Genomic DNA, 56,951 nt, shown 5'->3' with positions numbered 1-56,951 from the left:
GTTATTAAAGGCTTTGCTAAATCTGTCGCTAAAGGCGTCGCCGATTTTCGCACCGTCCTGCGCGGCGACGTCGCTGTCCATCACCTCAATACGCTCTACGCTGCTGGAGCCGCTGATCTGCAACTTCACTTTGCCGTCGTCCAGCGCCTGCCAGAAAGCGATAACGTCGCCGTTTTCGCTGCGCATGCCCTGCCGCAGCTTATAGTTGTCTTTCAGGCCGTCGCTGATGGCGCCTTCGCTCATTGCGGTGGCGCCGCCGACGCCGCCGACGCCCTGTTCGGTGACCGTCAGCGATGAACCAAACCAGTTCCACGGCAGCGCCGACGACCAGTGGTAGCTCAGCGGGTTATACCAGCTTACGTCGGACGCAGAGGCGGAACCGGAACCCGAACTGGCGCAGCCGCTTAGCAGCGCGGCGGCAACCAGCAGCGAAATGGGTAAAGCTTTCATGAAAACTCCTGTTAACACTGTGCCAAACGGCAGAACTCATTGGAGTCGCCAGCGGCAAAAAAGTTTATTCCGCCAGCTGATGTTCCGGCAGAAAGCAGTCGCGCAGCCTGACGTTAGCCAGCAGCCACAGCAGCGCCAGACCGTCGAACAGCGTCAGCAGCAGCGGCCAGGGCGACGCAAGCAGATCGCCAGACGCGAACGTAGCGCCCTGCCATGCCAGATTGACCGCCAGCGACAGCGCCAGCACCCAGCGCCACGCCTGCCACAGCCGCGGCCAGCGCGCGCGATAGCCGGTCAGCAGCAGGCCGATCAGCGCGGGGGCGCCGAGCGCCAGCCCGAGCCAGAACGCCTGCCGATCGGGATAGAACAGCCCCAGCAGATCGCTGCCCTGCTGGCGCGACGCGCCCGCCATCATCAGCAGGATCCAGGTGCGCGCCAGCAGCAGCAGCAGCAGCCAAAAAAGAAACGGCAGCCGTAGCTGCCCTTTCGCATCATATTCATCCGGCAGATATTTCACCGCATCAATACTCCCGATCTTCAATCAGCCGCTTGCCGAGCAGTACCGAATCCACCGGTTCGTACTCCAGCTTCTCGTAGAACGCCACCACCTGATCGTTCTCTTCGCGCACCATCAGGTTGATCTTGGGACAGCCGCGCGCGATCAGCTTCTTCTCCAGCCGGTTCATCAGCGCGTTGGCGAAGCCGCGGCCCTGGTAGTCGGGATGCACCGCCAGATAGTAGGCGGAGCCGCGATGGCCGTCGTAGCCGCCCATCAGCGTGCCAACCACCTCGCCGCCGACTTCCGCAACCAGAAAGAGGTCCGCGTCATGGTTCATCTTGCGTTCGATATCCAGCTCCGGATCGTTCCATGGACGTAACAAATCGCAACGCTCCCAGAGCGTGATCACCTCTTCAAAATCTTCCTGGCGGAAGGCGCGGATTTCCATCTTCTTTACCTTGCAAATAAGCACAATTCGCTGATTATCACGCATTCGCCGCCGCGTGCAAGCCCGGTTAGCGCAGCCTGGAACAAAAACCGGCATTTTTTCTGTTAGCAACCTGACATACAAAGTAAAGCGCTGAAAGGGTTCCGCCCTCGCGGCGGACAAACTGTTACGATATAACACTGTGCACACTATCCGCTAATGGACCAGCCCATGCCCACACTATCCCTGCTCAAGCGCCTTACCAACCGTCGCCAGCTGCTGCTCTCCGGCCTGGCGCTGGCCGTGCTCTCCCCACGCGCGATCCAGGCGAAAGAGGAGAATGCGCCGCTGCGCGCAAGCCCGCGTCACGCGCAGCCTGCGCCGCCGCAGAAAAACGGCAAGCGCATCGTGATGATCGATCCCGGCCACGGCGGCATCGACTCTGGCGCCGTCGGCAGCGAAGGGTCGGAAGAGAAACATATTGTGCTGGCGATTGCGAACCAGGTGCGCGCGCTGCTGCAGGCCCATCCGCGCATCGAAGTACGGCTGACGCGCGACAGCGACCACTTTATTCCGCTCTACCAGCGGGTCGAGATCGCCCACCAGCACGGCGCGAACCTGTTTATGTCGATTCACGCCGACGGCTTTACCAGCCCGGAAGCCAGCGGCGCCTCGGTGTTCGCCCTCTCGAATCGCGGCGCCAGCAGCGCCATGGCGCGCTATCTCTCCGATAAAGAGAATGCGGCGGATAAAGTGGGCGGCGCCAAAGTCGAGGAGCAGGATCACTACCTTAATCAGATTCTGTTCGACCTGGTGCAGACCGACACCATCCGCAACAGCCTGACGCTGGGCAAACACGTGCTGGATCAGATCCGCCCGGTGCACCGGCTGCACAGCGAACACACCGAACAGGCGGCGTTCGCCGTGCTCAAATCGCCATCGATTCCGTCAGTGCTGGTAGAGACCTCGTTTATTACCAATCCGCGCGAAGAGCAACTGCTCGGCACCGACGCTTTTCGCCGTAAAATCGCCACGGCGATCGCCGACGGCATTACGCGCTACTTTGATGAGTACGATCGCCGCAATGGTCAGGTATAATCGCGCCACTTTTTTGCAACGAGTTCGAAGCCATGCCCGATATTTCCCGCGTTAAAGCCTTTCTGCTGAACCTGCAGGAGACGATCTGTAATCAACTGGCGGCAGCTGACGGCGGCGCGCAGTTTATGGAAGACAGCTGGCAGCGTCCGGGCGGCGGCGGCGGACGCAGCCGCGTGCTGCGCAACGGCGCGGTGTTTGAGCAGGCAGGCGTTAACTTTTCCCACGTGCACGGCGATCAAATGCCCGCGTCGGCGACGGCGCACCGTCCCGAGCTGGCGGGCCGCAGCTTCGAAGCGATGGGCGTATCGCTGGTGATCCATCCGCACAGTCCCTATGTGCCGACCAGTCACGCCAACGTGCGCTTTTTTATCGCCGAAAAGCCGGGCGCCGATCCGGTGTGGTGGTTCGGCGGCGGTTTCGACCTGACGCCCTACTACGGCTTCGAGGAGGATGCGGTGCACTGGCATCAGACCGCCTTCGACCTCTGCCAGCCGTTCGGCGACGAGGTCTATCCGCGCTACAAAAAATGGTGCGACGACTACTTCTACCTGAAACACCGCGACGAGCAGCGCGGCATCGGCGGCCTCTTCTTCGACGATCTCAACGCGCCGGACTTCGACACCAGCTTCGCCTTTATGCAGGCGGTGGGCAACGGTTTCCTCGACGGCTATCTGCCGATCGTCGAGCGCCGCAAAGCGCAGCCCTGGGGCGAGCGCGAGCGTCAGTTTCAGCTCTATCGCCGCGGACGCTACGTCGAGTTCAATCTGGTGTGGGATCGCGGCACCCTGTTCGGCCTGCAGACCGGCGGCCGCACCGAATCCATCCTGATGTCGATGCCGCCGCTGGTACGCTGGGAGTATGACTACCAGCCCGCGCCCGACTCGCCGGAAGCCGCGCTGACGCGCGACTTTTTACCGGTGCGCGACTGGCTATAACGGCGCGGTTTGCGCCTCGACCACCGCCAGCGCCACCATATTCACAATGCGCCTGACCGAGGCGATGCGCGTCAGCACATGCACCGGCTTGCTGATGCCCATCAGCACCGGGCCAACGGTAACGCCTTCCGAACTGGAGACGCGCAGTAGGTTGTAACTAATGCGCGCCGCTTCCACATTGGGCATGATCAGCAGGTTAGCCGCCCCTTTCAGCGGGCTGTCAGGCATCAGCTCGCGGCGTACGCTCTCCACCAGCGCCGCGTCGCCGTGCATCTCGCCATCCACTTCCAGCTCGGGCGCCCGGCGCTGAATAATCGCCAGCGCCTCGCGCATCTTGCGCGCCCCCGGCGCGTTCGAGGTGCCGAAGCTGGAGTGCGACAGCAGCGCGACGCGCGGCTCAATGCCGAAGCGCCGCACCGTTTCCGCCGCCAGCAGCGTCAGATCGGCCAGCTGTTCCGGCGTGGGATCGTCGTTGACGTAGGTGTCGGTAATAAAGGTATTGCCGCTGGGCAGCAGCAGCGCGTTCATCGCGCCCGCGACCTTCACGTCGTCGCGCAGGCCAAACACCTTCTCCACCACGTCATAATGCTCATGGTAGTCGCCGATGGTGCCGCAGATCAGCGCATCCGCCTCGCCGCGATGCACCATAATGGCACCGATCAGCGTCGGATTGCCGATCACCGCGCGCTGCGCCTGCTCGGGCGTCACGCCGCGCCGCTTCATCATCTGGTAATATTCGTTCCAGTACGCCTTGAAGCGCGGATCCGATTCGTTGTTGACCACGTCGAAATCTTTGCCCGCCTCGATCTTCAGCCCCTGCTTCTGCAAACGCATCGCGATGACATTGGGACGCCCTATCAGGATCGGCCGCGCCAGACCGAGCGTCACCAGCTCCTGCGTGGCGTGCAGCACCCGCGCCTCCTCGCCTTCCGCCAGCACCACGCGCTTTGGCGCCTTGCGCGCCTGGGAGAAGATCGGCTTCATAAACAGGTTGGTTTTATAGACGAACTCGGCCAGCTTCTCGCGGTAGGCGTCGAAATCCTCAACGGGCCGGGTCGCCACGCCCGACTCCATCGCGGCGCGCGCCACCGCCGGCGCGATCTGCACGATCAAGCGCGGGTCGAAAGGTTTAGGTATCAGATAGTCTGGTCCGAAGCTGAGATCCTGGTCATCGTAGGCGGAGGCGACTACATCGCTCTGCTCCGCCTGCGCCAGCGCGGCAATGGCGTGCACCGCCGCCAGCTTCATCTCTTCGTTGATAGTGGTCGCCCCGACGTCGAGCGCGCCGCGAAAAATGAACGGGAAGCAGAGCACGTTATTAACCTGATTAGGAAAGTCTGAGCGACCGGTGCAGATGATGGCGTCGGGGCGCACCGCCTTCGCCAGCGGCGGCATAATTTCCGGCTCAGGGTTGGCCAGCGCCAGGATCAGCGGATCGCGCGCCATCTTTTGCACCATCTCCGGCGTCAGCACGCGCGGCCCCGAGCAGCCGAGAAAGATATCGGCGTTTTCAATCACCTCTTCCAGCCTGCGCGCCCCCTTATCTTCGATGGCGTAGGCAGACTTGGTGGGCGTCATATCCGCTTCGCGATCGCGGTAGATCACCCCTTTCGAATCGCACACCACGATGTTGCGCTTCTGCATGCCGAGCGCCACCAGCAGGTTCAGGCAGGCGATAGCCGAGGCGCCCGCGCCAGAAACCACCAGCCGCACTTCGCCAATCGCTTTCTCGACAATGCGCAGCCCGTTGAGCACTGCGGCGGTGCAAATAATCGCCGTGCCGTGCTGGTCGTCATGAAAAACCGGAATCTTCATGCGCTGGCGCAGCTGCTGCTCGATATAGAAGCACTCCGGCGCCTTGATATCCTCCAGGTTGATGCCGCCGAAGGTAGGCTCCAGCGCAGCGATAACGTCGATCAGCCGGTCGGGATCCTGCTCGTCTATCTCGATATCAAAAACGTCGATGCCGGCGAACTTCTTGAACAGCACCCCTTTGCCCTCCATCACCGGCTTGCCCGCCAGCGCGCCGATATTGCCGAGCCCCAGCACCGCGGTGCCGTTGGAGATTACCGCCACCAGATTGCCGCGCGCGGTGTATTTATGCGCTGCCAGCGGGTCCTGCGCAATTTCCAGACAGGGCGCCGCAACGCCGGGGGAGTAAGCCAGCGCCAGATCGCGCTGGGTGGCGAGAGGTTTGGTGGGGGAAACCTGGATTTTGCCCGGGGTGGGAAACTGATGAAAATCCAGCGCGCTCTGCTTGAGTTGGTCGTCCATTGTCGGTTCCTTTTTCAGCTTCGGTGCGCTGGCAGTATAAAAGGCTGACGACAGGGAAAACCTCGGAGCGATCGCGATCGGGGCGTTCGGTGCCGCTGGCGACACCGTTTTGCACGCTACTGCGTCATACTGAGGATGGTCCGGATGTTCTGCGCAGAGGTGGCGACGATATCGATAGCGCCGGTGCGCAGCGCGCCGAGCAGCGCCATCGCTTTGGTGTTTTCCGCAGCGATGGCGATAACGCAGGGAATTTTACGCAGCTCGTCGATGCTCAGACCGATGACGCGATCGTTCATCACCGTGTCCACGTGTTGGCCCTGAGCGTTGAAAAAGTCGTAGCCCGCCACGTCGCCGGTGACGCCCTGATTGACGCTGGCATCGATAATTTCATGCGGCGTAAACCAGCCGAGTTTGACCATATAGCTGTTTTCATTCATATCGCCGATGCCCACCAGAGCGATATCCGCTTTGCGCGCGCGATCCAGCGTCTCTTTAATGGTGCCGTTCTGCATAAACGCCTCTTTCAGCGCACGGTTTTCCACATAGGCGGGCGCATAGAGCGTTTCGCTAAAGCCGCCGAACTTTTTCGCCAGCCGGCGGCTGATATGATCGGCGTTGATGGCGTCGCCCGGGCGATGGGTGCCGCCAATACCGCAGATAAAGTGACAGTTGCGCAGCGGCACCGCGCCGGGATGATCGGCCACCGCCGCGACGTTACGCCCCTGTCCTACCGCCACCACGGTGTTCTCTTTGAGATTTTTGCGCCAGATGCGCCGAGACCAGCGCCGCCACCTGACGACGCTGCTCGTCGCCATCCTGCTGGTCAAGCGCGATCAGCGCGCGCTGCAGCTGCGGAAAGCGATCCAGCAGCTGCTGCTCCAGTCGGGTACTGAATACCGGATGGTAGCGAACATTGATCTCGACAATGCCCTCTTCTTTCGCCCGTTTCAGCAGTCGTCCGACTTTGATGCGCGAGATGCCGAACTTGCGCGCGATCTCTTCCTGTGTGATCTCATCCTGATAGTAAGCGACGGCGATTTCCGTCAGCAGTTCCGTGTCCGGAGCGAGGGTATGTTTTTCCATCGTGACCTGATTGAGCGTTGCCGTTAACTGCCAGGATTTATAACACTGATGCGGCTCACTTAGCCAGGCAAGCGCCCGTGAGCCGCTTTCATCATCACATATCAGCGGCGGATGGCGTCAATTTTCAGCATGCGCGCAATCACGATATCCAGCTCTTTTTGATCGAAGATCTGCTTCCAGTCCGGCTTGACGATCTTCTCGCGGCCATACTCCATGGCGATCATGCAAGCGTCCGAGAAAGGGTTGGTGGCGCGGAAGGCGACCGCCAGCGCGATCTGGATATGGCCGTAAAGCATCGCCTTCGCCGCCTCTTCCGGCACGCCGCTGTGTTTTACCGTCTCATCCAGCGCCTCTTTCATAAAGGCGCCGACCATGCAGGCGACGGTTTCCACCAGCGTCGGCTCCAGATAGGCGAGCTGCGTCACCGTCACCCAGTGCACCTGATCCACCGGGCCATACATCACGTTGATCACCTTCGCCAGCTCCGCCCTCTGCGCGTCGCTGCCGTTCTCCCACGCCGCCGCGATATGCTGGATCGCCGCCACGCCGCCAAAGGCATCCTCATGCTCCTCTTTGGTGTAGCGCTGCAGGAATACCGACGGATGGCAGGGGTGCGCCACCGCATACTCGATATCGTCACGCTGGGCGATAAGATTGGCGTAGGCCGCCGCCGGATCGAGCGTCAGCAGCACCGCATCGCGCTTCATTTGCGGCACCACCGTTTCCGAGACCTTGCCCAGTACGATATCGGGCACCGCCAGAATGACCACGTCGCTCAGCGGCACCACCGAGGCGGCGTCGGAAATTTCGCGACCCTGAGCGCCGATCTGCGCCTGCGCCTGCGGCGAGTTTTCGCAGTAGAAGACCTGATAGTCGCTGCGCTGCAGGTTGGCGGAGATGCGCATGCCCATTTTGCCGCCTGCGCCAATAACAGTAATGGTTTTCAGTTGATTGCTCATGGTGTTACTCCTGATCTTGTTTACGACGTAAGAATTCGACGCAGCGCTGCGTCCACTGCGCTTCCAGCTGGCAGGTGCGCTCTGCGCTCTCCTGCCACGGCAGCCAGTGCTCGATAATCTGGTTAATGCCTTTTTCGGCTGGCCGCACGCTGGCGATCAGCGCGTCGTAATCCAGCAGCCCTTCGCCGAGCGGCACGCCCGCCAGGGTAAAGCCGACCCAGCCGTCGCGGCGCGAAAAGGCGAAATCTTTGATGTGCAGGTTGCCGACGCGCGCGACGGTGTTGGCGATGACCTGCTGCGGCAGCTCCAGTCCCGCCACGCAGTTGGCCGGATCGAGACAGACCGCCAGCCATGGCGAAGGGAAAAGGTCGATAAGTGCCATCAGATCGGCGCTGGAGATTTGCTCATAGATTTCCAGGCAGAGTTTGACCTGCTGACGTTCGAAAGCGGGCAGCACATCGGCGATAAGCTGCTGCGCCTCGGCAGGCGACGGACGATGGCTGGCGGTAAAGCACATTGAGCGGATGACTTTCGCTTCCAGCAGCGCCGCCATATGCAGATAGCGCTGCAGATGGGCGGTGGCGAGGCCGCGCGTGCCCAGCTCCAGCGTGATGCCGAGGGCGTCGGCCTGCTGCTTCAGGGCGCCCAATTGCGCGTCGCTCCAGCTTTCAATCGCCGGGTAGTCGCAAATCTGAAACACCGGCACGTCGAGGTCGGCGGTCTGCTGCAGCATTTGCGCCAGCGTCAGCGGCTGCGGGGCGCGTTCCGACAGGCGCCAGAAAAAGGCGTAGGTGCTTAATCCAATCCGGCTCATACGCTCTCCCTCGCCAGCAGCGCGTCGGCTTCGTCAACTATCTGCGCCAGCGCGGCGGGATCGTGGGCGAAGCGGCCGAGAAACAAGCCGTCGACGCTCTCTTCCAGCCGACTCAGCAGGCCAGGGCCGGCGCTGCCGCCGTAGATCACCTGCAGCGTGATGCCTGGCGGCAGCGGCTGCTGGCGCAAGGCGCGGCACACCGCGCGAATATGGCCTTCCGGCGCGGGCTGCGGCGCGCCGATCGCCCACTGCGGCTCGTAGGCCAGCAGCAGGCTGCCGTGCAGCGACTGCGCCTCGGCCAGCGCGCGCCTAAGCTGTATGGCGCACGCCTCTGCCGCCGCGTCGGGCGTATCCTGCTGCGCCTCGCCGATGCACAGCACAGGCGTCAGATGGGACTGCAACGCCAGCGCGACTTTTGCAGAGATCTGCGCATCGTTTTCCGCAAAGTGACGGCGGCGTTCCGCATGGCCTATCTCCGCCAGCGTTCCGCCCAGCTCCTGCACCATGCTGGCGCTCACCTCGCCGGTCCAGGCGCCGCTGGCGGCGGGCGCGATATTTTGCGCGCCGACGCGCACCGGCGTATCGGCAAACAGCGCTTTTACCGCCGGTAGCGCCGGAAAAGCGGGCAGCACAAACAGGCCGACGCGTCCGTCGCGCACCGCAGGATGCTGGCGCGCAATCTGCGCGACCGCGCGGCACCATGCCAGCGTCTGCGCGTAGCTGAAATACATTTTCAGGCTGGTTCCCAGCCAGATAGCGGGCTGCGTCATACTGAGGCTCCCTGCGGCTGGAGTGCGCGTAGACGCTCTGCCACCGTGGCGACAATCAGCGCCAGCGACACCGCGCCGGCGTCCGGCGTGCCCAGGCTTTTCTCCGCCAGCGGACGGGCGCGGCCCATCTTCGGCAGCAGCTGTGCGGTGGCCTGCGCAGCGGCCTGCGCCGTTTCGGCCGCCAGCTGCCAGGCGTCAGGCAGCGCCTCCCCTCGCGCGACCGCCGCGCTCAGGCTGTCGCTGAACGGCACCAGCACATCCACCATGGTTTTGTCACCGGGTTGGGCTTTGCCGAAGTGCATAATGCCCTCTTTAGCCTGCTTCACCCCTTCAGCGACACGCTGCGCGTCGGGCTTGCTTTCGTCGCCGAGCGCGGTACCGATGGCGGTCAGCGCCACGCCCCACAGCGCGCCCGAAGTGCCGCCCGCCTTATCCGCCCAGGCGTCGGCGGCCTGGCACAGCAGCGTGCCCGCGCCCGCGCCCTGCGCCGCAACGTCACGCGCCTGCGCCAGCGCGCCCAGTACGCCGCGCTCCATGCCGATGCCGTGGTCACCGTCGCCGGCAACGGCGTCGATGCGCCCCAGCTGTTCAGCATTGCGTTGTATCACGACGGCGATGGCGTCGAGTATCGCCAGCACGCGCTGCGCGCTCTGCTGCGACGCGACGCTGGCGGCGGGAATTGCGTTCTGCGTCGCCTGCTGGCACTCGCTGGCCTCCAGCGGTTCGGCGACGATCACGCTGCCTTTGCGAAAAGCCGGCGCGTTGGCCGGGGCGCGCCAGCACTGTTCCAACGCCTCATCCAGCCACATCAGCGTCAGCGATGCGCCTGCCATATTAAAGCTGGTGACGAATTCGCCCACTTCAGGCTCGACAATCTCCAGCTGCTGTTCGCGCAGCAGCTGCGCAACGCGGCGATAGACCACGAACAGCTCTTCATATTTCACCGATCCCAGGCCGTTGAGGACCGCCGCCACGCGCGTGCCTGGCTGCAGTTTGACGCCCGCCGGCAGCTCGCTCAGCAGGTTGTCGACGAAGATTTCCGCCAGCACGTCGGCGCGCGGCACGTCGCTTTCGCTGATGCCTGGCTCGCCGTGAATACCCATGCCGAGCGCCATGCGCCCGGCGTCGATGCTGAACAGCGGCTGCGTCGCCCCAGGCAAGGTACAGCCGGAGAACGCGACGCCAAAAGAACGCGTGCGCTGGTTGGCATGACGCGCCAGCGCGGCCACCTGCGCCAGGCTGTGGCCCGCTTCGGCGGCGGCGCTGGCGACTTTGAATACGGTTAAATCTCCTGCGACGCCGCGGCGCTTTTCAATCTCTTCCAGACTGGCGCTGGAGATATCATCGGTGACCGTCACCACCTCGCAGGCGATGCCTTCGGCCCTCAGGCGCTCGCACGCCTGACCGAAATGCAGCACGTCGCCGGCGTAGTTGCCAAAGGTGAGCAGCACGCCGCCGCCGTTGTGCGCCGCGCGCGCCACGTTAACTATTTGCTGCGCCGACGGCGAAGCGAACAGATTGCCCATGGCGGCGCCGTGCGCCATGCCCTGGCCTACCAGTCCGGCGAAGGCGGGATAGTGGCCAGAGCCGCCGCCCACCACCACCGCCACCGTGCCGGGCTGGCTGCGCGTGCTGCGCACCACGCCGCCAGGCACCTGGCGGACTTTATCCGCGTTGGCCGCGACAAAACCTTCGATCAGCTCCGCCGCAAAGGCAGAGGGCTGGTTATAGAGATACGTCATGATTAATGCTCCTGAGCAAGTGAGGAGGCCAGCGGTTCAGCGCGGCGGCGGTTCAGCAGCAGCATCAGCAGGGCTGACAGCAGCATAAAGCCGCCCACCACCATCATCGGCAGCGTGTAACTTTGCGTGGCGTCGTGCAGCGCGCCGGTGATGTAGCCTGCCGAGAAGCCCGCCACGTTGCCGAGCGTATTGATCAGGGCGATGGCGGCGGCGGCAGAGGCGCCGGACAGAAACTGCGTCGGCAGGGTCCAGAAGTTGGGCAGCGCGGCAAAGATAGAGCTGGCGGTAACGGCGATAACCAACATGGTGCTGAGCGGCGAGTTCATATAGAGCGCCAGCGGCACGCTGATGCCGCCCGCTAGCGCAGGCAGAGCGATATGCCAGGTTTTACAGCCGCGGCGCGAGGCGTCGCGCGACCAGAAAAACATCACCACGGCTGCCACCAGATAGGGCGCGCCGGTGATCAGCCCTTTTTGCATCACGTTAAAGGTGGTGCCGAACTGCTGCTGAAAACCACCGATGATGGTCGGCAGGAAAAAGGCGAGCGCGTAAAGGCCATAGATGAAGCCGAAGTAGATCAGGCAGAGCAGCCAGACGCGGCCGTTGCTCAGCACGGTGCGCACGCCAGGATGCGCGTTTTGCTTGGCGGCGTGCTCGCTCTCCAGCTCGCGCGTCAGCCACTGTTTCTCTTCGCCAGTAAGCCAGCGCGCGTCGCGCGGCGCATCCACCAGCCAAAATAACGTCACGACGCCGATCAGGATGGCGGGAATCGATACGCCGATAAACATCAGACGCCAGCCCTCCATGCCAAACAGGCCGTGCTGCTCGATCATGCCTGCCGCCAGCGGTGCGCCGAAGACCACAGTCAGCGGCTGCGCCAGGTAGAACAGCGAAAGGATTTTGCTGCGATGGCGTGCTGGCACCCACAGGCTGAGATAGAGAATCGCGCCGGGAAAGAAGCCCGCCTCCGCAATGCCAAGCAGCAGGCGCAGCGTATAGAGACCCTCGACGCTGCTTACCCAGGCGAACAGCAGCGACACCACGCCCCAGCTCACCATAATGCGCGCCAGCCATTTACGCGCGCCGAAGCGGTGCAGCGCAAGATTGCTCGGCACCTCCAGCAGAATATAGCCAATAAAAAAGATGCCCGAGGCGAGCCCAAATTGCGCGGCGCTCAGCCCCAGATCCTGCGTCATGCCGTTCGGCCCGGCGAAGGAAATGGCGGTACGGTCAAGAAAGTTGATGAAGAACATCAGCGCCACGAACGGCACCAGTCGCCATGAGATTTTGCGAATGGTGGACTGTTCGATCTGCGCCTGCGTCTGTTGCGTCATATTGCGCCTCCACAGCGCGACGAGGCGCGCTGGTTTCCTGGTAAGCGCGCCGCAGGGCGCGCAGTCGGGTCGGTAAGTGTCATGGCGGTCACCTCGAAGGATCTTATTGTTGCCGCCCACATGAACAAATGAACACTAAACGATTAAATGAACATCCCTCAAGCGCAGTTTGCAAAAATGTGATCGCTCTCAAACGAAACGTTTTTCCACAACAATTAAGAAAAATGCCCGTCCGGGTGCCGGTTTGCAGCGATTAATATCGCGCCACCTTTGCCTGCCTCGCCAAAAACAAATGAAACATACTTGAACATATGAACAAAAGTATGGCAGGCTGAAATCGAGCATGACTTTCCGCCCGGCTTGCGGGCCCTGTTAAATACCTGGAGAAAACCGGATGAGCACCATTGCGATTGGCGCCGATGACGCGGCGCTGGAACTGAAAAACCTGATTAAACGTCACCTTGAATCGCTGCACTACGAAGTGGTGGATTACAGCAACGATGCGCGCCACGACCTGCCGATCTATCCCGACATCGCCTGGAGCCTGGCGAACGCCATCAGCGACGGCAAGTTCGCCCGCGGCATTCTGGTATGCGGCACCGGTATTGGTATGGCGATCGTCGCTAACAAGGTGCCGGGCATTCGTGCGGCGCAGTGCCACGACACCTACTCCGCCGAACGCGCGCGCAAAAGCAACAATGCGCAGGTGATGACGCTGGGCGCGCGCGTCGTCGGGCCTGAACTGGCGAAATCGATCGTCAACGCCTGGCTGGCGTCGGAGTTTGAAGGCGGCGGATCGACGGAAAAAGTGGAAAAGATTGGCTTCTACGAGCAGACGGCGCAAAACGCCTGCCGCTAAAACACCTGACAGGGCGGAAAATGCGGTTCATCCGGCAGAACCTGTCAGTTCTGCTAACCTTTGTGATGCGCGATTTTCGCCCCCCGGCTCGCTGACAGGATGTTGCAGCACGCTCTCCCTGTTTGACGTCACGCGCTTTTCGCCGTGCGGGGCCCCGATGAGTTCAACCCATCGCAATAATCAGAAAAAGAGTATTTTCATCATCGAACGCCTGATGCACTGTGTTGCAGGGTGAAATCATTCGCAATAAAGAATTGCTCATCAAGGAGTTAAAAGATGAACCAGCTAGAGGCATTAAAACAGTTTACTACCGTCGTGGCGGACAGCGGCGATATCGAATCCATTCGCAACTACCATCCTGAAGACGCGACCACCAACCCTTCTCTGATCCTGAAAGCTGCCGGTCTCGAAGGCTACAAGCACCTGATCGACGATGCTATCGACTATGCGAAAAAGCAGGGCGGCAGCAAAGAGACGCAGATTATCAACGCCAGCGATAAAGTCGCCATTAACCTCGGTATGGAAATCCTGAAAAGCGTACCGGGCCGTGTTTCGACCGAAGTAGATGCGCGCCTCTCTTTCGATCGTGGCATGTGCGTGACCAAAGCGGAAAAACTGGTTCGCCTGTATGAAGAGCACGGCATCGACCGCTCGCGCATTCTGATCAAGCTGGCGTCCACCTGGGAAGGCATCAAAGCGGCCGAGGAGCTGGAGAAAAACGGCATCCACTGCAACCTGACGCTGCTCTTCTCCTTCGCCCAGGCGCGCGCCTGCGCCGAAGCGGGCGTCTTCCTGATTTCGCCGTTCGTCGGCCGTATCTATGACTGGTACAACAGCCGCAAGCCGCTCGACCCGTATGTGGTCGACGAAGATCCGGGCGTGAAATCGGTACGTCGCATCTACGACTACTACAAAAAGCACCGCTACAGCACCATCATCATGGGCGCGAGCTTCCGTAAAGTAGAGCAGATTATTGCGCTGGCGGGCTGCGACCGCCTGACTATCTCTCCGAACCTGCTGGAAGAGCTGCAGAACAGCGACGCGCCGGTTGAGCGCAAGCTGGAGCCGTCGACCGAAGGTTTCCACCAGCCTGCGTCGCTCTCTGAAGCGGAGTTCCGCTGGGAGCACAACCAGGATCCGATGGCGGTAGAAAAACTTTCCGACGGCATCCGTCAGTTTGCCGTCGATCAGCAGAAACTCGAAGACGTGCTGGCCGCGCGCCTGTAGTTTCTGCCTGTTAATTTTGTCGGGCGGGTTTCCCGCCCGCACTTCTGCTCAACGAAGGGAGAACCCTATGTCATCACGCAGAGAGCTGGCGAACGCGATTCGTGCGTTAAGTATGGATGCGGTACAAAAAGCGAACTCAGGTCACCCGGGCATGCCGATGGGCATGGCGGACATCGCCGAAGTGCTGTGGCGCGACTACCTGAAACATAACCCGACTAACCCCGCATGGGCCGACCGCGACCGTTTTATTCTTTCCAACGGCCACGGCTCGATGCTGCTCTATAGCCTGCTGCACCTCACCGGCTACGATCTGCCGATGGAAGAGCTGAAGAACTTCCGTCAGCTGCACTCTAAAACGCCGGGCCACCCGGAAATCGGCTACACGCCGGGCGTAGAAACCACCACCGGTCCGCTGGGCCAGGGGCTGGCCAACGCCGTAGGCCTGGCGATCGCCGAACGCACGCTGGGCGCGCAGTTCAACCGTCCGGGTCACGATATCGTCGACCACTTTACCTATGTGTTTATGGGCGACGGCTGCCTGATGGAGGGGATCTCCCATGAAGTTTGCTCGCTGGCGGGCACGCTCGGCCTCGGCAAGCTGATCGGTTTCTATGACCACAACGGCATCTCTATCGACGGCGAAACAGAAGGCTGGTTTACCGACGACACCCATAAGCGTTTCGAAGCCTACAACTGGCACGTCGTCGGCGAGATCGACGGCCACGACGCCGAGGCGGTGAGCCGCGCGATTAAAGAGGCGCAGAGCGTCACCGACAAGCCGTCGCTGATTATCTGCCGCACCGTTATCGGTTTCGGTTCGCCGAACAAAGCCGGTAAAGAGGAGTCGCACGGCGCGGCGCTGGGCGACGCGGAAGTGGCGCTGGCGCGTAAAGAGCTGGGCTGGACCTCGCCGCCGTTTGAAATCCCGCAGGAGATCTATCAGCAGTGGGACGCCAAAGAGGCGGGCGCCGAGCGCGAGCGCGCCTGGAACGACAAGCTGGCCGCCTATAAGCAGGCGCATCCGGAGCTGGCTGAGGAGTACCAGCGCCGCATGAACGGCGAAATGCCGTCGACGTGGGAGAGCGAGACCCATAAGTTCATTACCGACCTGCAGGCCAATCCGCAGAAGATCGCCAGCCGCAAAGCGTCGCAAAATACGCTGGAGCATCTCGGCTCGCTGCTGCCGGAACTGCTGGGCGGATCGGCGGACCTCGCGCCGAGCAACCTTACCATCTGGTCAGGTTCGAAGCCGATTAAAGAAGATCCGGCGGGCAACTATATTCACTACGGCGTGCGCGAGTTCGGCATGACCGCTATCGCCAACGGTATCGCCCATCACGGCGGCTTCGTGCCCTACACCGCCACCTTCCTGATGTTCGTGGAGTATGCGCGCAACGCCGCGCGTATGGCGGCGCTGATGAAAGCGCGGCAGATTATGGTCTATACCCATGACTCCATCGGCCTCGGCGAAGACGGCCCGACGCACCAGCCGGTCGAACAGCTCGCCAGCCTGCGCCTGACGCCGAACTTCAGCACCTGGCGGCCCTGCGACCAGGTTGAGACGGCGGTGGCGTGGAAAGCCGCGATTGAGCGCCATCAAGGTCCGACCGCGCTGATCCTGTCGCGCCAGAACCTGCTGCAGCCGGAACGTAGTCCGGAGCAGGTCGAGAATATCGCGCGCGGCGGCTACGTGCTGAAGGACAGCGACGGCACGCCGGATATCATTCTGATTGCCACCGGTTCCGAAGTGGAGATCACGCTGGGCGCGGCGGAGAAGCTGACCGCCGACGGCCACAAAGTGCGCGTGGTGTCGCTGCCGAGCACCGACGTGTTCGACAAGCAGGATATCGCCTGGCGCGAATCGGTGCTGCCGTCGACGGTGCGCGCGCGCGTCGCGGTTGAGGCGGGCATCGCCGACTACTGGTACAAATATGTCGGCATCGACGGCAAAATCGTCGGCATGACCACCTTCGGCGAATCCGCGCCGGCAGGCAAGCTCTTCCCTGCTTTCGGCTTCACGGTGGAAAACATCGTGGCGCAGGCGGAGTCGTTACTCAAGCCAGCGTAATGCTTCAGGCCCTTCCTCTTCTGCGGGAAGGGCCGCTCTGTCTCACAGCCTGAAACAGAAAAAAATCCCCCTCGCCCCCTTCACCGCTTGCGTAAACCCATTACTATAGGATCTTTCCCTTATTCCTCTCGCTGGATGCTTTTCCGTTGAAAAAACGTACGCCCTATTTACTCGCCTTAATGGTTTCGCTGATGCCATTCGCAGGCAAGGCGCAGATCGCGCCCGATCCGCTGCTCTCGTCCCAGATCGTCGATCGCTACGCTGAACACATTTTTTACGGCAGCGGCGCCACCGGCATGGCGCTGGTCGCTATCGACGGCAACCAGCGCGTTTTCGCCAGCTTTGGCGAAACGCGTCCCGGTAATAACGTGCGGCCGCAGAAAGATTCCCTGATCCGCATCGCCTCGCTCAGCAAGCTGCTGACCAGCGAAGTGATGGTGAAGATGGCGGAACGCGGGCAAATTCGCCTTGACGATCCGCTGAGCAAATATGCACCGGCGGGCGCGCGCGTGCCGAGCTACGCCGGGCAGCCTATCCGCCTGATCAATCTTTCGACCCACACCAGCGGCCTGCCGCGCGAGCAGCCTGGCGGCAAGCCGCATCGTCCGGTGTTTGTCTGGCCGACGCGCAGCGATCGCTGGCAGTGGCTGGCCGGCGCGAAGCTGAAAGCCGCGCCTGGCACCGACGCGTCCTATTCGAATCTGGGCTATGACCTGCTGGGCGATGCGCTGGCGCGCGCCGCCGGCATGCCCTATCCGGCGCTGCTTCAGCAGCTGATTACCCGCCCGCTTGGCATGAAAGACACCACCTTTACGCCTTCGCCTGAGCAGTGCGATCGCCTGATGGTGGCGGAGAAAGGCGCCAGCCCCTGCAATAATACGCTCGCCGCTATCGGCAGCGGCGGCGTCTACTCGACGCCGGATGATATGGGCCGCTGGATGCAGCAGTTCCTCGATTCGGCCGTCAGCCCGCGTTCGCCGCAGGTGGACCGTATGCAGACGCTGATCTATCGCCGCGATCAGCTGGCGAAGGTAGAAGGCATGGACGTGCCGGGCAGAGCCGACGCGATTGGCATGGGCTGGGTCTATATGGGGCCGAAAAACGGTCGCCCCGGCATTATTCAGAAAACCGGCGGCGGCGGCGGATTCATCACCTACATGGCGATGGTGCCGCAGCATAACGTCGGGGTATTTGTGGTGATCACCCGCTCGCCGCTGACGCGCTTTACCGCCATGAGCGACGGCGTTAACGATATGCTGGCGGAGCTGGTCGGCAACCAAAACGGATCGCCGATGATGGTGCAGGCGATTCGCTAAGGCGCGGGCGGCGGCTGGGAGACCCACAGGGTCGGCCAGTCGTCGCTGCTGTGCCAGGCGTCGCAGGTAGACTCTTCGGCATATTCCGCCAGCGTGAAGTCGGTGCCGTTAAAGCGCCAGCGCGTGGCGGCGCCGCAGTCGCCCAGCCCCCGTCCCTTGCTGAAGGTGTAAAGCTGGCCGGTGCTGGCGTCATAGTCGGCGTTGATCAGCTCCAGCTGACGCTCGCCGCGCGGCGGCGTAAACGGCAGCGTCAGGCTGATGCCGCGTGCGACATAGGGCGCGGCGCGTGTTACTTCGAAGGCCAGATCGATCACGTTATAAGCTCCCATCTCGCAGCTCACCATCAGCAGCGCTTTGCTGTCGGTCAGCGGCGCGACGTTGACCTCGCGCCGCATTGGGTCGAGCGAGCAGGCGTCGCTGTTGAGCCGCCAGGTGCCGTAATCGAGCAGTCCGCTGGTCTCCTCGCGCGTCAGCGCGGCAGGCGGCGCGCCCATGTCGGGCAGCTGCGGCAACGCCGGCTGGGGCGGCACGTCCCACAGCGCGCGCGAACCGCGTTTTATCCACGCGCTCATGCCGTTGACCCTCCCCTGCACGTCATCCACTAGCAGCAGCGCCGCTTTCAGACCGTGCAGCGAAATAGTCGCCTGAGCGTTATAGGTAAGCTGGATCGCGTCCGCGTCGAGGATTTGCGCGAGAAATTCGTCAATGGCGATAGCGTTGCTGGTGGCGAGGTGGTGCGGCTCAACCGTCCAGTGTTTGAAGTCGGGACGCAGACGGCGCTGATCGAGCAGCAAATTATCCTGTAGCGGCCCGCCGGGAAGCTCGCCGCTGTAGGCGCTGCCATAGTCGATACGCAGCAGCGGGCGATCGTTGACGCCGGCATGGCGCGCGATCGTCATCACCAGTCCTTTGTCGCCAGGTATATTGCGCGCCACGCAGAACGCGGCGTTATTGCAGGTCACCTGCCAGTCGGAAAACGACTTCTGCAGTGGATCGGCTTTAACGCAGGCAATGAAAAAGAATGGCAATACCAGCAGTGACTTCGTCCAGGTCGGCATCAGGAAAAACGGTCCCCAAAATCTCAGAGTGGAGATGATAGCGCAACGACCGGACATCAGGTGGACCTAAACTGTGACCACGTCCGGAAAGCGCACTTAACTGCTGAAAAAGCATACGATAATGCGATACGGCGCCACAGAAATCACCTTTTTCATCATCGGGAGCGCACAGGTTTATCTCAATCGGATTTATCGGACTATGCGCGGCGACGCGTCGCCCCGCCCCGCGCGTCATCCCCTTCGTCAGGCCTTCAGCCAGCCCGCAAGCTGAGCATGCTGCAGCAGCATAATGGTTTTGCCATCGCGGATGCGGCCATCTTTCACCATCGCCAGCGCTTCCGGGAACGGGAGCTCCAGCACGTCGATATCCTCATCCTCTACGCCGCCGCCGGCGTTATCACGCAGCGACTCGTTATATTCAGCGGCGAAAAAGTGAATCAGCTCGGTGACGCCGCCTGGCGACATATAGGCTTCATAGAGTTTTTCTACCTCGCCCACCGCATAGCCCGTCTCTTCGATCGCCTCTTTGCGAATGCAGACTTCCGGGGTGTCATTATCCAGCAGCCCGGCGCAGGCCTCGATCAGCATGCCGCTGGCGTTGCCGTTGACGAACGTGGCGATACGAAACTGGCGGGTCAGCACGACGCTGTTTTTCTCGCGGTTATAGAGCAGGATAGTGGCGCCGTTGCCGCGGTCATACACTTCGCGCTTGTGGCGCACCACCTCGCCGCTTTTGGTGGCGAGTTCGTAGGTGAAGTTGCGCAGGATAAAATAGTTTTCGGAGAGAAGTTTGTCTTTGATGATATTGATCTTGAACGACATGATGGCTCCACTGCCGATTTAGGGGAGCCTGCCATCATAGGGGGAAGCGCGCGGGAAAACTATAAGCGGCGGGAATAAAAAAAGCCTGCCGTTAGCGGGCAGGCTTTTCAGTATGGACGCTTACGCTTAGCGCGCGGCGTCATCCGCCAGCGCGTGCGGCTTCTCGTCGTTCAGGTGATCGTGCTCGGTCTGCGCGACGGCGGCCACGCGCTTGCGCACGCCGAACCAGCCCAGCACCAGAATCACCGCCAGAATCGGGATAGCGGCGATGGTATAGGTACCGTTCGGGTAATCGAACGCCATCAGCACCAGCACGCTCAGCAAGAACAGCAGCGTCAGCCAGGAGGTGACCGGCGCGCCCGGCAGCTTAAAGCTGACGTCGTCCGCTTTGCCTTCCTTGATCGCTTTGCGCAGACGCATCTGGCAGATCACGATAAAGCCCCATGAGGCGATAATGCCCAGCGACGCGACGTTCAGCACGATCTCGAAGACCTGCGAAGGCACGTAGTAGTTGAGTACCACGCCAATGACATAGACCGCGATGGTGACCAGAATACCGGCGTAAGGCACCTGCTGGCCGTTCATTTTCGCCATAAACTTCGGCGCCGAACCGCCCATCGCCATCGAACGCAGAATACGGCCGGTAGAGTAGAGGCCGGAGTTCAGACTGGAGAGCGCCGCGCTCAGCACCACGATGTTCATGATGCTGCCGACGTAAGGCACGCCCAGCTTTGAGAAGAAGGTCACGAACGGGCTCTGGCCCGCCTGATAGGCGTTCCACGGCAGCAGCAGCACCAGCAGCACCACCGAACCGACGTAAAACAGGCCGATACGCCAGATCACGCTGTTGATCGCTTTCGGCAGCATGGTGGCGGGATCTTTACATTCGCCTGCGGCGGTGCCTACCAGTTCGATAGAAGCGAAAGCGAACACCACGCCCTGCACCAGCACCAGCGCCGCCAGCAGACCGTGCGGGAACAGGCCGCCGTTATCGGTGACTAAATGGAAGCCGGTGGCGTTGCCGTCCAGCGGTTTGCCGGTGCCAAGAAACACCACGCCCACCACCAGGAAGATGACGATCGCCAGCACTTTCACCAGCGCGAACCAGAACTCCATCTCGGCGAACCACTTCACGCCGATCATGTTCATGGTGCCGACAATGGCCAGCGCGCCGAGCGCGAAGACCCACTGCGGCACATCGCCGAACGCACCCCAGTAGTGCATATAAAGCGCGACGGCGGTGATATCGACGATGCCGGTCATCGCCCAGTTAACGAAGTACATCCAGCCCGCGACGTAGGCGGCTTTTTCCCCGAGGAATTCGCGCGCGTAAGAAACGAAGCTGCCGCTGGAGGGACGGTGCAGCACCAGTTCGCCCAGCGCCCGCAGAATAAAGAACGAGAAGATGCCGCACACCAGATAGATTAACGCCAGCGCCGGTCCCGCCGCCTGCAGCCGTCCGCCTGCGCCGAGGAATAAGCCGGTGCCGATGGCGCCGCCGATGGCAATCATCTGAACGTGACGATTGCCCATCGCCTTGTGGTAGCCGGTGTCATGTGAGTTCAGCCAGCGTCTTTTCGCAGCACGCATTTCGGCTGCGGTTTTTTTAGTAGATTTCATAGCCTTCCTGTTTGTCCTGACCATCAATCACGGCGATCACAAACGATTGCGTACGCCATGCGAAATGGGGTAATCACCCGGTTATCTGCCTGTGAGTTATTAGTAAAAAGGCAGGGGAAATTACGGCGATGAATCCTACCCGTTCTGCGTGAACGAAGCAAAAGATACCGGCGAAGCGCACAAAGTGTTTTGTAAGAATCGGGTTTGTTGCACAAAAAAACCGGCCATTGGCAGGCCGGTAAGTGCTACAGGGATGGAAGGGTATGGCTGAGGGCTAGCGATAAATCTCTGCGGTGCCGCGCCACAGGCTGGAGTCGCCCGGGTTTTCGACGCCGATAACGCGATAGTGGCTTGCGCCCATCTCTTCTGCTTTTTGCGACAGCTGGCGCGTGGCGTCATCCAGCGAGCCGCGCGCGTTCGAAACGGAAACGCTGCCGATGCTTTGCAGACCCTGTGCCTGATCCTGATCTACCGGCGTGGCCGCCAGCGCAGTGAACGAAGCGGTTGCCAACAGGGCGCCGGCCAGAATCAAAATACCTTTTTTCATAGCATGCTCCTTCGAGGGGGTTGCAGGTGAGTTATTTAATTCTGCTAAGAATTATTAGCGCCGTAATGAAAGCCTACATCTGGCCGATGTAAACCTGTCTGCTTTTTAAACGCCACGCGGTACGATCTCCTGGGTTATGTCAGCAGAGTTTATTTTTTGTGCAGAATGTAACCCGACGTGTCGATAATTTGTCTGGCCCTGGCAGCCTGAAGCCCTCTCCTTTATAATGCCCGCACCAAAAACAGGGATATTGCCGTGATTGTTAAACGTTCCGTAACCCGCAGTATCGCCCAGGCGCTGAGCGCCATCGTGCTGCTGGCGCTGCTGACGACCGGGCTGGCGCTGATGACGCTCTCCAGCAGCCTGCGCGACGCCGAGGCGATCAACCTGGCAGGTTCGCTGCGCATGCAGAGTTACCGGCTGGCCTGGGACAGCGCCAGCGCGCCGCAGCAGCTTCGTCAGCATCTGCTGGAATATGAAGAGACGCTCAATAAACCTGCGCTGCGCGACCTCGATCGTCCTTGGGTGCCGCAGGAGGTAGTCAACCGCTATCGCCATCTGCGTACCGCCTGGCCCGCGCTGCAACAGCAGCTGCAGCGCGGCGAGGCAGCGCTCTATCAGCAGCAGGTGGCGAACTACGTCCGCGAGATCGATCGCTTTGTCATGGGGCTACAGCGCTACAGCGAAAGAAAAATGGAGCTGGTGGCGGCCAGCAGCCTGCTGGGCGTGGTGTTGATTGTGGCGCTGGCGCTGGGCACGATTCGCTTCAGCCGTCGCCAGGTGGTGCGTCCGCTCAATGCGCTGGTCACCGCCAGCCGCTACGTTGAAAGCGGCAACTTCGCCTTTCCGCCGCTGGTGGTGGAGCAGAATAATGAACTGCGGGTGCTGGCGCAGACCTTTAGCGCCATGGCGGCGCGTCTGCATTCGCACCATCAGGCGCTGGCCAGCGCGGTAGAAGAGAAGACGCGCGATTTACAGGAAGCGAACCGCACGCTGTCGCTGCTGTATGAAAGCTCGCAGATGCTGACCGCCCGTCCGCTCAATGCGGCGCTGTTTGAAAGCGTGATGGCGCAGGTGCGCGAGCGCGAAAACCTGCGCGCGCTGGTGCTGGAGAGCGAGCATGGCCGCTTCAGCGTTGGGGAAAGCGACGTGGCGCTAAGCTGGCATGGCGTCACGCTGCAGCAGGACGACGAACAGGCCGGCGCGCTGCGCTGGCAAAGCGATCAGCCGCGGCCGCGTCAGGCGCTCATGCAGAGCCTGGGCAATATGCTGTCGCGCGCCGTCTGGATCTGGCAGACGCAAAAGCAGGTTCAGCAGATGCTGTTGATCGAAGAGCGCGCCACTATCGCCCGTGAGCTGCACGATTCGCTGGCGCAGGCGCTCTCTTTTATGCGTATTCAGTTTACGCTGCTGCGCCGTACGCTCGGCGCCTCCAGCGCGGAGGCGCAAAGCATTATCGCCGACGTCGACCGCACGCTTTCCGACGCTTACCGCCAGCTGCGCGAACTGCTGGCGACCTTCCGCCTGACCATTGAGCAGGCCGATCTGGTGGCGGCGATGCAGGCGATGATTGCTTCGTTGCAGGAGCAGGTTACGGCTAAAATTAGCTTTAGCTTCCAGCCCGGGCTGGAAACGCTGGACGCGCAGCAGCAGGTTCATCTGCTGCAGATTGCCCGCGAGGCGGTGTTGAACGCCATTCGCCACGCCGACGCCGCAAACATCAGCGTACGCTATGAGCGCAATGCGGAAGGTGAGCATTTACTTACGGTGACGGACGACGGCGTCGGCATCGCCAGCACCGAGGAGCCGCAGGGCCACTACGGCCTCACCACCATGTCGGAGCGCGCCGCGCGGCTGGCGGGCGAGCTGAAGATTCAGGCGCAGGCGCGCGGCACGCAGGTCGCGCTGCGTTTTCCGCCGCGGCCCGACACGCCGCTGACGTAATACCATCGCGTTGACGCGCAACGCCCTTTTTTCACTTTTTCAGACGCGCTTTTTGCGTTTTCGCCGGGAGTCAATATGCAACAACCTACGCTGACGGTCATGATTGTGGACGACCATCCGCTAATGCGCCGCGGTATTCGCCAACTGCTGGCGCTGGAGCCTCGGCTGGAAGTCATTGCCGAAGCGAACAACGGCACCGAAGCGCTGGCCGAGGCCCGCCGCCTGGCGCCAGATATCATTCTGCTCGATCTCAATATGAAAGGCATGTCGGGACTTGATACGTTGAAGGCGCTGCGCCATGAAGGGATCAGTTCGCGCATTTTGATCTTTACCGTGTCGGATGCGCGCAGCGATATCGACGCGATGGTCGATGCCGGCGCGGACGGCTATCTGCTCAAAGACAGCGATCCGGAACTGCTGCCCGGTCAGATCCTGCAGGCGGCAAGCGGCGAAAAAATATTCAGCGACGCGGTGCGCGATTATCTCGCTACGCGCCAGCACAGCGCCAGTCCGTTTCGCCAGCTCACCGAACGCGAACGGGACGTGCTGCAGGAGGTAGCGCGCGGCCTGTCGAATAAAGAGATCGCCGCCGCGCTGCACATTTCAGAAGAGACGGTAAAAGTGCATATCCGCAATCTGCTGAAAAAACTCGACGTGCGCTCGCGCGTCGCCGCAACCATCATGTGGCTGGAAAACCGCCATAGCTGACCTGACGGGGGTTTTACACTTTCTCCACAATTTCTCCACGATTTCCTAATTTGCAGCACGTAGAGTAAGTTTCAGCGAAAAAGTGACTTTTCCCTGCCCGCACGACCCGCGCAAAGCGCGGGCCGCATTCAGATAATAAAAGCGAAACGCTGCTGAGGAGTGTCGATTCGATGTCGAATTTTTTCATCGACCGCCCCGTTTTTGCCTGGGTGCTGGCGATTTTAATCAGCCTGTGCGGCACGCTGGCGATTATTTCCCTGCCCATTGAGCAATATCCCGACCTGGCGCCGCCGAACGTGCGCATTACCGCCAACTATCCGGGCGCCTCGGCCGAAACCCTGGAAAATACCGTCACTCAGGTTATCGAGCAGAACATGACCGGTATCGACAATCTGATGTATATGTCGTCCAACAGCAGCAATACCGGCCAGGCGCAGATCACCCTCACCTTCTCGGCCGGCACCAACCCCGACGAAGCGCGCCAGCAGGTGCAGAACCAGCTGCAGTCGGCGCTGCGCAAGCTGCCGCAGGCGGTGCAGTCGCAGGGCGTGACGGTCAATAAAACCGGCGACAGCAATATCCTGATGATCGCTTTCGTCTCCACCGACGGCAGTATGGATAAACAGGATATTGCAGACTATGTCGCCAGTAATATTCAGGATCCCCTGAGCCGCATCGACGGCGTCGGCCAGGTCGACGCCTATGGCTCGCAGTATGCGATGCGTATCTGGCTCGATCCCGCCAGGCTTATCGCCTACTCGCTTACCACTGACGACGTGGTCAGCGCCATTGAGGCGCAAAACGCGCAGGTCGCCGTCGGTCAGGTCGGCGGCCTGCCCGCGGTGGACAAGCAGGCGCTGAACGCAACGGTCAACGCGCAGTCGCTGCTGCAGACGCCGGAACAGTTCAAGGCCATTACCCTGAAGACCAATCCCGACGGCTCGGTGGTGACGCTGAGCGACGTGGCGCAGGTGGCGCTGGGCGCGGAGAAATATGATTATCTGAGCCGCTATAACGGCCAGCCAGCGTCGGGCCTGGGCATCAAGCTCGCCTCCGGCGCCAACGAGATGAACACCGATAAGCTGGTGCGTCAGCGCGTGGAAGAGCTGTCGCACTTTTTCCCGCACGGGCTGGAAGCCAAAATTGCCTATGAAACCACGCCCTTCGTCAAAGCCTCGATTACCGACGTGGTGAAAACGCTGCTGGAAGCGATCGTGCTGGTGTTCGGCGTGATGTATCTGTTTATGCAGAATTTTCGCGCCACCCTGATCCCGACTATCGCCGTGCCGGTGGTGCTGCTCGGCACCTTTTCCGTGCTCTACGCCTGCGGTTTCAGCATCAATACCCTTACCATGTTCGCCATGGTGCTTGCTATCGGCCTGCTGGTGGACGACGCCATCGTCGTGGTGGAGAACGTCGAGCGGATTATGAGCGAAGAAGGCCTCTCGCCGCGCGCGGCGACGCGTAAGTCGATGGGGCAAATTCAGGGCGCGCTGGTGGGGATCGCGCTGGTGCTGTCGGCGGTTTTCGTGCCGATGGCCTTTTTCGGCGGCACGGTCGGCGCGATCTACCGTCAGTTCTCCATTACCATCGTATCGGCGATGGTGCTGTCGGTGCTGGTGGCGATGATCCTGACGCCCGCCCTGTGCGCCACGCTGCTGAAGCCGCTGGCGCAGGGAGAACATCACGGCCGCCGCGGCTTTTTCGGCTGGTTCAACCGCCACTTCAACCGCAACGCCGACCGCTACGAGCGCGGCGTCGCGCGCATTTTGCGCAAAGGCGGCCGCTGGCTGCTGCTCTACCTCGCGATTATCGGCCTGATGGCGTTTCTGTTTATCCGTCTGCCCACCTCGTTTCTGCCGCTTGAAGATCGCGGCGTCTTTCTGACGCAGGTGCAGCTGCCGCCGGGCGCGACGCTGCAGCAAACCTCCGACGTGGTGGCGAAGGTTGAGCGCTACTATATGACCCAGGAGAAAGAGAACGTGCTGTCGGTGTTCTCCACTATCGGATCGGGACCGGGCGGCAACGGTCAGAACGTGGCGCGCCTGTTCGTACGGCTGAAAGACTGGGAGGCGCGCCCCGGCGCGGATCGCACCTCTTTCGCCATTATCGAACGCGCCACCAAAGCGTTCCGCGACATCAAAGAGGGACGCGTTATTGCCAGCAGCCCGCCAGCGATTACCGGCATGGGCAGCTCCTCTGGTTTTGATCTGGAGCTGCAGGATCACGCCGGTATCGGCCACGCCTCGCTGATGGCGATGCGCGATAAGCTGCTGGAGATGGCGGAGGCGGATCCGGCGCTGTCGCGCGTGCGCCACAACGGCCTGGACGACAGCCCGCAGCTGCAGATCGATGTCGATCAGCGCAAAGCGCAGGCGCTGGGCGTCTCGATCGACACGATCAACGATACCCTCACTACCGCGTGGGGATCGACCTACGTTAACGACTTCCTCGACCGCGGACGCGTGAAAAAAGTTTACGTGCAGGCCGCGCCGGCCTTCCGCATGCTGCCGGACGACATCAATAAGTGGTACGTGCGCAACAGTAGCGGCGGCATGGTGCCCTTCTCTGCCTTCGCCACCAGCCGCTGGGAGACCGGCTCGCCGCGCCTGGAGCGCTATAACGGCTACTCGTCGATCGAGATCGTCGGCGAGGCGGCGCAGGGCGTCAGCAGCGGCGCGGCGATGGACGCCATGGAGCGCCTGGTCGCGCAGCTGCCGCTCGGCGTTGGCTTCCAGTGGACCGGCGCCTCTTATCAGGAGCGGCTGTCCGGCTCGCAGGCGCCGGCGCTCTACGCCATTTCGCTGCTGGTGGTGTTTCTCTGCCTGGCGGCGCTCTATGAGAGCTGGTCGATTCCCTTCTCGGTGATGCTGGTGGTGCCGCTCGGCGTAGTTGGCGCGCTGGTCGCTACCTGGCTGCGCGGGCTGGAGAACGACGTCTACTTCCAGGTGGGGCTGCTGACGGTGGTAGGCCTGTCGGCGAAGAACGCCATACTGATTGTGGAGTTTGCCAACGAGATCAACAGCAAAGGCGGCGAACTGGTCGGGGCCACGCTCTCCGCGTCGCGTCAGCGTCTGCGCCCGATCCTGATGACCTCGCTGGCCTTTATCTTCGGCGTGCTGCCGATGGCCATCAGCGCCGGCGCCGGTTCCGGCAGCCAGCACGCGGTCGGCACCGGCGTAATGGGCGGCATGATCTCCGCCACGCTGCTGGCGATCTTTTTTGTGCCGCTGTTCTTCGTGCTGGTGCGCCGACGCTTCCCGTTAAAGGCGAAGCCGCATGACTGAGTGAAAAAAGTAAAGGCAGCCACCGAAGTGGCTGCCTTATTGCTATGTGTGGTCGGAATCAGAGCAAGGGGGATATTTCCTGCCTTTTCCGCCGCGCGTTACTTGTTGCGTAACATCGCCGCGATGAATTCTTTCCAGTTCCCCATTTCAGCGTCAATCATATAAACCCTCTCTTATTGTGCTGACGATTTTACGCATAAATTTTCGCCATGTGAATACGGTTACACCACTTTTCACTATCGGCAGAATCGATTAATTACTGTAGTTTTTTGTTCTGCTAGCTGACGCACATTTCAGCAACTTACTATAAACGTGAAAGAAAGAGGGAAAACATTCGGACCAGCTGGTCTGGATACGCACTAAGATAATTCTTAACAGCCTCATGATAAACATCGTGACAATCACCTCTAAAATGAAAGCGGTTACTAAGACAAATCCTAATGATTTTATTCCGGTTATTTCCCTGCTTTTCTCTTCCCACCGCTTAGCACCCCGGCTCTCTGTGTTAAACTGACCGCCTCATTTTCAGACGAGGAATCCTGATGACAGCGCAGTGGGTGATGTACGGCATAAAAAATTGCGACACCATAAAAAAAGCGCGCCGCTATTTAGAAGCCGCCGACATCAACGTTGAATTCCATGACTACCGCGCCAGCGGGCTGAGCGATGCGCTGCTGTCGCAGCTTATCGATCGGTCCGGCTATCAGACGCTGCTTAACACCCGCGGTACCACCTGGCGCAAACTGACGGACGCCGAACGCGACGCCGTTATCGATGCTGAGAGCGCGAAAGCGCTGATGCTGGCGCACCCCGCCGTCATCAAGCGGCCCGTACTGCGCGCGCCGGACGGCGCGCAGCTTGTCGGCTTCAGCGAAGCCGCTTACCAGGCGTTTATCCAGGAGAAATCATAATATGTTCTGTCCTGTCATCGAACTGGCGCAGCAGCTTATCCGCCGCCCTTCGCTCAGCCCGGATGACGCGGGCTGTCAGGCGCTGCTGATTGCGCGTCTGGAGGCGATCGGCTTTCAGGTCGAGCCGATGCTTATCGACGATACGCTCAACTTCTGGGCCACGCGTGGTCAGGGCGAAACCCTGGCGTTTGCGGGCCATACCGACGTGGTGCCGCCCGGCGACGCCAGCCGCTGGATCAATCCCCCTTTTGAGCCCACGATCCGCGACGGCATGCTGTTTGGCCGCGGCGCGGCGGACATGAAAGGTTCGCTGGCGGCGATGGTGGTTGCGGCGGAGCGCTTCGTCGCCGCGCACCCCAACCATAAAGGCCGCCTGGCGTTTTTGATCACCTCAGACGAAGAGGCGAGCGCCAAAAACGGTACGGTAAAAGTGGTCGAGCGTCTGATGGCGCGCAATGAGCGCGTGGATTACTGCCTGGTGGGCGAGCCGTCCAGTACCGAAGTGGTGGGCGACGTGGTGAAAAACGGTCGTCGCGGCTCGATGACCGCGAACCTGACCATCCACGGCGTGCAGGGACATGTCGCCTATCCGCATCTGGCAGATAATCCGGTACATCGCGCGATGCCGGCGCTCAACGCGCTGGTCGCCACCGAGTGGGACAGCGGCAACGCCTTTTTCCCGCCGACCAGCATGCAGATCGCTAACGTGCAGGCGGGCACCGGCAGCAACAACGTCATCCCCGGCGAATTTTTCGTGCAGTTTAATTTCCGCTTCAGCACCGAGCTCACCGATCAAATGATTAAAGAGCGCGTGACGGCGCTGCTCGACAGCTATCAGCTGCGCTATACGCTGGAATGGAACGTTTCTGGCCAACCCTTCCTGACCTCGCGCGGCAAGCTGGTCGACGCCGTTATCAGGGCGGTATCGCACTATAATGAAATTAAGCCGCAGCTATTGACCACCGGCGGCACCTCAGACGGGCGCTTTATCGCGCGGATGGGCGCGCAGGTGGTAGAGCTCGGCCCGGTGAATGCCACCATTCACAAAATCAATGAGTGCGTGAAGGCAGCCGATCTGCAGACGCTGAGCCGCATGTATCAGCGCATTATGGAACAGCTGGTCGCCTGATCGCGATCGAGAGGAGCAGGCAAATGGAATTTATTAAAGATTACTGGTGGATCCTTGTGATCCTGTTGCTGGTCGGCGTGTTGATGAACGTTTACAAAGATCTGAAGCGCATCGATCATAAAAAATATATGGCGAACAAGCCCGACCTGCCGCCGCATCGCGACTTTAACGATAAATGGGACGATGAAGACGACTGGCCGAAGAAGAAGTAACAGGCCTTTTTGGTCGCGCCATCGTCCTGAGACGCCCTCGCCTGCGCGAGGGCGTTTTTACATCATCATAATGACGTCATCGTCGCCGGGTTTCGCGCCGCTTAGCGCCTCATCGAAATAGCGCTTTGGCACGGTATAGTGCAGATGCTTCAGCGCCAGCGCCATGCTGCGGTCGTCGACCGCGTGCGGCAGATCTTCAACAATATCGAGCGTCACGTCACCGCCCAGCGCGGTCAGCCGCTGCGCCGCCTGTTCGGCGTGCTGCATCGGTATCTGTTCGTCATACTCGCCGTGGATCAGATGGATAGTGGTGCGCGTCGAGGCGTGCTCCGGCAGCGTCGCATAGCGGCCGCTGAACGCCACCACCCGGCCCGCCAGATCCGGCTGCGCCTTCACGCCCTCCAGCACCATGGTGCTGCCCTGCGAAAAGCCCACCAGCGCGGTCGCGTCGGCGCGCACGCCGCTTTGCTCTTGCCAGTGCCGCACCGAGTCGACGAACTGCGGCAGCACGGCGTTAACCCGCTGCTGCTCGCTCTGATCGTGCTGCGCGGTTTCGCTGAACCAGTAGTGGCCCGGGGACGGCGCGCCTACCGCCACCACCTGCGCCTGCGGGAACTCGCGCGCAAACCAGCTGCCCAGCTGCGCCATAGAATGGGGATTGTCGCCGACGCCGTGATAGAGCAGGAACAGCTGTTGCGCTTCCGCGCTCGGCTGCTGAACAATTACATATTGCAGTGTCATAATGACCTCCTCTCATCACTATACGCCGCCCTGCGCAGAGCGCTATTGGGAATATTTGAACAAGTCTGTGGATTTATTCTACTTGCCGACGCAGCCGATCGGCGCGCGCGGCGTCCAGCGCGGTCAGAGCGGCAGCGGCCTCAAGCCGTAGCCGGGCGATCAGCGCCTTGCGCCCGCTCAGCCCCGCCTGCTGCGCGAGCGCGACCGGGTCCGCCTGGGGTTGCAGCGCCGCCTGCAACAGCGGCGGCACAGCGGCGCAGGCCGCGAGCCGAAATAAAACCGGCAGGCTCGCCTCCAGCGGCCGCTGCGCCCAGGCGAACCCCGCCGCCAGCCAGGCATCTTCATCAGTAAACGTCAGCGGCGCCTCCGGCAGCGCGATCGACTCGGCAATCTGCTGGCGCAGCTGCGGCCAGTCGCGTGCCAGCCGCGTCGCGGCGCGCTGCTGTAACGCCTTGCCTGCGGGCGTCAGCGCCAGAATCGCCATCGCCGCATAGCAGCCGCTGCTCGCTTCGCGCTGAGTGCCGATGCGCGCCAGGCTAAAGCCGCAGGCGCGCCAGAAGGCCCATAGCGCCTCTGTGTAGCCGAAGCTGACCGAGAGAAAATCCACATCCTGCTGACGCTGGACGGCAGCGACCAACGCCTGGCCAACACCCTGCCTGCGCTGTTCCGCCGCCACCGCGATACGGCTGATACGTCTGGAGCGCAGCGTCGCCGCCTCGACGAATCCGGCGTGCGCCGCCAGCGACTGCGCCACCAGGTTGCCGCGCGGACGTCGCCTGCCCGCCCAGACCGCCTGCGCCAGTTCGGGCGTTAAGCCGCCCTCCTCGACCAGCCAGAGCGCGCCCTGCAGCGCAGGCGCGTCGCCGCTCAGCCACAGGGTCATGCCAGGCGCGTCCATTAAGCGTCGCAGATCGAGCGGCGAGGTGCGGTAGTGAGCGCTGGCAAGCAGGCGCCAGGCAGCCGCCGGCTGCGCGGGATCGCGCCGCCAGGCGTCGTCAGGCATACGACGCGGCGCGCCGGCCGAGGAGCGCGGCGCAGGCGCGGCGTCCTCAAACAGCAGCGCCTGATTAAGCCAGGCCTCCAGCGGGTCGTGCCGCGACCAGCGCAGCGGCTCATCCAGCGTGAAGTAGCGCACCTGTTCCAGCCCGGCGCAGAACTTCAGGATAAAGCCGCGGCCGGTGCCTTCGTAGCCCTGCACCGTGGTTGTCAGCAGCACGCGCGGAAAGCGCGCCACCAGCTGCGTCAGTATCGGCGTGGGGATCGCTGCGGCCTCATCGACGATTAGCCAGTCGACGGCGGGCAGATCTGGCTGGGCGAGAATGGCGTCGGGCGCCATAAAGTAGAAGTGGTCCTGCGCGAAGCGCGTCAGCACGTCGGTGGCGGCCTTCGCCGGGGCGGTGATCAGCGCGCGCGGGATCTGCCGCGCCAGCATGCCTGCCAGCGCCGATTTGCCGCGCCCCCGCGGCGCGGTGAGCACCGCGACGCCTGACGTCATCGTCAGCAGCTGATGGACAATCGCCTGCTGCTGCTCCGGCGCGCGACACTGCCAGCGCGGCAGCGGCGCCAGCGGCGAGATACGCGGCGGCGCGTCCTGACGCAGCAGCGCCACGGCGGGATCGGCTAGCAAACTCGCCTGCAAATGGCGCACAAAGTGCGGCGTCGGGAGCGGTTCAGCCACGTCGGCCCAGCGCAGGCTGTCCTCGTCGGGCTGTTGCGCCCAGCGCGGCCACGGCGGCGTCAGCAGCAGCAGCCAGCTTCCGGCGCGCAGCGTACCCGCCAGCGCGGCGAACGCCTCGGCGTGGAAACCGCGGCGCGCGTCAAAAATAGCATGGGTGAATTCGCGGCCCAGCAGCGTGCGCAGCGCCGACGGCGCGCAGTGCGGCAGCCCCTCGATCGGCGCGTCGCCTACGACCAGCCAGTCGCCCGGCAAGGCGGCGCGCCACTCGGCGGCGCGCGCCATAGACCAGGCTGCGTCGCCGCTGATGGCGCAAAGCCGCCTGATGCCTGCCTGCTGCATCTGGCGGCTGAGCTGATCGGGCGACATCAGTTAGCAGCGAAAGTGTTGCACTGTCCCGGATCGCCGCTGTCGAATCCGCGTTTAAACCAGGTGTAGCGCTGCTCCGAGGTGCCGTGGGTAAAGCTGTCGGGCACCACGCGTCCCTGACTGCGCTGCTGCAGACGGTCATCGCCGATCGCCTGCGCCGCATCCAGCGCCTGCTGCAGGTCGCCGGCTTCCAGCCAGTTATCTTTGCTGACGTAGTGGCCCCAGACGCCGGCGAAGCAGTCCGCCTGCAGTTCCATTTTCACCGACAGATGGTTGATTTGCGTCTGGCTTGCGCCCTGCTGCATTTCGCGCACTTTCGGTTCAATGCCGAGCAGATTCTGCACGTGGTGTCCCACCTCATGCGCCACCACGTAACCCTGCGCGAACTCACCGCCCGCGCCAAGCTTGTTTTTCATCTCATCGTAGAAGGAGAGATCGATATAGACGCGCCGATCCGCCGGGCAGTAGAAAGGGCCCATCGCCGTCTGGCCGGTGCCGCAGCGGGTCTGGGTCGCGCCGCGGTACATCACCAGCGTCGGCGCGGTGTATTCTTTGCCCATCTGCTGGAACAGTTTGCTCCAGGTATCTTCCGTGGAGGCCAGGATAACGCGGGTGAATTTCGCCGCTTCGTCGTCATTGGCGCTGACGCGCTGCTGCTGGCTGGTGGGGGCGACGTCACCGCCGGTCAGCAGCCCCGTCAGGTCGTAACCGTAATAGCCGGCCACCGCGACCACGACTAACAGAATAATGCCGCCCTTTCCGCGTGGAATACGAATCTGACGTCCGCCGCCACCGTAAGCTGGGCTTTGATCTCGACGGTCTTCTACATTGTCGCTCTCGCGACGTCCTTGCCAGCGCATAACCTGCTCCTGATTGAGATAGTTTCCCGTGATTTTAGTTGCGCGAGGAGACAACTACCAGCCTTGCGGCCAAATGAAAAAAGGAGAGCCGCGGCTCTCCTTTCTCTGTCTGGCAAGCGATTAGCCTAGTCGAGCTTAACGCCCAGACGCTGCGCCACCTCTTCATAGGCCTCGATCAAACCGCCCAGGCTCTGGCGAAAACGATCTTTGTCCATTTTATCCATCGTCTGCTTGTCCCACAGGCGCGCGCCGTCTGGCGAAAATTCGTCGCCCAGCACCACTTCGCCTTTAAACAGGCCGAACTCCAGTTTGAAATCGACCAGGATCAGGCCCGCGTCGTCAAACAGTTTGCTCAGCACTTCGTTGGCTTTAAAGGTCAGCTCCTGCATACGCGCGAGGTTCGCTTTGCTTACCCAGCCGAAGGTTTCGCAGTAGGATTCATTAACCATCGGGTCGTGCTTCGCGTCGTCTTTAAGGAACAGATCGAACAGCGGCGGATTGAGGATCATGCCCTCTTCCACGCCGAGACGTTTTACCAGCGAGCCGGCCGCGCGGTTGCGCACCACGCACTCTACCGGCACCATCTCCAGCTTTTTCACCAGCGCTTCGTTGTCGGAGAGCAGCGCTTCCATCTGGGTCGGAATGCCCGCTTCCTGCAGTTTGGTCATGATAAAATGGTTGAACTTGTTATTTACCATTCCTTTGCGATCGAACTGCTCGATTCGGGCTCCGTCGCCTGCTGACGTATCGTTGCGGAACTCGAGTACCAGCAGATCCGGATTGTCGGTGCTGTATACGGTTTTCGCTTTACCGCGATACAACTCAGCTCGCTTTTGCATCTTGTTAACTCCAGACTTGAAAATTTCGGGTGTTCTGCGACGGCGGGCCGCTGGGGGATTGCCGCGACGCAATCGTTTACTTCGCCGCGCGCTATTATGCCAGAGACGAAAAAAAAAGGCCGGAGAATCTCCGGCCCTGAGGCGATTTATTTGTTGAGAGCCGCCTGGAACACGGCTACCAGAGCATCGTTCTGCGACTGGGTGAGCACATGCCCCTTCGGATCGATAAACTGCAGGCTGCTGCGGTTATCGAGATCGCCGACCTGCACTTTATAGTCGCCGTTCGGCAGTTCCGGATCTTTCGCGCCGACCTCATCCCACGCGCCGCTGCCCGGCGACTTGTAGGTGACGTTCATGCTGCCCTGCGGGCGATTGCTGTCGGTCACTTCCATGCCGACGCGCTGCATCGCCTGCGGCAGACGCTGCCAGGCGACGCTGAACGGCGTGCGCAGCACCAGCATCGGCAGGCCGGTATCGTCCGCGCCGCTCTGAACGTCAATGCTGCCGCTGACGCGACCGGCCGCCGCATTTTCGCTGGCGACGTCGATTTTATCCAGGCCTGCGCTGATGGCGTTGAGCATCTGCGCGGTGTAGCGCTGGATCTGCACCGGCGCGGTGACCGCTTTATCCTGCTGCTGCAGCTCAAGCAGACGCACCGTCAGCATTTGCTGGTAGCTCTGCGACTGCACGCTGATCTCATAGCGGCCGCGGTACTGATTATCTTCGTCGGCGCGGTTCCACTGCACCCAGTCGGTGGTCAGCTGCTGACGCGCATCGTTGCGCTGCGCAATAGGGAAATTGTTCGACTCAACGACTTTGGTCACCTGCGACCAGACCGCGCCGCGGCTGTTTTCCAGCATCAGCACGCCGGTGTTGCCGGTGAACTGCGCGCGCGCGCCGTTAACCAGCGCCAGCGGCTGAGCCGGCGGACGAATGTCGAGCTGCTTGCCGACGTTGCCGCTGGCAGCGGTGTGCGGCACGTCGTAATCGCCGTGCGCCACCGGCAGGATCATACCGGCGGGCGCCTGCAGATCGTGCAGTTCGCTGGCCTGTAAATAGGACTCGTCACCGCTTACCTGACGTTTATAACGCTGATCGCTAGAGCACGCCGTTAACAGCATCGCAGTAGACAGCGCGACAACGGTCGCAACCGTTGAGCGCTTTACAGAATGATTCATTGAAACTCCCTAACTTATCGCAAACCCGCTTTAATCAGCGCCTGCTCGACTTTTGGTATGGCCGCTGAACTCAGCGGCGTCATCGGCAGACGCAGCGTGTCACTGGCGATTAATCCTAACTGTTTCGCCGCCCATTTCACTGGGATCGGATTGGGTTCGCAGAAAAGCGTCTGGTGCAGATGCATCAGACGCTGATTCAGGCGACGCGCCTCGACGAAGTTGCCCTGTTGCGCCAGCGCGCACAGCTCAGCCATTTCACGTGCCGCGATGTTGGCCGTGACCGAGATAACGCCCTTGCCGCCCAGCTGCATCAGGTCCAGCGCGCTGGCGTCGTCGCCACTGACGATTATAAAGGCCTCATCGACCAGTGCTTGGATCTGGCTAACGCGCGATAAGTTCCCGGTCGCCTCTTTGATTCCGATAATATTTTTGATTTCAGCAAGGCGCGCGACGGTTTCCGGCAGCATGTCGCAGCCGGTGCGTGAGGGGACGTTGTATAACATTTGCGGCAGCGCCGTGCTTTCCGCGATCGCTTTAAAGTGCTGGAACAGCCCTTCCTGCGTCGGACGGTTATAGTAAGGCGTCACGGTCAGGCAGCCAACTACGCCGCTGTTTTCGAAGCGTTTGGTGAGAGAGATGCCTTCTGCGGTGGCGTTGGCGCCGGTGCCGGCGATCACCGGAATACGGCCATCGGCCAGATCGAGCGTCAGCATCACTACGTCGCCATGCTCTTCATGGCTCAGGGTCGCGGATTCGCCGGTGGTGCCGACGGAGACGATCGCTGCGGTGCCGCTGGCGACGTGATAATCAATTAGTTTTTTCAGACTCGCACGGCAGACATTACCTTTGTCATCCATTGGCGTAACGAGTGCAACAATACTTCCCGTGAACATTGGCGATCCCCTCGACAAACAAGTGCTTCATGGTACGTTTTACTTCTGTTGAAAAGCAAGCAGGCCACGCCCCTCCTGCGCTTGTCAGCAGTTTTTTTTATGTTTACCTTATAGTTATTAGCGAATGAACAGGAAATCCCACATTGCCGCAGTCTCAGCCCCACCATTTGGTGATCACCGCACTGGGTGTTGACCGTCCGGGTATCGTCAATACCATTACCCGTCACGTCAGCAGCTGCGGATGCAATATCGAAGACAGCCGTCTCGCCATGCTCGGGGATGAGTTCACCTTTATTATGCTGCTATCCGGCAGCTGGAACGCCATCGCGCTGATTGAATCGACGCTGCCGCTGAAAGGCGCGGAGCTGGAACTGCTGATCGTCATGAAGCGCACCAGCGCCAGGATGCGTCCGCCGATGCCGGCGACGGTGTGGGTACAGGTTGAGGTGCCGGACTCGCCCCACCTGATCGAGCGCTTTACCGATCTGTTCGACAAACATGCGATGAACATCGCTGAACTGGGTTCGCGCATTAAGCCGGGTCATGCAGATCAGACGCCGACGCTCTATATTCAAATTACCGCGCACAGCCCGGCGGGCGTCGGCGACTCTCAGTTTGAGCAGGCGTTTTACGCCCTGTGCCGCGAACTCAACGCCGACGGCACGCTGCGTTTCTACAGCCTGGCCGACGACGATGCGGCGACGCTGCAGGGCTCACGCTAAGCTGTAAACAAACCGGGGCTATTCCTCCACATCACTGTTGTCTGGCTATGTGGCGCAATATCCCCTGATGGCGGCTTCTCGCCTGACGCGGTTCGTCAGACGTCAGGTCGCCCACAGCATAAAGAAAAAATGGAGAGTAGTGATGAATCCACTGAAAGCCGGTGATACCGCACCGAAATTTAGCTTGCCCGACCAGGATGGCGAACAGGTAAATTTAACCGACTTCCAGGGACAGCGCGTTCTGGTCTATTTCTACCCGAAAGCGATGACGCCGGGATGCACCGTGCAGGCCTGCGGCCTGCGCGACAATATGGATGAGCTGAAGAAAGCGGGCGTGGAAGTGCTCGGCATCAGCACCGACAAACCTGAAAAGCTGTCGCGCTTCGCCGAAAAAGAGCTGCTGAACTTTACGCTGCTCTCTGACGAAGATCATCAGGTCTGCTCCGCCTTCGGCGTCTGGGGCGAAAAGACCTTTATGGGCAAAACCTATGACGGCATCCACCGTATCAGCTTCCTGGTGGGCGTCGATGGCACTATCGAAAAAGTGTTCGACGACTTCAAAACCTCTAACCATCACGACATCGTGATGGATTATCTGAAGTCGGCGTAACGCGGCGCGGATGCGGCCCTGCGCCGCATCCCGCCCTCTTCTCTTTACGGCGTCAGGCTCTGCGACGCCTCCGCCACCCGCACGCAGTTGCGCCCGTCATGCTTGGCCTGATAGAGCGCGGCGTCAGCCTGTTTCAAACTCTGCTCCAGCGGCATCGCCTCATCCTGCCAGGCCGCGACGCCGACGGAAAGGGTAATGGCGCCGACGTCGGCTATGGACGCGGCGGCGATGCTGGCGCGTATGCGCTCGGCAAGGCGGCTCGCCTCGTCAATATCGGTCACTGGCAGCAGCATCAGAAACTCCTCTCCGCCGCTGCGGCACACCACGTCGCTCTGACGCGCGCTGGCGCTTAAGGTCTGCGCTACCTGCTTGATCACGCGATCGCCGACATCGTGTCCCCAGCTATCATTGACCCGCTTAAAGTGGTCGATATCGAGCGCCAGCACGGCGAACGGCTGACGCATCGTCTGATAGAAGTCGAGCACCGCGCTGAGGCCGCGCCGGTTGAGAAGCTGCGTCAGCGGATCGGTCTGCACCTCTGACTTCAGGCGGCCGATCTTGTCCTGCACCAGCCCGATGCCGGTCAGCAGCGCGCGCTTCACCTGCGCCGCCTCGAAGTACCAGGCATGGATCATGCCGAGCTCCAGCGAGACGCCGGGCGCATCCATCTGGCGCGCCTTACGCGCCAGCTGCCAGAGCGGCAGCGCGATCAGCCGCGCCAGCACGACCGCCACCAGCAACGTCAGCAGCGCGAAAGGCACCGAGTGCTTCAGCACCTGCATCAGCAGACCGGTGAGCGGCTCCAGCGTTACCGCGGTCGGCTTCAGCGCCACCACCGTCCAGCCGGTGGTCGGCACCACGGCATATCCGGCAAGGCGTGGCGGTTCCCCCGCCGACTGCAGCTGCAGCGAGCCGCTGCAGCTGCAGCGAGCCGTTGCTGTTTTCGTCGCGGCCGCTCAGCAGCGCGGGCAGGGTTTTGCCAATCAGCTGTCCGTTCTGGTGATAGAGCACCTGACTGGCGCTGTCGAGCACGTAGACGCTGGTGCCGTCGCGATAGTACTGCTCGCCGAGCAGCGTATTTAAGATGCTTTTCTTCTTCAGGTAGATGGTGCCGCCAACGTAGCCGAGATAGTGCCCCTCGCGGCTCCAGATCGGCCAGGAGACGAAAATAATCAGGTTGTTCGCCGCCGAAATGGTCGGCTTGCTGATGGCGGGTTGCCGCGCGCTTAGCGCTTCGCGCGACGCATCGCTGGTCAGGTGCATGCCCTGCAACATCAGGGACTCCGGCGAGATAGCTTTTACCACACCGCTGGCGTCGACGACCGCCACCGAGTTAAAGCTGCTGGTCTGCTCGCGCAGGCGATCGACCTCCTGACGCAGCAGCGCGGGATCGTCAAAGTTTTCGCCCAGCAGCCTGGCGCTGTAGTGCAGCTGCGACTGCGCCAGCTGGAAAAAGATTTCGGTGGTGGAGGCGAGCTTGGTGGCATAGGCGCGGTTCGCCTCCAGCGTGCTGTCGATCAGCGCCATACGCTGCACGCGCCAGGTGGCATAGAGCGTGTTGGTCAGCGTAACCACGATGCTGACGATAGCGAGCAACGCGATAAGCGTACGCAGATCGGTTCGGGGACGCAGGCGCATTAACATCGCGCGCCCGCCGCAAAAGATAAGTACATGCTGAAAGGCCTGAAAATGTCGTTATTGTTGGAGATTATCCGCCCTGGTGAGGCAATCGCCAAGTGTACACGCTGTCGCCCTTCTGAGCACCTTCCCACCGCGACATTCTCAGAAACCCTTTCTTTACGCCTGGCGCTAGTCGATCAATCCGTGCCGATCGTAGAAGGGCCAGGGGCCGGAATAATCGCCTATGGCGCACAGGTGCGTCACCATGCCCTGCTCCGGCTGCCAGCGGTGCAGCAAAAAACCCGGCGGCTCCAGCACGAAATGAGCCGGACCGTCGGGCTGCAGGTCAAAGGCCACCTGGTGAGAGAGGCCCGGCGCGCACACCGCCAGCGTACCGGCGAAGCGCGTTTGCAGGCTGCGATGCAGATGGCCGCACAGCACGCGCTCAACCTGCGGATGCCGGGCGATTACCGCCGCCAGCGCGTCGGGGTTGCGCAGCCGCTGGCGATCCATATGGTCGATGCCGCAGATAAAGGGGGGATGATGCAGCATCACCAGCGTCGGCGCGGCGGGCTCACGCGCCAGGTTTTGCTCCAGCCACGTCACCTGATGCTCATCGACATAGCCCCAGGGCTGCTGCGGCACGCTGGAGTCGAGCGCAAGCAGCTGCAGCGGCCCGACCTTTAGCTGCCAGTTCAGGGTGGCGCCATGCTGAAGGTAGGCGTGATCGGCAAACACCGCGCGCAGCGCCTGGCGATCGTCATGGTTGCCCGGCATCAGGCGGAACGGCAGCTGCAGAAGACGCAGCGCCAGCCGCAGCGTCTCATACTCCTCAACCGTGCCGAAATCGACCAGATCGCCAGTGATCACCACCATATCCGGCCGCGGCCGCAGGGCGTTAAGGGTGTCGATGGCGCGCAGCAGCGCGGCCCGGGTATCGACTTTTTTATAGGACAGGCGACCGTTCGCCTTGATATGCAGGTCGCTGATCTGCGCAATCAGCGTCGGGTTGTCGGACACAGAGCTCTCCTTAATAACCGGTAAAATCCAGCGCGGCGCGCGGCGCCAGCGTCCAGGTCACGCGCTGCCCGGCTTGCCAGGCCTCCCGCGCATGGCGCTCGACCTGAATCGGCGCGGCGAGACCGATATCGATTTGCAAACGCTGCACGGCGCCTAAAAAGGTGCTGCCGACGATATAGCCGTGACGCGCATAGCGGTTGTCCTCCGCCAGCAGAATATCTTCCGGCCGGCAGAACTGGCGCGGTTCGCCGTGGACGTCGGTCTCGACGCAGTTGATGGCGCCGACGAAATCGGCGACGAAGCGCGTCGCCGGACGCTGATAAATCGCCTGCGGCGTGTCGATCTGGGCGATGCGCCCCTGCTCCATCACCGCGATACGATCGCCGAGCGCCATCGCCTCCTGCTGATCGTGCGTCACGTAGACGGCGGTAATGGCGAGCTTTTTCAGCAGCGCGCCGATTTCGAGCCGCAGCCGCTCGCGCAGTTTGGCGTCGAGCGCCGCCAGCGGTTCGTCGAACAGCAGCACTTTCGGCCGAGCGGCCAGCGCGCGCGCCAGCGCCACGCGCTGCTTCTGCCCGCCGGAAAGCTTGTCGATGGCGCGATTCGCCAGCGCGCTGAGATCCACCAGCGCCAGCATCTCTTTGACGCGCGCTTCACGTTCGCCGCGCGCCACGCCCTGCACCTTCAGGCCATACTCGACGTTCTGCGCCACGTTCATATTGGGAAACAGCGCGTAGTTCTGGAACACCATGCCGACGTTGCGCTTCTCGATCGGCAGCGCGGTGACGTCGCGATCGTCAAACCAGACCTCGCCGCCCTCGTCGCTGCTTTCCAGCCCGCTGATGATGCGCAGCGTGGTGGTTTTGCCGCAGCCGGACGGCCCGAGCAGCACCAGGGTTTCGCCGGCGTGAACGGTGAGATCGAGCGGGTGCAGCGCGGTGTGTTGATGAAAGCGGCGCGCGCAGCGGCGCAGCGTGACGGTAACGGCATCGTTATTCATGCCAGCTCCTTAAGGGCGTTCCGCGTCGCCTGGCGCGTCAGCCAGTGATTGCAGGCGTTGAGCATCAGCAACAGCGGTAAAATCATGACGATAAAAATCAGCGTATAGGCCGATCCCACTTCCAGCCGCATCGAGGCGTAGCTGTCCGCCAGCCCGACCGGCAGGGTTTTGGTCAGCGGCGTATGCAGCATCCAGGTAATATTGAACTCGCCTACCGACAGCGTAATCACCATAAACGCCCCCGCCAGAATGCCGTTGCGGCAGTTCGGCACCACCACGGTGAAAAAGCGGCGCCAGAAACCGGCGCCGAGGCTGGCGGCCGCCTCTTCGAGGCGCGGCAGCTGAATCGCCTGCATCACCGCCAGTACCGGACGGATCATAAAGGGCAGCGTAAAGAGCACATGGCCGATCAGGATAAACAGCCAGCTGTCGCGCAGGCCGCTAAACCGGCCGTAAAGCAGAATAATGCCGAGCGCGGTGGCGAGGCCCGGCAGCGCCACCGGCAGCATCAGGCACTCCTCGATTCGGGCAGCCCAGCGCGGCGGCGCCTTCAGCAGCCCCCAGGCGGCGGGCAGCCCGATCGCGACGGTAATCGCCAGGCAGCAGACCGCAATAAGCAGCGACAGCCAGAAGGTGTCGGCGTAGAGCGCCCACACCTGACCGACCCACTTCAGCGTCAGGCCGCTGCGCAGGCCGATAAAGTAATTCTCCGTGACGCCCGCCAGCATCGACAGCACCACCGGCACGATCATAAACAGCGCCGTCAGCGCGGTAACGCCGACCTGCAGCCAGAACAGCGCGCGACGTTTCATGATGGTCGCTCTCCTCCAGCGTGCGTCAGCGCGCGCGCCAGCATCAGGCCGAGCCAGGCGACCGCGCCCATCGCCACCGACAGCGCCGCCGCGGTGGCGAAATTGGCATAGTTAGTGAACTCGCCGTAAATAGTCAGCGGCAGCACGCTAAGGCTGGTGCCGAGGGTAAAGGCGGTGCCGAAGGCGCCCATGCTGGTGGCGAAGCAGAGCGCGCCGCTGGAGAGCAGCGCCGGCTTGAGTCCCGGCACGATAACGTCCCAGATGATGCGCCACTGGCTGGCGCCCAGCGAGCGCGCCGCCTCCTCCAGCGAGCGATCCAGCTTTTCGCTGGCCGCCACCAGGGTGACGATGGCGCGCGGCAGGGAGAAGTAGAGATAGCCGATAAAGAGGCCGCTGAGCGAATAGGCGAGCGTCCAGCGCTCGTGGAACAGGCTCATGCTCAGCTGCGCCAGCACCCCCTGTCGCCCCGCCAGCATTACCACCAGAAACCCCACAACCACGCCGGGAAAGGCGAGCGGAAAGGTCAGCAGCGCCAGCAGCGTGCCGCGTCCGGCGAAGCGCTGACGCGCCAGGAAACAGCCGACCACGGTGGCGATCAGCAGCGTTACCAGCGTCACCGCCAGCGACAGCAGCAGGGTATTGAGCAGGCTTTGCAGATACTGCGGCTGGCTTACCACCGTCCAGTAGCCGCTCCTCTGTGTGGTGCGATCCGGCGAGAGGCCAGTCTGCAGCAGCCGCCCGAAAGGCAGCAGCCAGAAGGCGGCGAGAAATAGCAGCGCAGGCAGCAGCATCCAGGGCCAGCGTGCGCCCTGATGCGCCCGACGGCGCAGTGCGATCGGCGCGCGGCCGCGGGTTTCCAGCAGCGACATTAACGGATCTCGCTCAGGTAGCGGGCGGAAAAAGCCTTCTGCGCATCGGCCATCTGCTGGTAATCCACCGTCGTGGCGCGAGCATAATCGCTGTCAGGCAGGAACTTCGCCTTTGCCTCGGCGGACATCGCCGTCGGGCGCACCGGACGCAGATAAGCGTTGGCCCAGATAGCCTGACCTTTATCCGAGAGCACGTAATCGATCACTTTTTTGCCGTTGGCGGCGTGCGGCGCGTTCTTCACCAGACTAATGACGTACGGCACCGTGACCGTGCCCTCTTGCGGGATCACGAAAGCGACGTTGGCGTGGTCTTTGTACTTCGCGCGGTAGGCGTTGAAGTCGTAGTCGAGCAGAATGGGGATCTCGCCAGAAATCAGGCGCGCGTAGGCGGTCTGCTTCGGCACGATCGGCTGGTTGGCCTGCAGCTTTTTGAACCAGCTCAACGCCGGCGCGAAATTCTGCAGGGTGCCGCCTTTTGCCTGGTTAACCGCCACGGCGGCGACGTAGCCGACGAAGGCGCTGGAGGGATCGAGATAGCCCACCATGCCTTTATACTCCGGCTTCAGCAGGTCATCCCAGGATGTCGGCAGCGGCGCGCCGCCCAGCGCATCGACATTGACCATAAAGCCCATGGTGCCGGAGTGTAGCGCCACCCACTTGCCGTCAGGATCCTTCATGCCTGTTGGCACCTCATCCCAGTGCGCCGGTTTATAGTCGGCGACAACGCCGGCGCCCGCCGCCTGGATGCCGAAGCTGACGCCGTAATAGACCACGTCGGCAACCGGATTGCCCTGCTCGGCGACCATCTGCGCCAGCGCCTGGCCGGAATTTTTGTTGTCCTGCGGCACCTGGATGCCGGTGTCGCGCGCGATGGCTTTCAGCTGCGTTCCCCAGTCCGCCCACTCCGGCGGGCAGTTGTAGCAGATGGCGCTTTCCGCCGCGTAGGCGGCATGGCTCGCCATACCGCATGCAGCCAGCAGCGCCGCGGCGGTTAATTTCTTTATTCTGTTGTGCGATGACATGTGGATTCCCTGGTGTTGGCAAAGGTGGAGCGCGGCGCGGGCGCGATGCTTTCGCCCAACCGCAGGTGGTGCGCCAGCACGCGGGATCCACCGCTGGCGTGTTGTAAAAGCATATCGATGGCGCAGGCACCGAGCAGATCGCTGGGCTGCACCACCGAGGCGAGCGACGGCGTCAGATGCTCGCCGGTCTCAATACCGTCGAAGCCCATAATGGAAAGCTGCGTCGGCACCTGAACGCCCGCGCGTGCGGCAGCGCCCATCAGGCTGATGGCCAGCAGGTCGTTGCTGCAGATCACCGCGGTCAGCGGGTTCGCGCCCTGCAGGCGCGGCCGCAGCTGCTGAAAGTCGGAGCGCGTGTGGCTCGGCATCTCAATCAGCGGAAAGGGTTTCAGTCCGGCCTGCTGCATGGCATCGCAGTAGCCGAGGAAGCGTTGCTGAGCGCGATCGGACTGCCAGACCGGCCCGGTCACCATGCCGATATGGCAGTGGCCCAGCGCCAGCAGGTGTCCGGCGGCTTCGGCCATCGCGCGGCGGTTATCGACGCACACGCTCGGCCAGCTGGCGCTCTGCGGCACGTTGTGCGCCAGCACGAAGGGCATCTGCGCGGCGGCCAGCGTCGGCAGCACGGCGCTGCGGTCCGCGTCGGCTACCGTCAGCACCAGCCCGGCGACGCGCTGACGCAGCATATGCTCGACAATCGCCGCCTCGCGTTCGGCCTGATAGTCGCTGGTGGCCACCAGCAGCCCGAAACCGGCCAACCGCGCCTGGCGCTCCATCGCCTGTAGCTGCTGGGCGAACACCGGATTGAGCAGCGAAGGCAGCAGCACGCCGAGGGTGGTGGAGTTCTGGGTGCGCAGCTGACGCGCAATATGGTTCGGACGGAAGCCGAGCTGGTCTGACGCCGCTAGCACGCGCTGCAGCGTGCTCTTTTTCAGCAGATGCGGATCGGAGAAGGCGCGCGCCGCCGTGGCGCGCGAAACGCCCGCCAGTTTCGCTACGCTGACTAAATCCGTCATGTTTCTCCCCCTACAGACTAATGAGAACGATCTCACTGGCGCTCAAAGTAAAGGGGTTGTATGACAGAACAATCGCAGCGGAATGACGAACAGATGACAGCGGCGCGCGGCCGCTGTCGGGAGAGGGTTTACAGCATCAGGAAGGCGTAGCCTTCGTTTTGCAGCGTCGCCACCGTGGTGCCGCTGGAGATGGTGTGGGTCACGCGCTGATCGATCCAGTCGCGCTGCAGATTGTGGAAAGCCACCGACTGGTCGCAGATAGAGACCTGCACGCCCGCCTTTTTCAGCTCGTCGATCAGCTTCAGGTTAGGGTTATCCACGCCGTAGGCTTTATGGAACTGATCGTTATTCAGCGCCGCTGGCACCGCATCGCTATTGATCGACACCACGAATTTCAGCTGATCCAGCGGCACGCCTGCGGCGTAATAAAGGTTGGTCACGCGGGCGACGCGCTCCAGGCCGAGATTCGGCTGACGAATATCGCCTTCATTACGGTTAATCTGGAAAACGATTTTATTGCTCAGGCCCGGCACGGTGCCTGGTTTAAAAGCGGGCGTGTCGACATAGTGAATTTTGCCGAAGCCTTCAATCGCAGGCGTACTCCAGAAATCCGCTGGCTGTGTGGTGTTGCCGGCAAATTTGCCGCTCACCTTGTCATATAATTCCGGCAGCTGTAACACATTGCCGCCAATAAAACCGGCTATCGCTGCCACCACAATATAGGCCGCTGGACGCATCGTTATTCTCCTGCTTGTTATTTTTGAAGTGTGATTACATCTGTAGCCATGCGTAGCCCTGATTTTCCAGGGTTGAAACCGTGGTGGGGCTGGAGAGCGCATGGACGACCGATTTATCGATCCAGTCGTTGGGGTAATGGTGGAAAGCCACCGACTGATCGCAGACGGAGACCTTCACGCCCAGCTTATCGAGTTGGTTGATAAGTTTGAGGTTGGGATTGTCTACGCCGTAGAACTGTTTGAAGTGGGCGTTATCCAGCATCGCGGGCGTCGCGTCGCCCGTTACCGAGACCACGAATTTCAGGTCTGCGGCCGGCACGCCGGAGGCGACATAAAGATTGACCACGCGCGCCACGCGCTCCAGGCCGAGGTTGACGTCGGTCATCGCCCCGTCGCTGCGGGTAATCTGGAAAACGATCTTATTGCTCAGGCCCGCGACCGGTTTAAAGGCCGCGTCTGGTTCGTAATGGATCTTGCCGTAGCCGTCGACGGCCGGCGTGCTCCAGAAACCGTCTGGATCGCTGGGTTTGGCGGCAAAATGGTTAACAACTTTTTGATAGAGCGCGCCGCTCTGGGTAACGCCCGCGCCAACAGCACCGCCAATAATGGCGATGAGCGCGTAAGATACAGCTGAACGCATAAATTATCTCCGGACAACAGCGTAGCGCTGGTTCACATCCCGAATTGGGTGAGCTATCTATACCACAGCCCCGGCGCGGCAAAAGGGCGCGGCGCTGACCGCCCGTGGCGCGTTAATTGCAAAGGGAACTATTAACAAAGCTAAGTGATGAACGCTTTCGATGGCGCGGCGCATATTGGTCAGCTTTAAAGTGGATCGATATAGAAGAAGAGAGTGGCGTTAAATAAATTTTAATGGCCTGAATAACGTACCAGCTATTTATATTTCCCGGCGAAGCGATGCGGGTGTCACAATAAAAATTATTGATTTTCGCTTTCGCTCGTTCAGGCTGTTAAGGGCAGTTTTTTCAGAGTAAGCCTGGAAAAAAACATGCCACATTCAGTTTTTTTGAGTAAATTTACATATCTTTAATTAAAAAGCGTGTTAGCTACCTTAGCCTTAGACCACTTTAGCTATTCTGGCCGGTTCGCTTAAAAAAGCGGCGCCTGTTGCAGCGCTGCTGTAGCGCCGTTTCCTGTTGATGAAATAAATGCGCGTTTGGTTTTTCAACGAAAGCGCGCCCGCCCGCAACGTTCAATTTTTTGCTGCAAAAGCGCCGCCATCGCACAGGTTAATAGCAGATCAGACCGTTTCTTTCTTTTAAGGCTCTGGTTAAGATAGGCGCGACGCGTCTTTTACCCTGAAAAAGCACAATGTACTTTCCAGGCCTCAGAGTTTCTCTACAGGATCCAGGCATGTTGAACCGGTTAAAGAAAACGCTACTCGCCGCGCTGATTCCAACGCTGATGCTGATGCCGCACGCGTCCGCCTGGGCCGACGTCAGCGACTCGCTGCCCGATATGGGCACGACCGCAGGCTCGACGCTCTCTATCGGCCAGGAGATGCAGATGGGCGATTTTTACGTGCGTCAGCTGCGCGCCAGCGCGCCGCTGATCAACGACCCGCTGCTTAATGAGTACATCAACCAGCTCGGCCAGCGTCTGGTCGCTCATGCCGACTCGGTGAAGACGCCCTTCCACTTTTTCCTGATCCAGAACGACGAGCTCAACGCCTTCGCCTTTTTCGGCGGCAATGTGGTGCTGCACGCCTCGCTGTTCCGCTTTACCGAAAATGAGAGCCAGCTGGCGTCGGTGATGGCACATGAGATCTCGCACGTTACCCAGCGCCATCTGGCGCGCGCGATGGAAGATCAAAAGCGCAACGCGCCGTTGACCTGGGTCGGGGCGCTGGGATCGATTCTGCTGGCGATGGCCAGTCCTCAGGCGGGCATGGCGGCGCTGACCGGCACGCTGGCGGGCACCCAGCAGGGTATTATCAGCTTTACCCAGGGCAACGAGCAGGAGGCGGATCGTATCGGCATTCAGGTGCTGCAGCGCGCCGGATTCGATCCCGAGGCGATGCCCAATTTTTTACAGAAGCTGGCCGATCAGAGCCGCTTCTCGTCGAAGCCGCCGGAGATTCTCCTGACGCACCCCCTGCCAGATAGCCGCCTGGCGGACGCACGCAACCGCGCCAACCAGATGCGTCCAGTGGTGGTGCAGTCATCCCAGGATTATTACATGGCGAAAGTGCGCGCGCTTGGCATGTACGCCACCGGCCGCAACCAGCTGACCGACGAGCTGCTGGATAGCTACAGCCACGGCAACAGCCGCGAGCAGCAGGCGGCGCAGTATGGCAAAGCGGTGCAGTTTTTACAGGCGAAGAGTTTCGCCAACGCGAAAAAGATTATCGAGCCGCTGCTGGCGAAGCAGCCCGATAACGTCTGGTATCTCGACATCATGACCGATATCGATATCGGCCTGAATCAGCCGCAGCAGGCGATCGCCCGGCTGAATGCCGCAGGCGCGGCCAAAAACAGCCCGGTGGTGCAGCTAAACCTGGCGAACGCCTACGTCGAGACGAAACAGCCGGCTAACGCTAGCCGCATTCTGAACCGCTATACCTGGTCGCATCCGGACGATGTTAACGGCTGGGAGCTGCTGGCGCAGGCGTCGGCGCAGCAGGGACTGAATGATGAAGAGATGTCGGCGCGCGCCGAAACGCTGGCGCTTAACGGCCAGCTTGATCAGGCGATTACCACGCTAAGCAGCGCCAGTGCGCAGGTGCCGGTCGGCAGCCTGAAACAGGCGCGCTACGACGCGCGTATTGACCAGCTTCGTCAGCTGCAAACCCGCTTCAAGCAGTATCAAAAAGGATAATCCAGCATGGTCACCATTTATCATAATCCGCGCTGCAGCAAGAGCCGCGAAACCCTGGCGCTGCTGGAGGCGAACGGCGTGAAGCCAGAAATCGTCCGCTATCTTGAGACGCCGCCGGATCGCGAGACGCTGCAAATTCTGCTGCAAAAACTCGGCATGAGCAGCGTCCGGCAGCTGATGCGCACCAAAGAGGAGCTTTATAAAACGCTGCGGCTGGACGATGCCGACGAAGCGCAGCTGCTTGACGCGCTGACGGCGCATCCGGGGCTGCTGGAGCGGCCGGTAGTGATCAACGGCGATCGGGCGCGCATTGGCCGGCCGCCGGAAGCGGTGCTGGAAATCCTTTAAAGCCCGAGCGTCTCTTTTACGAAAGGAATAGTGAGCTTGCGCTGCGCGCTGATCGAAGCGTGATCGAGGCGATCCAGGGTTTCGAACAGCGTGCGCATTTCGCGATCGAGGCGTTTCAGCAGGAAACGGCCGACATCTTCCGGCAGTTCAAAGCCCCGCATACCGGCGCGCAGCTGCAGCGCCTGCAGCTTATCTTCGTCGCTCAACGGCTGCAGACGATAGATCTGCCCCCAGTCGAGACGCGACGCCAGATCGGGCAGGTTGAGGTTGAGCTGGCGCGGCGGCCGATCGCCGGTGATAAAGAGCCGGGTTTTGCCGGTTTCCAGGATGCGGTTATAGAGATCGAAGATCGCCATTTCCCACGCCTCTTCGCCGGCGATGCACTCGATATTATCGATGCAGACCAGCGCCAGATGCTCCATGCCGTCCAGCACGTCCGGCACAAACCAGGTGCGTTTATCCAGCGGCACATAGCCGACCGCTTCGCCGCGCGCCGACATCTCCGCGCACGCCGCGTGTAGCAGGTGGCTGCGGCCGCCGCCTTCGCGCGACCAGAAATAGAGATAGCTGCCGTGTTGCTGACTGAGGGCGCCTTTCAGCGCGGCAATAAGCGACGGATTTTCCCCCGGCCAAAAGCTGGCGAACGTCTCGTCGTCCGGTAAGTAAAGTGGCAGTGACAGTTGTGCCGGCGTGTTCAGAAGCACCTCAAAAGGAACAGGCAAAAAACGGGGCAAGTCTACCACAGTTTTTACCGGGTGAGGATAACGGGCGTCCCTGCCCGCGCGGGGTTTAGTGGCCGCCCTTCTCTTTAGCGTCCAGCACCAATTCTTCCGGGCGCAACAGCGAGATAACGCGAAAGATCAGCGCCAGCAGCACGCCGACCAGCGTCGCCAGCGCCATGCCTTTCAGCTCCGCGGCGCCAATGTGCACTTTCGCTCCGCTAACGCCGATGATGAGGATAACCGAGGTGAGGATCAGATTTTGCGCCTTGCTGTAATCCACTTTGGATTCGATCAGCACGCGGATACCTGATGCGCCGATGACGCCATAGAGCAGCAGCGACACGCCGCCCATTACCGGCACCGGGATCGCCTGAATCGCCGCCGCCAGCTTGCCGACGCACGACAGCAGGATCGCGATGATCGCCGCGCCGCCGATCACCCAGGTGCTGTAGACGCGGGTAATCGCCATGACGCCGATGTTTTCGCCGTAGGTGGTGTTCGGCGTCGAGCCGAAAAATCCGGAAATCACGGTGGAAAGGCCGTTAGCGAACATCGAGCGATGCAGGCCGGGATCGCGGATCAGATCTTTTTTCACGATATTGGCGGTCACCACCAAATGACCGACATGCTCGGCGATCACCACCAGCGCGGCGGGCAGAATGGTCAGCATCGCCGCCCACTCGAAGCGCGGCGTATAGAAAGTCGGCAGCGCGAACCAGGGCGCGTTGTAGACCGGCGTCCAGTCGACGATGCCCATCACGAACGAGAGCGCGTAGCCTGCCACCACGCCCACCAGAATAGGGATAATGGCGAGAAAGCCACGGAACAGCACCGAGCCGAACACCGTCACGCCCAGCGTCACCAGCGAGATGGTAATGGTGGCGCTGTCGGGACTCGCGCCTTCTGCCGGCAGCAGCCCCGCCATATTAGCCGCCACGCCCGCCAGCTCCAGACCGATTACCGCCACGATAGCGCCCATCGCCGCCGGCGGAAACATTACGTCGATCCAGCCGGTGCCGGCCTTTTTCACAATCAGCGCCACGATGCAGAACAGCACGCCGCACAGGATAAAGCCGCCCAGCGCCAGCTCATAGCCGAGCGGCAAGAGTAGCAGCACAGGCGAGATAAAGGCGAAGCTGGAGCCGAGATAGGCGGGAATTTTGCCTTTGCAGATAAAAAGGTAAAGCAGCGTGCCGACGCCGTTGAACAGCAGCACCGTCGCCGGGTTGATATGAAACAGGATCGGCACCAGCACCGTTGCGCCGAACATGGCGAACAGATGTTGCAGGCTGAGCGGTATGGTTTGCAGTAGCGGCGGGCGTTCGCTGACGCCAATGGCGCGACGAGTCATCATTTATCCCCTTCAACGTTTATTTATGCCAAAAAAAAGCCGACTCTCTGGTCGGCTGATTCAGTTACTTCGTTCCGAAAATCTTGTCGCCGGCATCGCCCAGCCCTGGAATGATATACCCTTTCTCATTCAGGCCGCGATCCACCGATGCGGTGTAGAGTTCAACGTCCGGATGCGCCTTCTCCAGCGCGGCGATGCCTTCCGGCGCGGCGACCAGAACCAGCACCTTGATGCTGCTGCAGCCCGCTTTTTTCAGCAGATCGATGGTGGCGATCATCGAACCGCCCGTGGCCAGCATCGGGTCGACCACCAGCGCCAGGCGCTCTTCGATATTGGAGACCAGCTTCTGGAAATAGGGCACCGGCTCCAGCGTCTCTTCGTCACGGTAGACCCCGACCACGCTGATGCGCGCGCTCGGCACATGCTCCAGCACCCCTTCCATCATCCCCAGACCGGCGCGCAGAATCGGCACGACGGTGATTTTTTTACCTTTGATTTGATCGATTTCCACCGGGCCGTTCCAGCCTTCGATGGTGACGCGCTCGGTTTCCAGGTCGGCGGTGGCTTCGTAGGTCAGCAGGCTGCCGACTTCCGATGCCAGCTCGCGGAAGCGCTTGGTACTGATATCGTGCTCACGCATCAAGCCCAGTTTATGTTTGACCAGCGGGTGTTTGACTTCCACGATCTTCATTGGTGTTCTCCCGGAATGAGTTGAGCTAAAAAAAAATCGCGGGATTATACCGCCTTTTCGCAAGCGCGCCATATGTCGTTGCGCAAAGAGGCTAAGTTTTGATCCGTCCTTCAAGGATTGATGAAAATCGTCCGGCGCGCAATTTGACCAGGCAATGGGGCTCGCAAACGTTTGCCTGCGCTGTTAGAATTGCCGCGCTTTTTGTTAACCACCAACCGCAATCGCGTGGGGATTCCGCAGTGACCGACAAGACCTCTCTCAGCTACAAAGACGCCGGCGTAGATATCGATGCTGGTAATGCTCTGGTTGATCGTATTAAAGGCGTAGTGAAAAAGACCCGTCGCCCGGAAGTGATGGGTGGGCTGGGCGGTTTCGGCGCCCTTTGCGCGCTGCCGCAGAAATATCGCGAGCCGGTGCTGGTCTCCGGAACCGACGGCGTCGGCACCAAGCTGCGTCTGGCGATGGATCTGAAGCGCCATGACGCTATCGGCATCGATCTGGTCGCCATGTGCGTGAACGACCTGGTGGTTCAGGGCGCGGAGCCGCTCTTTTTCCTCGACTATTACGCCACCGGCAAGCTGGACGTCGAGACCGCCTCTTCTGTTATCACCGGCATCGCCGAGGGCTGTCTGCAGTCTGGCTGCGCGCTGGTAGGCGGCGAAACCGCTGAAATGCCGGGCATGTACCACGGCGAAGATTACGACGTGGCCGGCTTTTGCGTCGGCGTGGTTGAGAAATCAGAAATTATCGACGGCTCAAAAGTGCAGGACGGCGACGTGCTGATCGCGCTGGGCTCCAGCGGCCCGCACTCTAACGGCTATTCGCTGGTGCGCAAAATCCTCGAAGTAAGCCAGACCGACCCGCTGACGAAACAGCTGGACGGCCGCCCGCTGGCGGATCATCTGCTGGAACCGACCCGCATCTACGTGAAAAATATCCTTAGCCTGATCGAGCAGGTGGACGTGCATGCGATTGCGCATCTGACCGGCGGCGGCTTCTGGGAAAATATTCCGCGCGTGCTGCCGGATCATACTCAGGCGGTGATCGACGAGAAGAGCTGGGAATGGCCCGCTGTCTTTGACTGGCTGCAGCAGGCAGGCAACGTCAGCCGCCACGAGATGTACCGCACCTTTAACTGCGGTGTCGGCATGGTGATCGCCCTGAGCGCCGCCGAAGCCGACAAGGCGGTAGAGCTGATGCGCGCCGCGGGCGAAAAAGCCTGGAAGATCGGCGTGATCAAGGCGTCAGATGCGGAAGAGCGCGTGGTTATCAACGCATGAAAAAGCTGGTTGTGCTGATCTCCGGCAACGGAAGCAATCTTCAGTCCATCCTCGACGCCTGCGCAAGCGGGCGGATTAACGGCAGCGTCGCTGCCGTTTTCAGTAATAAATCGACCGCCTGGGGACTGACGCGCGCGCGCGACGCGGGCGTGCCGGCCCATGCGCTGGCGGCGGGCGACTTCCCCGATCGCGAAGCCTTTGATCGTCAGCTGATGCGGGAGATCGACGCGTACGCGCCCGATCTGGTGGTGCTGGCGGGCTATATGCGCATCCTGAGCAGCGCCTTTGTCGCGCATTATCAGGATCGCCTGCTCAATATTCACCCTTCCCTGCTGCCGAAATACCCTGGCCTGCACACCCATCGTCAGGCGCTGGCGAACGGCGACGCCGAACATGGCACGTCGGTGCATTTCGTGACCGACGAACTGGACGGCGGCCCGGTGATACTGCAGGCTCGCGTGCCGATCTTTCCTGACGACAATGAAGACGAGGTGACCGCGCGCGTGCAGCATCAGGAGCATGCGATCTATCCGCTGGTGATTAGCTGGTTTGTCGAGGGCCGGTTAGCGATGCGCGAAGGCAAGGCCTGGCTGGATAATCAGCCGCTGCCGCCGCAGGGCTACGCGTACGACTAAGGCATAACGCTGTTTGATTCATCCGTGCTTACATAGATGGCATGGACCGATCGCAACGCCGCTCAAGGTATCCATACGCGCTCGGCCTACGCCGTCCCTGGCGCAGGACGCTTTGCTCTTCTGCCCATGCCCGCTACGTTTTGACTTTGTTAGCTGCCTGTGAGCACAAGTACCGCTACCTCAGCCGTAGCGCCCGGTAATATAATCCTCGGTGCGCCGGTTGCGCGGCGAGGTAAAGATGCGGTCCGTTTCATCGAATTCCACCACCGCGCCCTGATGCATAAAGGCGGTGTAGTCGGAGACGCGCGACGCCTGCTGCATATTGTGGGTGACCAACACCAGCGTAAAATGTTGCTTCAGCGTGGTCATCAGCTCTTCAATCACCAGCGTTGAGATAGGATCGAGCGCCGACGTCGGCTCGTCCAGCAGCAGGACTTCCGGTTCGATAGCGATGGCGCGCGCGATGACCAGCCGCTGCTGCTGGCCGCTGGAGAGCGTGAGCGCGTTCTGCCCCAGCTGATCTTTCACCTCGCCCCACAGCGCCGCGGCACGCAGCGCACGTTCGCACGCCTCGTTCAGGACTCGCCTGTCGCGCACGCCCTGCAGCCGCAGGCCGTACACCACATTTTCATAAATCGACTTGGGAAACGGATTGGGCCGCTGAAACACCATGCCGATCCGGCGGCGCAGCGCCGAGAGATCCTGCGCCGGCTGCATAATATCGTGGCTGCCCAGCAGAATGTCACCTTCGATACGGCAGCTGTCCACCACGTCGTTCATGCGATTAAAACAGTGCAGCAGCGTCGATTTGCCGCAGCCGGAAGGCCCAATCAGCGCGGTAATGCGCTTCTCGGGAATGCGCAGCGAAATATCATGCAGCGCCTGACGTTCGCCATACCATAACGAAAGGTGGTTTAGCGTCAGCGCCGTTTCGGTATCGGGCATCATAGTCATCATCTTTTATTGGGTCATCAGCCGGTAGCGTTCGCGCAGCCGATGGCGCAGCGCCATCGCCAGCAGATTGAGCGACAGAATAATCGTCACCAGCAGCAGCGCCGTGGCGTAGACCAGCGGGCGATCCGCCTCGACGTTGGGACTCTGAAAGGCGAGATCGTAAATCTGGAAGCCGAGGTGCATAAATTTGCGGTCAAGATGCAGCCAGGGAAAGACCGCGTCGACCGGCAGCTCCGGCACCATCTTCACGACGCCCACCAGCATGAGCGGCGCGGTCTCTCCCGCAGCGCGCGCTACCGCCAGAATCAGGCCGGTGAGCATCGCCGGCACCGCCATCGGCAGCACCACGTGCCATAGCGTCTCCGCCTGGGTGGCGCCCAGCGCCAGCGAGCCCTGACGCAGCGAGTCAGGGATGCGCGACAGCCCCTCTTCGGTGGCGACGATCACCACCGGCAGCGTCAGCAGCGCCAGCGTCAGCGATGCCCACAGCAGTCCCGGCGTGCCGAAAGTGGGATTGGGCAACGCGCGGGAAAAGAAGAGCTGATCGAGCGTGCCGCCTGCCAGCCAGACGAAAAAGCCCAGCCCGAACACGCCATACACGATCGACGGCACGCCCGCCAGGTTGACCACCGCAATGCGCACCAGCCGCGTCAGGGCGTTGCGCCCGGCATACTCATGCAGCCAGATGGCGGCGATAACGCCCAACGGCATCACTACCAGCGACATCAGCAGCACCATCAGCACGGTGCCGAAAATCGCCGGAAACGCGCCGCTGTCGCTCTCGCCGTTCGCAGGCGAATCGCTGACGAAATGCCAGATCTGACGCAGCACGTGGGTCAGCTTCTGCTGCGTGTTCATGGCGTTAGGACGCCAGGCTTCAACCACCTGCGCCAGCGGAATGGCGTGCTCGCGATGCTGCGCGTCGCGCAGGATCACCACGTCGCGCTGGCTCTCGCGCTGCAGATCGGCCAGCCGGCTGCTGAGCCGGGCGAAGCGGCGCTGCAACGCCGCCTGGTTCGCCTCGAACTCTGACAGCGCGCGCGTATCGAACTGCTGCTGCTGCCGCAGCCGATCGGCGCGCGCATCCAGCGCCGCCAGCTGATCGTTGAGCCGCGTCAGATCGACATGGCGAATGCGATGAATTTTATGCAGCAGCTCGCGCACCTGACCCAGCCGCTGATGCAGGAGCGCATCGGGATCGCGCGCCGTCAGCGCCTCGTTATCTTCGCGCAGGCCGGCGAACCAACCGTAGGCGTTGCCGCCGCTGCGCCGCTGCAGCACCATCACCTCTTTCGGCTGGCTGACCCTGAGCGCCTCGCGCGCATAGATCACGCGAAAATCGGGCGCATCCCAGTCGCGGTTGCCGGTTTTGATCAGGTAGCGGTGAACCTGACTGACCGGCGGCGACGCCTCCCCTTCCGCCGCGGGCGCGGGGAAGTGCGGCTGATGCTCGAGGGTTTCGCCCAGCAGCGCCGTGGTCTGCCCTTCCGGCTGCGTCAGCTGGTAGAGATCGACGCGCTGCGGCCAGAAGGCGCGCATTCCCTGCCACGCCAGCAGCGCAATCAGCAGGGTAAAGGCCAGCAGGCAGACGGCGACCGCGCCTGCGGTCAGCCAGCGCCAGCGATCGTTTTGTCGCATCGTCTTCATGCCTGGCCCTCATGCTGCCCGTATCGCTGGCGCAGGCGCTGGCGAATCAGCTCGGCCAGCGTGTTGATAATCAGGGTAAAGATCAGCAGCATCAGCGCGCTGAGAAAAAGTATTCGGTAGTGCGCGCTCCCTGCCGCAGCTTCCGGCATCTCGATAGCGATATTAGCGGAAAGCGCGCGCAGCCCGGAAAAGAGACCGCCCTGACTCTGCGGCGTGTTGCCGGTCGCCATCAGCACAATCATGGTTTCGCCGACCGCGCGGCCAAAGCCAATCATCAGCGCGGCGAAAATCCCCGCCGACGCCCCCGGCAGCACCACGCGCGTCAGGGTCTGCCACGGCGTGGCGCCCAGCGCCAGCGACCCCTGCCCCAGCGCCGCGGGCACGCTGAATAACGCATCCTCCGACAGGG

Annotated in this window: 52 protein-coding genes and 2 pseudogenes (1 of these 54 running past the window's edge); 18 read left to right on the top strand and 36 right to left on the bottom strand. The window is 61.5% G+C overall.

What is annotated here, in order from left to right; translation table 11 throughout:
- The 3 genes from HA46_RS13750 to HA46_RS13740 all read right to left on the bottom strand — a co-directional run.
- Positions 1-450: the 5' portion of an RpoE-regulated lipoprotein gene (locus HA46_RS13750; protein ID WP_084884884.1), read on the bottom strand. The gene continues 168 nt to the left of window position 1, outside the view; the window shows 450 of its 618 coding nt (coding positions 1-450); it begins with the start codon at positions 448-450; its stop codon lies off the left edge, out of view.
- A gap of 64 nt (positions 451-514) precedes the next feature.
- The gene (locus HA46_RS13745; protein ID WP_410477661.1) at positions 515-985 is read right to left on the bottom strand and encodes a DUF2919 family protein; all 471 of its coding nucleotides are present in this window, start codon (positions 983-985) and stop codon (positions 515-517) included.
- Positions 972-1,397 (bottom strand): GNAT family acetyltransferase, encoded by a 426-nt coding sequence (locus tag HA46_RS13740; protein WP_033753728.1) that lies wholly within the window; start codon positions 1,395-1,397, stop codon positions 972-974. The genes HA46_RS13745 and HA46_RS13740 overlap by 14 nt, the downstream gene beginning before the upstream one ends.
- A 210-nt stretch (positions 1,398-1,607) precedes the next feature.
- Here HA46_RS13740 and amiA point away from each other — a divergent pair, with 210 nt between their 5' ends.
- Positions 1,608-2,474, top strand: coding sequence for an N-acetylmuramoyl-L-alanine amidase AmiA (amiA, locus tag HA46_RS13735; protein ID WP_033791755.1), 867 nt, complete (start codon positions 1,608-1,610; stop codon positions 2,472-2,474).
- 32 nt (positions 2,475-2,506) lie between these two features.
- The gene (gene hemF / locus HA46_RS13730; RefSeq protein ID WP_033791756.1) at positions 2,507-3,409 is read left to right on the top strand and encodes an oxygen-dependent coproporphyrinogen oxidase; all 903 of its coding nucleotides are present in this window, start codon (positions 2,507-2,509) and stop codon (positions 3,407-3,409) included.
- Here hemF and maeB read toward each other — a convergent pair.
- The 7 genes and pseudogenes from maeB to HA46_RS13695 form a co-directional block, all read right to left on the bottom strand.
- Positions 3,404-5,683: an NADP-dependent oxaloacetate-decarboxylating malate dehydrogenase gene (maeB, locus tag HA46_RS13725; protein ID WP_033791757.1), complete on the bottom strand. Its 2,280-nt coding sequence runs from the start codon at positions 5,681-5,683 to the stop codon at positions 3,404-3,406. The genes hemF and maeB overlap by 6 nt on opposite strands.
- 116 nt (positions 5,684-5,799) lie before the next feature.
- Positions 5,800-6,766, bottom strand: a pseudogene (locus HA46_RS13720) (sugar-binding transcriptional regulator).
- Positions 6,767-6,867: 101 nt separating this feature from the next.
- Positions 6,868-7,725, bottom strand: coding sequence for a phosphogluconate dehydrogenase C-terminal domain-containing protein (locus HA46_RS13715; RefSeq protein ID WP_084884882.1), 858 nt, complete (start codon positions 7,723-7,725; stop codon positions 6,868-6,870).
- Positions 7,726-7,729: 4 nt separating this feature from the next.
- Entirely contained in the window at positions 7,730-8,539 is an 810-nt protein-coding gene (locus HA46_RS13710) for a sugar phosphate isomerase/epimerase family protein (protein ID WP_084884881.1), read from the bottom strand.
- Complete coding sequence (locus HA46_RS13705; protein WP_084884879.1) at positions 8,536-9,309, bottom strand: triose-phosphate isomerase family protein; 774 nt, start codon at positions 9,307-9,309, stop codon at positions 8,536-8,538. Before HA46_RS13705 ends, HA46_RS13710 begins: the two co-directional genes overlap by 4 nt.
- A complete protein-coding gene (locus HA46_RS13700; RefSeq protein ID WP_084884876.1) occupies positions 9,306-11,051 on the bottom strand; it encodes a dihydroxyacetone kinase family protein in 1,746 nt (581 codons plus the stop codon). Before HA46_RS13700 ends, HA46_RS13705 begins: the two co-directional genes overlap by 4 nt.
- Before the next feature lie 2 nt (positions 11,052-11,053).
- On the bottom strand, positions 11,054-12,385 hold the full coding sequence (locus HA46_RS13695; RefSeq protein ID WP_084884873.1) for an MFS transporter: 1,332 nt from the start codon (positions 12,383-12,385) through the stop codon (positions 11,054-11,056).
- A 394-nt stretch (positions 12,386-12,779) separates the two neighbouring features.
- On the opposite strand from HA46_RS13695, the gene rpiB reads away from it, so the two are divergent.
- The 4 genes from rpiB (at position 12,780) to ampH (ending at position 17,855) form a co-directional block, all read left to right on the top strand.
- Positions 12,780-13,244 carry a ribose 5-phosphate isomerase B gene (gene rpiB / locus HA46_RS13690; RefSeq protein ID WP_084884871.1) on the top strand — a complete coding sequence of 155 codons (465 nt, stop codon included), beginning with the start codon at positions 12,780-12,782 and terminating at the stop codon, positions 13,242-13,244.
- Between the two features lie 276 nt (positions 13,245-13,520).
- Complete coding sequence (tal, locus tag HA46_RS13685; protein WP_033753764.1) at positions 13,521-14,471, top strand: transaldolase; 951 nt, start codon at positions 13,521-13,523, stop codon at positions 14,469-14,471.
- Between the two features lie 67 nt (positions 14,472-14,538).
- A complete protein-coding gene (gene tkt / locus HA46_RS13680; RefSeq protein WP_033791759.1) occupies positions 14,539-16,539 on the top strand; it encodes a transketolase in 2,001 nt (666 codons plus the stop codon).
- Between the two features lie 146 nt (positions 16,540-16,685).
- Positions 16,686-17,855 carry a D-alanyl-D-alanine-carboxypeptidase/endopeptidase AmpH gene (gene ampH, locus HA46_RS13675; protein WP_033791760.1) on the top strand — a complete coding sequence of 390 codons (1,170 nt, stop codon included), beginning with the start codon at positions 16,686-16,688 and terminating at the stop codon, positions 17,853-17,855.
- Here ampH and HA46_RS13670 read toward each other — a convergent pair.
- The 4 genes from HA46_RS13670 to HA46_RS13655 all read right to left on the bottom strand — a co-directional run bounded on the left by HA46_RS13670 (position 17,852) and on the right by HA46_RS13655 (position 21,902).
- Positions 17,852-18,913, bottom strand: coding sequence for a DUF1176 domain-containing protein (locus HA46_RS13670; protein ID WP_084884869.1), 1,062 nt, complete (start codon positions 18,911-18,913; stop codon positions 17,852-17,854). The genes ampH and HA46_RS13670 overlap by 4 nt on opposite strands.
- A gap of 243 nt (positions 18,914-19,156) precedes the next feature.
- Positions 19,157-19,735 carry a GDP-mannose pyrophosphatase NudK gene (gene nudK / locus HA46_RS13665; protein WP_033791762.1) on the bottom strand — a complete coding sequence of 193 codons (579 nt, stop codon included), beginning with the start codon at positions 19,733-19,735 and terminating at the stop codon, positions 19,157-19,159.
- A gap of 126 nt (positions 19,736-19,861) precedes the next feature.
- Complete coding sequence (ansP, locus tag HA46_RS13660) at positions 19,862-21,355, bottom strand: L-asparagine permease (protein ID WP_033791764.1); 1,494 nt, start codon at positions 21,353-21,355, stop codon at positions 19,862-19,864.
- Between the two features lie 274 nt (positions 21,356-21,629).
- Positions 21,630-21,902 (bottom strand): YdgH/BhsA/McbA-like domain containing protein, encoded by a 273-nt coding sequence (locus HA46_RS13655; RefSeq protein WP_033791765.1) that lies wholly within the window; start codon positions 21,900-21,902, stop codon positions 21,630-21,632.
- A 255-nt stretch (positions 21,903-22,157) separates the two neighbouring features.
- Between HA46_RS13655 and narQ the strand changes: the two genes are divergently transcribed.
- The 3 genes from narQ (at position 22,158) to acrD (ending at position 27,841) form a co-directional block, all read left to right on the top strand.
- Complete coding sequence (narQ, locus tag HA46_RS13650; protein WP_084884866.1) at positions 22,158-23,846, top strand: nitrate/nitrite two-component system sensor histidine kinase NarQ; 1,689 nt, start codon at positions 22,158-22,160, stop codon at positions 23,844-23,846.
- 75 nt (positions 23,847-23,921) lie between these two features.
- Positions 23,922-24,554: a response regulator gene (locus tag HA46_RS13645; RefSeq protein WP_033791769.1), complete on the top strand. Its 633-nt coding sequence runs from the start codon at positions 23,922-23,924 to the stop codon at positions 24,552-24,554.
- A gap of 170 nt (positions 24,555-24,724) precedes the next feature.
- Complete coding sequence (gene acrD / locus HA46_RS13640; protein ID WP_084884864.1) at positions 24,725-27,841, top strand: multidrug efflux RND transporter permease AcrD; 3,117 nt, start codon at positions 24,725-24,727, stop codon at positions 27,839-27,841.
- A gap of 98 nt (positions 27,842-27,939) precedes the next feature.
- On the opposite strand, the gene ypfM is transcribed toward acrD, so the two are convergent.
- On the bottom strand, positions 27,940-28,002 hold the full coding sequence (ypfM, locus tag HA46_RS21565; RefSeq protein ID WP_143806259.1) for a protein YpfM: 63 nt from the start codon (positions 28,000-28,002) through the stop codon (positions 27,940-27,942).
- A gap of 381 nt (positions 28,003-28,383) precedes the next feature.
- On the opposite strand from ypfM, the gene HA46_RS13635 reads away from it, so the two are divergent.
- The 3 genes from HA46_RS13635 to HA46_RS13625 are packed head-to-tail and all read left to right on the top strand — an operon-like array spanning position 28,384 to position 30,093.
- On the top strand, positions 28,384-28,752 hold the full coding sequence (locus HA46_RS13635; RefSeq protein ID WP_033791773.1) for an ArsC family reductase: 369 nt from the start codon (positions 28,384-28,386) through the stop codon (positions 28,750-28,752).
- Between the two features lies 1 nt (position 28,753).
- Positions 28,754-29,881, top strand: coding sequence for a succinyl-diaminopimelate desuccinylase (gene dapE, locus HA46_RS13630; protein WP_084884861.1), 1,128 nt, complete (start codon positions 28,754-28,756; stop codon positions 29,879-29,881).
- A 23-nt stretch (positions 29,882-29,904) separates the two neighbouring features.
- Positions 29,905-30,093, top strand: a complete 189-nt coding sequence (locus HA46_RS13625; RefSeq protein ID WP_033791776.1) for a YpfN family protein — start codon at positions 29,905-29,907, stop codon at positions 30,091-30,093.
- Between the two features lie 57 nt (positions 30,094-30,150).
- On the opposite strand, the gene ypfH is transcribed toward HA46_RS13625, so the two are convergent.
- The 6 genes from ypfH to dapA form a co-directional block, all read right to left on the bottom strand.
- Positions 30,151-30,834, bottom strand: coding sequence for an esterase (gene ypfH / locus HA46_RS13620; protein ID WP_033791778.1), 684 nt, complete (start codon positions 30,832-30,834; stop codon positions 30,151-30,153).
- 73 nt (positions 30,835-30,907) lie between these two features.
- The gene (locus HA46_RS13615) at positions 30,908-32,878 is read right to left on the bottom strand and encodes a tRNA(Met) cytidine acetyltransferase TmcA (RefSeq protein ID WP_084884859.1); all 1,971 of its coding nucleotides are present in this window, start codon (positions 32,876-32,878) and stop codon (positions 30,908-30,910) included.
- Positions 32,878-33,738 (bottom strand): KPN_02809 family neutral zinc metallopeptidase, encoded by an 861-nt coding sequence (gene ypfJ, locus HA46_RS13610; RefSeq protein ID WP_084884857.1) that lies wholly within the window; start codon positions 33,736-33,738, stop codon positions 32,878-32,880. Before ypfJ ends, HA46_RS13615 begins: the two co-directional genes overlap by 1 nt.
- A 125-nt stretch (positions 33,739-33,863) precedes the next feature.
- Positions 33,864-34,577 (bottom strand): phosphoribosylaminoimidazolesuccinocarboxamide synthase, encoded by a 714-nt coding sequence (gene purC, locus HA46_RS13605; protein ID WP_033753802.1) that lies wholly within the window; start codon positions 34,575-34,577, stop codon positions 33,864-33,866.
- A gap of 146 nt (positions 34,578-34,723) precedes the next feature.
- Complete coding sequence (gene bamC, locus HA46_RS13600) at positions 34,724-35,755, bottom strand: outer membrane protein assembly factor BamC (RefSeq protein ID WP_084884854.1); 1,032 nt, start codon at positions 35,753-35,755, stop codon at positions 34,724-34,726.
- Between the two features lie 14 nt (positions 35,756-35,769).
- Entirely contained in the window at positions 35,770-36,648 is an 879-nt protein-coding gene (dapA, locus tag HA46_RS13595; RefSeq protein WP_033753807.1) for a 4-hydroxy-tetrahydrodipicolinate synthase, read from the bottom strand.
- A 143-nt stretch (positions 36,649-36,791) separates the two neighbouring features.
- Here dapA and HA46_RS13590 point away from each other — a divergent pair, with 143 nt between their 5' ends.
- A complete protein-coding gene (locus HA46_RS13590) occupies positions 36,792-37,370 on the top strand; it encodes a glycine cleavage system transcriptional repressor (RefSeq protein ID WP_084884851.1) in 579 nt (192 codons plus the stop codon).
- 142 nt (positions 37,371-37,512) lie between these two features.
- Positions 37,513-37,980, top strand: a complete 468-nt coding sequence (gene bcp, locus HA46_RS13585; RefSeq protein WP_033753813.1) for a thioredoxin-dependent thiol peroxidase — start codon at positions 37,513-37,515, stop codon at positions 37,978-37,980.
- Between the two features lie 44 nt (positions 37,981-38,024).
- On the opposite strand, the pseudogene HA46_RS13580 reads toward bcp, so the two are convergent.
- From HA46_RS13580 to HA46_RS13540, 9 genes and pseudogenes are all read right to left on the bottom strand, one after another.
- A pseudogene (locus HA46_RS13580) lies at positions 38,025-39,624 on the bottom strand (sensor domain-containing diguanylate cyclase).
- Between the two features lie 165 nt (positions 39,625-39,789).
- Positions 39,790-40,620, bottom strand: coding sequence for a phosphodiesterase (locus HA46_RS13575; RefSeq protein ID WP_084884849.1), 831 nt, complete (start codon positions 40,618-40,620; stop codon positions 39,790-39,792).
- 10 nt (positions 40,621-40,630) lie between these two features.
- On the bottom strand, positions 40,631-41,620 hold the full coding sequence (locus HA46_RS13570) for an ABC transporter ATP-binding protein (protein WP_084884846.1): 990 nt from the start codon (positions 41,618-41,620) through the stop codon (positions 40,631-40,633).
- Positions 41,617-42,432 carry an ABC transporter permease gene (locus tag HA46_RS13565; RefSeq protein ID WP_084884844.1) on the bottom strand — a complete coding sequence of 272 codons (816 nt, stop codon included), beginning with the start codon at positions 42,430-42,432 and terminating at the stop codon, positions 41,617-41,619. Before HA46_RS13565 ends, HA46_RS13570 begins: the two co-directional genes overlap by 4 nt.
- On the bottom strand, positions 42,429-43,301 hold the full coding sequence (locus HA46_RS13560) for an ABC transporter permease (RefSeq protein WP_033791792.1): 873 nt from the start codon (positions 43,299-43,301) through the stop codon (positions 42,429-42,431). Before HA46_RS13560 ends, HA46_RS13565 begins: the two co-directional genes overlap by 4 nt.
- Positions 43,301-44,323 (bottom strand): ABC transporter substrate-binding protein, encoded by a 1,023-nt coding sequence (locus tag HA46_RS13555; RefSeq protein ID WP_084884841.1) that lies wholly within the window; start codon positions 44,321-44,323, stop codon positions 43,301-43,303. Before HA46_RS13555 ends, HA46_RS13560 begins: the two co-directional genes overlap by 1 nt.
- On the bottom strand, positions 44,302-45,339 hold the full coding sequence (locus HA46_RS13550) for a substrate-binding domain-containing protein (RefSeq protein WP_084884838.1): 1,038 nt from the start codon (positions 45,337-45,339) through the stop codon (positions 44,302-44,304). Before HA46_RS13550 ends, HA46_RS13555 begins: the two co-directional genes overlap by 22 nt.
- Positions 45,340-45,467: 128 nt before the next feature.
- Positions 45,468-46,076 carry a DsrE family protein gene (locus HA46_RS13545; protein WP_033753830.1) on the bottom strand — a complete coding sequence of 203 codons (609 nt, stop codon included), beginning with the start codon at positions 46,074-46,076 and terminating at the stop codon, positions 45,468-45,470.
- 34 nt (positions 46,077-46,110) lie between these two features.
- Positions 46,111-46,716, bottom strand: coding sequence for a DsrE family protein (locus tag HA46_RS13540; RefSeq protein ID WP_084884836.1), 606 nt, complete (start codon positions 46,714-46,716; stop codon positions 46,111-46,113).
- Positions 46,717-47,450: 734 nt separating this feature from the next.
- Between HA46_RS13540 and bepA the strand changes: the two genes are divergently transcribed.
- Together bepA and arsC are read left to right on the top strand one after the other, a co-directional pair.
- A complete protein-coding gene (bepA, locus tag HA46_RS13535; protein WP_084884834.1) occupies positions 47,451-48,914 on the top strand; it encodes a beta-barrel assembly-enhancing protease in 1,464 nt (487 codons plus the stop codon).
- Positions 48,915-48,920: 6 nt separating this feature from the next.
- Positions 48,921-49,262, top strand: a complete 342-nt coding sequence (gene arsC / locus HA46_RS13530) for an arsenate reductase (glutaredoxin) (protein WP_084884832.1) — start codon at positions 48,921-48,923, stop codon at positions 49,260-49,262.
- Here the strand turns inward: arsC and hda are convergent.
- The 3 genes from hda to upp all read right to left on the bottom strand — a co-directional run bounded on the left by hda (position 49,259) and on the right by upp (position 52,026).
- Positions 49,259-49,960: a DnaA inactivator Hda gene (gene hda / locus HA46_RS13525; protein ID WP_216491805.1), complete on the bottom strand. Its 702-nt coding sequence runs from the start codon at positions 49,958-49,960 to the stop codon at positions 49,259-49,261. The two genes, arsC and hda, sit on opposite strands and share 4 nt — an antisense overlap.
- Positions 49,961-50,051: 91 nt before the next feature.
- A complete protein-coding gene (gene uraA, locus HA46_RS13520) occupies positions 50,052-51,335 on the bottom strand; it encodes a uracil permease (RefSeq protein ID WP_084884829.1) in 1,284 nt (427 codons plus the stop codon).
- Positions 51,336-51,399: 64 nt separating this feature from the next.
- Positions 51,400-52,026 carry a uracil phosphoribosyltransferase gene (gene upp / locus HA46_RS13515; RefSeq protein WP_033753846.1) on the bottom strand — a complete coding sequence of 209 codons (627 nt, stop codon included), beginning with the start codon at positions 52,024-52,026 and terminating at the stop codon, positions 51,400-51,402.
- A gap of 239 nt (positions 52,027-52,265) precedes the next feature.
- On the opposite strand from upp, the gene purM reads away from it, so the two are divergent.
- Both purM and purN read left to right on the top strand, forming a co-directional pair.
- Positions 52,266-53,306, top strand: coding sequence for a phosphoribosylformylglycinamidine cyclo-ligase (gene purM / locus HA46_RS13510; RefSeq protein ID WP_033753849.1), 1,041 nt, complete (start codon positions 52,266-52,268; stop codon positions 53,304-53,306).
- A complete protein-coding gene (gene purN / locus HA46_RS13505) occupies positions 53,303-53,941 on the top strand; it encodes a phosphoribosylglycinamide formyltransferase (RefSeq protein WP_033791803.1) in 639 nt (212 codons plus the stop codon). Before purM ends, purN begins: the two co-directional genes overlap by 4 nt.
- Before the next feature lie 180 nt (positions 53,942-54,121).
- Here the strand turns inward: purN and pstB are convergent, their stop codons facing one another.
- From pstB to HA46_RS13490, 3 genes are all read right to left on the bottom strand, one after another.
- Complete coding sequence (pstB, locus tag HA46_RS13500) at positions 54,122-54,889, bottom strand: phosphate ABC transporter ATP-binding protein PstB (RefSeq protein WP_084884827.1); 768 nt, start codon at positions 54,887-54,889, stop codon at positions 54,122-54,124.
- A 12-nt stretch (positions 54,890-54,901) separates the two neighbouring features.
- Positions 54,902-56,542, bottom strand: coding sequence for a phosphate ABC transporter permease PstA (gene pstA, locus HA46_RS13495; protein WP_084884824.1), 1,641 nt, complete (start codon positions 56,540-56,542; stop codon positions 54,902-54,904).
- A partial coding sequence (locus HA46_RS13490) for an ABC transporter permease subunit (RefSeq protein WP_143807638.1) occupies positions 56,539-56,951 on the bottom strand: 413 nt, incomplete at its 5' end. The genes HA46_RS13490 and pstA, both read right to left, overlap by 4 nt.

Origin of the sequence: Pantoea septica (assembly GCF_002095575.1) — a bacterium.
Lineage (GTDB): Bacteria > Pseudomonadota > Gammaproteobacteria > Enterobacterales > Enterobacteriaceae > Pantoea > Pantoea septica.
This window is presented reverse-complemented; position numbering and strand designations above follow the sequence as displayed.

What these genes read in the sequence shown, in the direction of transcription:
- HA46_RS13740 (WP_033753728.1), bottom strand. Translation starts at nt 1,397, where the DNA reads ATGGAAATCCGCGCCTTCCGCCAGGAAGATTTTGAAGAGGTGATCACG.
- amiA (WP_033791755.1), top strand. Translation starts at nt 1,608, where the DNA reads ATGCCCACACTATCCCTGCTCAAGCGCCTTACCAACCGTCGCCAGCTG.
- hemF (WP_033791756.1), top strand. Translation starts at nt 2,507, where the DNA reads ATGCCCGATATTTCCCGCGTTAAAGCCTTTCTGCTGAACCTGCAGGAG.
- maeB (WP_033791757.1), bottom strand. Translation starts at nt 5,683, where the DNA reads ATGGACGACCAACTCAAGCAGAGCGCGCTGGATTTTCATCAGTTTCCC.
- HA46_RS13715 (WP_084884882.1), bottom strand. Translation starts at nt 7,725, where the DNA reads ATGAGCAATCAACTGAAAACCATTACTGTTATTGGCGCAGGCGGCAAA.
- HA46_RS13710 (WP_084884881.1), bottom strand. Translation starts at nt 8,539, where the DNA reads ATGAGCCGGATTGGATTAAGCACCTACGCCTTTTTCTGGCGCCTGTCG.
- HA46_RS13705 (WP_084884879.1), bottom strand. Translation starts at nt 9,309, where the DNA reads ATGACGCAGCCCGCTATCTGGCTGGGAACCAGCCTGAAAATGTATTTC.
- HA46_RS13700 (WP_084884876.1), bottom strand. Translation starts at nt 11,051, where the DNA reads ATGACGTATCTCTATAACCAGCCCTCTGCCTTTGCGGCGGAGCTGATC.
- HA46_RS13695 (WP_084884873.1), bottom strand. Translation starts at nt 12,385, where the DNA reads ATGACGCAACAGACGCAGGCGCAGATCGAACAGTCCACCATTCGCAAA.
- rpiB (WP_084884871.1), top strand. Translation starts at nt 12,780, where the DNA reads ATGAGCACCATTGCGATTGGCGCCGATGACGCGGCGCTGGAACTGAAA.
- tal (WP_033753764.1), top strand. Translation starts at nt 13,521, where the DNA reads ATGAACCAGCTAGAGGCATTAAAACAGTTTACTACCGTCGTGGCGGAC.
- tkt (WP_033791759.1), top strand. Translation starts at nt 14,539, where the DNA reads ATGTCATCACGCAGAGAGCTGGCGAACGCGATTCGTGCGTTAAGTATG.
- HA46_RS13670 (WP_084884869.1), bottom strand. Translation starts at nt 18,913, where the DNA reads ATGCCGACCTGGACGAAGTCACTGCTGGTATTGCCATTCTTTTTCATT.
- nudK (WP_033791762.1), bottom strand. Translation starts at nt 19,735, where the DNA reads ATGTCGTTCAAGATCAATATCATCAAAGACAAACTTCTCTCCGAAAAC.
- ansP (WP_033791764.1), bottom strand. Translation starts at nt 21,355, where the DNA reads ATGAAATCTACTAAAAAAACCGCAGCCGAAATGCGTGCTGCGAAAAGA.
- HA46_RS13655 (WP_033791765.1), bottom strand. Translation starts at nt 21,902, where the DNA reads ATGAAAAAAGGTATTTTGATTCTGGCCGGCGCCCTGTTGGCAACCGCT.
- HA46_RS13645 (WP_033791769.1), top strand. Translation starts at nt 23,922, where the DNA reads ATGCAACAACCTACGCTGACGGTCATGATTGTGGACGACCATCCGCTA.
- acrD (WP_084884864.1), top strand. Translation starts at nt 24,725, where the DNA reads ATGTCGAATTTTTTCATCGACCGCCCCGTTTTTGCCTGGGTGCTGGCG.
- HA46_RS13635 (WP_033791773.1), top strand. Translation starts at nt 28,384, where the DNA reads ATGACAGCGCAGTGGGTGATGTACGGCATAAAAAATTGCGACACCATA.
- dapE (WP_084884861.1), top strand. Translation starts at nt 28,754, where the DNA reads ATGTTCTGTCCTGTCATCGAACTGGCGCAGCAGCTTATCCGCCGCCCT.
- HA46_RS13625 (WP_033791776.1), top strand. Translation starts at nt 29,905, where the DNA reads ATGGAATTTATTAAAGATTACTGGTGGATCCTTGTGATCCTGTTGCTG.
- ypfH (WP_033791778.1), bottom strand. Translation starts at nt 30,834, where the DNA reads ATGACACTGCAATATGTAATTGTTCAGCAGCCGAGCGCGGAAGCGCAA.
- HA46_RS13615 (WP_084884859.1), bottom strand. Translation starts at nt 32,878, where the DNA reads ATGTCGCCCGATCAGCTCAGCCGCCAGATGCAGCAGGCAGGCATCAGG.
- ypfJ (WP_084884857.1), bottom strand. Translation starts at nt 33,738, where the DNA reads ATGCGCTGGCAAGGACGTCGCGAGAGCGACAATGTAGAAGACCGTCGA.
- purC (WP_033753802.1), bottom strand. Translation starts at nt 34,577, where the DNA reads ATGCAAAAGCGAGCTGAGTTGTATCGCGGTAAAGCGAAAACCGTATAC.
- bamC (WP_084884854.1), bottom strand. Translation starts at nt 35,755, where the DNA reads ATGAATCATTCTGTAAAGCGCTCAACGGTTGCGACCGTTGTCGCGCTG.
- dapA (WP_033753807.1), bottom strand. Translation starts at nt 36,648, where the DNA reads ATGTTCACGGGAAGTATTGTTGCACTCGTTACGCCAATGGATGACAAA.
- bcp (WP_033753813.1), top strand. Translation starts at nt 37,513, where the DNA reads ATGAATCCACTGAAAGCCGGTGATACCGCACCGAAATTTAGCTTGCCC.
- HA46_RS13570 (WP_084884846.1), bottom strand. Translation starts at nt 41,620, where the DNA reads ATGAATAACGATGCCGTTACCGTCACGCTGCGCCGCTGCGCGCGCCGC.
- HA46_RS13565 (WP_084884844.1), bottom strand. Translation starts at nt 42,432, where the DNA reads ATGAAACGTCGCGCGCTGTTCTGGCTGCAGGTCGGCGTTACCGCGCTG.
- HA46_RS13560 (WP_033791792.1), bottom strand. Translation starts at nt 43,301, where the DNA reads ATGTCGCTGCTGGAAACCCGCGGCCGCGCGCCGATCGCACTGCGCCGT.
- HA46_RS13555 (WP_084884841.1), bottom strand. Translation starts at nt 44,323, where the DNA reads ATGTCATCGCACAACAGAATAAAGAAATTAACCGCCGCGGCGCTGCTG.
- HA46_RS13550 (WP_084884838.1), bottom strand. Translation starts at nt 45,339, where the DNA reads ATGACGGATTTAGTCAGCGTAGCGAAACTGGCGGGCGTTTCGCGCGCC.
- HA46_RS13545 (WP_033753830.1), bottom strand. Translation starts at nt 46,076, where the DNA reads ATGCGTCCAGCGGCCTATATTGTGGTGGCAGCGATAGCCGGTTTTATT.
- HA46_RS13540 (WP_084884836.1), bottom strand. Translation starts at nt 46,716, where the DNA reads ATGCGTTCAGCTGTATCTTACGCGCTCATCGCCATTATTGGCGGTGCT.
- bepA (WP_084884834.1), top strand. Translation starts at nt 47,451, where the DNA reads ATGTTGAACCGGTTAAAGAAAACGCTACTCGCCGCGCTGATTCCAACG.
- arsC (WP_084884832.1), top strand. Translation starts at nt 48,921, where the DNA reads ATGGTCACCATTTATCATAATCCGCGCTGCAGCAAGAGCCGCGAAACC.
- uraA (WP_084884829.1), bottom strand. Translation starts at nt 51,335, where the DNA reads ATGACTCGTCGCGCCATTGGCGTCAGCGAACGCCCGCCGCTACTGCAA.
- upp (WP_033753846.1), bottom strand. Translation starts at nt 52,026, where the DNA reads ATGAAGATCGTGGAAGTCAAACACCCGCTGGTCAAACATAAACTGGGC.
- purN (WP_033791803.1), top strand. Translation starts at nt 53,303, where the DNA reads ATGAAAAAGCTGGTTGTGCTGATCTCCGGCAACGGAAGCAATCTTCAG.
- pstB (WP_084884827.1), bottom strand. Translation starts at nt 54,889, where the DNA reads ATGATGCCCGATACCGAAACGGCGCTGACGCTAAACCACCTTTCGTTA.
- pstA (WP_084884824.1), bottom strand. Translation starts at nt 56,542, where the DNA reads ATGAAGACGATGCGACAAAACGATCGCTGGCGCTGGCTGACCGCAGGC.